Source organism: Cryptosporangium arvum DSM 44712, from assembly GCF_000585375.1.
Taxonomy (GTDB): domain Bacteria; phylum Actinomycetota; class Actinomycetes; order Mycobacteriales; family Cryptosporangiaceae; genus Cryptosporangium; species Cryptosporangium arvum.
Window position 1 is genome coordinate 5,789,864 of record NZ_KK073874.1, and the last position, 54,326, is coordinate 5,844,189.

Consider the following 54,326-nt stretch of genomic DNA (forward strand, 5'->3'; position numbering starts at 1 on the left):
TGCAGGGCGGTGCAGGGCGGTGCAGGCGCGGCCTCATGGCGCGCGCTGCCACTTAGCGAGGCGGCGCGGCCTGGTGGCGGGCACAGCCTGGTGGCGCGGTCTGGCGGGCGCGGCCTGGTTCGGGGCTGACTGCTGGCGCGGCCCGGAGAGCGCGGCCCGGAGAGCGCGGTCCGGAGAGCGCGGTCCGGCGAGCGCAGTCCGGCGAGCGCGGCGGTCGCGCCGGAACGTGGAACCACTCGCGATGCGGCAGCGGGGCACCTCGCGCGATACACGGTCGACAGCGTCACCCCCGCTCCGCCGAATCGAGCCATCGCTCGGCGCAGCTGGCCTTGCTTCGAGAGCGGCTTCCGCCCCACCCCCGGCGCGGAACCGCAGTGAGGTCGACGGGCCATCCGTCTGGGCTTGTTATTTCGACGGAGCGAGACTTCGGACCGTCGAGCGCCGAACAGAGCCGCCACACCTGCCGGGCCATCGCGCGAACACACCCACCGAGAACAACCCGCCGCAAGGCCGCACCGCTCGTCGGAACACGCTCGGTCCATGGCCACCCGACCGGCCATTGCCGCGCCGATCACGCCCCAGGCACCCCGGCACAAGGCGGGCCCGGCACCCCGGCCGCCCCGGCACAGTGCAGGCCCGGCACCCCGGCCCAGACCGCCGAGCACCCAGACCGCCGAGCACCCCGACCGCGAGCACCCCGACCGCGAGCACCCCGACCGCGAGCACCCCGACCGCGAGCACCCCGACCGCCCCACACAGCCGCTCCGGCACCCAAATCGCCCTCGACACGATCACGATCCACCCGCCGCGGCCACCTCGCCGTCGGCCACGAAATCGCCCCCGGCACCCCGCAGAGCCAGCCGCACTACTCCCCACTTCAACATATAACCCAAGGGGAGGCTTGCCACAACCCCCGGGTGAGCGCGCAGAATCGCACGCCGTAAGCGATCAACCAGCTCGAACGGGGACCCTCATGATCGACGTCATCATCGCCGGCGGTGGACCTACCGGCATGATGCTGGCGAGTGAACTACGTCTGCACGGCGTCCACACCGTCGTGCTCGAGAAAGAACTGAAACCCAGCAAGGTCGTGCGCTCGCTGGGGCTGCACGTCCGCAGCGTCGAGGTGATGGATCAGCGCGGGCTGCTCGATCGTTTCCTCGCCGCCGGCACCACGTATCCGAAGATGGGCGGTTCGTTCGCCGGCATCGAGAAGCCCTGGCCCGACCACCTGGACACCGCCCACGGCTACACGCTCGGTCTCCCCCAGCCGGTCACCGACCGGCTGCTCGCCGAGCGTGCCGCGGAGCTGGGTGCGGAGATCCGGCGCGGCACCGGGCTCGTCGCGCTGACCCAGGACGACGAGCACGTCACGGCGACGCTCACCGACGGCACCGAACTGCGGGCCCGCTACCTGGTCGGGTGTGACGGCGGGCGCAGCACCGTCCGCAAGCTGCTCGGCGTGCCGTTCCCCGGCGAACCGGCCCGGGTGGAGGCCCTGCTCGGTGAGATGGAGGTGACCGCGGACCCGGCGGAGATCACCGCCACGGTGATCGAGCTCCGCAAGACCGAGAAGCTCTTCGGTCTCGGCCCGATCGGCGACGGTGCGTACCGGGTGCTCGTCCCGGCCGAGGGGGTGGCCGAGGACCGCACGGTGCCGCCGACGCTCGACGAGTTCCGGCGGCAGCTGCGGAAGGTCGCCGGCACCGATTACGGGGTGCACTCCCCGCGGTGGATGTCCCGTTTCGGTGACGCCACCCGGCTCGCCGACCGGTACCGGGTCGGCCGGGTGCTGCTGGCCGGCGACGCGGCGCACGTGCACCCCCCGGTCGGTGGCCAGGGGCTGAACCTCGGGGTGCAGGACGCGTTCAACCTGGGCTGGAAGCTCGCGGCGACGATCGCCGGTTGGGCGCCGCCGGGACTGCTCGACACGTACGAGAGCGAGCGGCGCCCGGTCGCCGCCGACGTCCTGACCGTGACCCGCGCGCAGATGCAGCTGCTCTCGACCGATCCGGGCGCGCAGGCCGTGCGCACGGTGTTCGCGCAGCTGATGGAGTTCGAGGAGGTCAACCGGTTCCTGGTCGAGAAGGGCATCGGCATCGGCATCCGCTACGACGTCGGCGACGGTCCGCCGTTGCTCGGACGGCGCTTGCGTGACGTCGAGCTGAAGCGTGGTCGGTTGTATTCGCTGCTGCACGGGGGGCGCGGGGTGCTGGTCGACCAGACCGGGCGGCTCTCGGTCGCCGGCTGGGCGGACCGGGTCGATCTCGTCGCCGACGTCAGCGAGGAGCTCGAGGCACCGGCCGTGCTCCTGCGTCCGGACGGGCACGTCGTCTGGCTCGGCGACGATCAGCCGGCGCTGGAATCGCACCTGTCCCGCTGGTTCGGGGCCAGCGTGTAGATGTAGGTGTCCTCGACCTGCCCGTCGGGGCGGCGCGCGGTCGTCAGCACGCGGTCGTACCCGTCGCCTTCGAACGCGTCCAGACGGTCCCAGAGGTCCCCGAGCACCGGCGAGCGGAACAGCAGACCGGGGACCTCGGGCCCGTTCGCGTCGAGGACGATGCCGGGGAAGCCCAGTGCGGCTCCCCAGCCGTCGGGTCGCAGGTGCCCGGTCACCGAGGCGGGTTCCCAGGTGCCCGGCACGTCCGCCAGCACGTGTGCGTTGGGCTCCCCCGGCGCCAGGGTTCCGTAGACGAACAGCGCGTGTGTCATCCCTCGATTGTGGCGGCGAACGTCGTGAGTTCGGCGAGGGCCTCGGCGGCGCTCGGGGCGTTCGCCGGGTCGACCAGCCACTGGAGCATGAGGCCGGTCAGCAGCGCGAGCGGCACCGAACCGCCGAGGCCGTCCCGGCCCTCCCGCTGGCCGGCCGCGAGGTGTTCACGCACCTCGGGTGAGCGCTGGGCCTGCACCGCGGCTTCGAGCTGGGCCACCCACAGCTGCCGGTGGGTGGTGAACGTGTCGATCAGGGCCTGCCAGCGCTCGGCCGGCGACTCGGCCGCGCCGCGCCGCGCGAGCTCGGCCGACAGCTCCTCCATCGCCTCGACCAGCGCCTGGGTGAGCAGCGCGTCCTTGCTTCCGAAGTGGTAGCCGATCGCGGCGTGGTTGACGTCCGCGGCCTGAGCGATGTCCCGGACGGTGGTGTGCGCCCAGCCGCGCTCGATCAGGCAGCGTTTCGCGCCCCGGAGCAGGTCCTCACGGTTTCCCATGACCTGACCATATGGTTTATCCAAATGGATTGACCATATGGATAAACTCCGGTCCATGACGAATTCGGTGTTGATCTCGGGGGCGAGCGTGGCCGGCCCCACCCTCGCCTGGTACCTGCGCCGGGCCGGTCACGAGGTGACCGTCGTCGAGCGCGCCCCGGCGTTACGCGACAGCGGATACGCGGTCGACTTCCGCGGGGCGGCGCTCGACGTCCTGGTCGAGCTGGGCGTCCTCGACGAGGTCCGTGCGCACGCCACCGGCGCGCGGGGCACCGTGCTCGTCGACGCGTCCGGCGCCGAGACCGCGCGCTGGGGCGCCGAGGCGCTCGGCGGCGACCTGGAGGTCCCCAAGCGCGAGCTGACCCGCATCCTGCACCGGGCCACGGCGGACGGGATCGAGTACCTCTTCGACGACTCGATCGTCGGGCTGACGTCCGGCACCGTCCACTTCGAACGGGCCCGGCCCCGCGGGTTCGACCTCGTGATCGGTGCGGACGGCGTCCACTCGAAGGTCCGGGAGCTCGTCTTCGGCTCCGGCCTGCGTCACCTCGGCCTGTCCGGCGCCGGGTTCAGCACCGACGACTTCCTCGGCCTCGACCGCACCGGCGTGCTGCAGCCCGGCGAGGGCACCGCGGTCTACCTGTTCGGCGCCGGCGACCGGCTCACGGTCAGCCTGTCGTTCGCGACCAACTCGCCCGCCCTGGACCGGCGGCCCCGCGCCGAGCAGGAACACGCCGTGCGCACCGTGTTCGCCGGGCACGGCTGGGTCGTTCCCCGCCTGCTCGACGCGATGAGCGCCGCGCCGGACTTCTACTTCGCCTCGAGCGGCCAGGTCGAGCTCGACCGCTGGCACCGCGGCCGGGTCGCCCTGGTCGGCGACGCGGGGTACTGCGCCGCACCCACCAGCGGGATGGGCACCTCGCAGGCCCTGATCGGGGCGCGCACCCTCGCGAAGCACCTGGCGGCGTCCGGCGATCCCGAAGCCGCCTTCCGCGCGTACGAACAGGAACTACGCCCCTACGTCGACGCCAATCAAGCCGCCGGCCGCGAGGCCGCCGCGTTGTTCGGCGCCGGATGAGACCGTCACTCCGCGGCGAGCAGCCCGGCGATCGGCCGGCGGCTGCTCCACCAGGCCGGCAGCAGCGTCGCGACGAGCATCAGCGCCAGCTCCCCGGCCGCGGTCACCGCGACCGCTCCGAACCCGGCGGCGGGCGCCGCACCGGCCGCCCACACCCCGGCGACGGTCACGACCCCGACCGCCACCGCCCCGACCAGCGCGGCCGTGACCACGTAGAGGACGGCCTCCCAGGCGGCGGCCCCGACCACGACCCCGGCCGTCCCGCCGCTCGCCTGCACCAGCGCGGCCTCCCGGTCCCGCGCACCCGACGCCATGACGACGGTCACCGCGGCGCCCAGCACCGACAACACCAGCGGCCCGCCGATCAGCAGCACCACCGCGGCGATCCCCACCGACCCCGACCGCGCGACCCCGTTCGCCGCGTACAGGCTGCCGGGCAGCGCGACCGCCACGACCAGCGGACTCATCGTCGCCGAGCTGCGCCCGACGCGGTGCAGCGCACCGGCCCGGGCCAGGAACCAGGACGACGAGGCGGTCGCGGGGACGACGCTCGTCCAGGCCCGCATCACGGCCGGGTAGAGCACCGGCCCGAGGCACGCCGACAGGCTCGCGACCAGCAGGCCGGTGAGCAGCAGCGGCGGCTCGAGGTTCTCGGCCGGGCGGCCGGGCAGGCTCCGGACGATCGTTCCGGCCAGCGCGGCCAGGAGCGCGGCCGCGACCCAGCGCACGACGCCCATCCTGGTCGTCGGCGGGTCGGGGTCACGCAGCACGGCCAGCCCATTGACCCGGGCGGCGCGCCGCGCGCTGCCGCCCCCGGCGAACAGCACCACGACCGCCACGAACACCACCACGCTGACGTAACCGCGCGGGCCGAACACGACGTCGACGGAACCGAGCCCCTCGCTGTCGGCCACGACGCGTGCGAACAGCGGTCGGACCACCGGGAGCGCGACGAGCGTGCCGGCCACCGCCCCGATCAGGGCCACCACGACCAGCTGCGTGGACACCACGAGCCGCACGGTGGACGGTCCGATGCCGGTCAGCTGCCACAGTGCGTAATCGCGCTGCTGGAGCACGACGGTCAGGCCGGCCGCCGAGCTCAGCACCACGACCGCCGCGACCGTCGTCGTGACGACCATCAGGCCGCCGATCGCGTACAGCGCGAGGCCGGCGTTCCCCCCGGCGCGCGCGGCGGTCTCGAGCGCGGTCGCCGCGACGTCGAGCACCGCCGCCGTGGCCGCCGCGACCACCGTCACCCCGAGCCAGATCCGCGCTTTCGCCCGGAGCTCGTTCACCACGAGCCGCAGCATCAGACGGCTTCGCTCGCCGCGCCGACCGCGGCGAGCACCTCGGCCGGCCCGGGGTGGTGGAGCTCCGCGTGCAGGCGGCCGTCGCGCAGGACGAGGACGCGGTCGCCGCGGGCGGCGGCCTCCAGGTCGTGCGTCACCATGACGACCGCGCGGTCGCCGGTCGCCGCCTCGCGGAGCAGCCGGAGCACCGCGTCGCCCTTCGCGGTGTCGAGCGCGCCGGTCGGTTCGTCGGCGAACACCAGGTCGGGCCGCATCGCGAGCACCCGCGCGATGGCCACCCGCTGCTGCTGACCCCCGGAGAGCTGCGCGGGCTTGTACCGGACCCGGTCGCTCAACCCGACCCGCTCGATCGCCGCGGCGATGTCGTCGGAGCTGATCGGGCGCCGGGCCAGCCGTGCCGGCAGCGCGACGTTGTCCCGGACCGTGAGCGAGGTGATCAGGTTGTAGGACTGGAACACGAACCCCACGTGGTCGCGCCGGAACGCGGCGAGCGCGCGCCGGCTCAGCCCGGCCAGCGGGGTGCCGAGGATCGAGACGTCCCCCGACGTGACCGCCTCGAGGCCGGCGAGGCAGTACAGCAGCGTCGACTTGCCCGAGCCGCTCGGCCCGACGATCGCGACGAGTTCGCCGGGTTCGACGTGCAGCGAGATCCCCCGCAGGACGGGCTCGGCGGCGCCGAAGCTCTTGGTGACCTCGCGCGCCTCGAGAACGCTCATCAGTCGGTCAGCAGCAGCGTGTAGACGGATCGGATCAGGCCGTCGCGCACCAGCGCGATGTCGACCCCGCGCACGACCGGCGGCTGCCCCGCCGGACCGAAGTTCCAGGTCAGGTAGCCCAGGTCGTGGTTGACGTAGACCGCGCCGGCCGGGGTGAAGACGAAGCCGGGCGCGCGATCGAGAATGTTCTGCGCCTTGGCGTCGAGGGCGTCGTGGCCGACGACGATCTCGTCCGGATCGGAGAACTGGACGTCGGGCGCGTAGGTCCGGCGGATCGCCGCCCGGCGGCGCTCGCCGTCGCGCTCGTTGAAGACCTCCAGGAGGTTGGCGCTCATGAGTTCCTCGATCGTCGCCACGGCGGGCACCTTTCGCTAGTTTCAAGAAGTGGAGGGACGTCTCAATCCGCTGGAGCTGCGGGCCTGGCGCGGTCTGATCGAGACCACCGCGCTGCTGCGGTACCGCTCCGACCGGCTGCTGATGGAGGATTCCGGGCTGTCGGGCAGCGACTACCCGATCCTGGTGACACTGCACGAGCGCGGCGACGAGCCGGTGCGGTCGGTGGAGCTCGCCGGGCTGATCGGCTGGGAGCAGAGCCGGCTCTCGCATCAGCTGGCGCGGATGGAGCGTCGCGGCCTGATCCGCCGGCAGACCCACCGCGCCGACAGCCGCGGTTCAGAGGTGCATCTGACCGCCGAGGGACGCACCGTTTTCCTGGCGGCCGCGGCGGCGCACTCGCGGGCCGTCCGGACCCTCTTCGCCGACGTGCTGGACGACCGTCAGCTGGAGGCGCTCGCCGACGCGATGGAGACCGTGCGCAGGCACCTGGAGAACTGAAGCCACGTCCGCGAACTTACATGACGCGTCATGCAAGTCAAGGGCCGAGCATCGCCCGGGCCAACCGGTCCAGCGCCGCGGTGATCGCGGCCCGGTCCTCGCCGCGATCCCGCTGGTGCTGGTAGAGCTCGGGAGCCAGCGGCGCCAGCAGGACGTCGACGAGCGCGTCCGGCCCGGGCGTGCCCGCCGCGACGAGCAGCGAGCGCACGTGCGCGCTCCAGAACCCGTAGGCGCCGGTGCGGAACCGCGCGGCCCCGGTCTCGCCGCCGAGCGCGAGCGGCAGGTGCTCGTCGAGCAGCTCGACCATGGCGGCGTAGAAGGCGGCCAGCCGCTCGGCCGGTGACGCGCCCGGCCCCAGCGGCGGCTCCCCCCGGATGAGCCGCTCCTGGAGCTCGCGTTCGTGCTCGTCGAGGAGGGCGAGGGCCACCTCGGCGGGGTCACGGTAGCGGCGGTAGAGCGTGGCCCGGCCGATGCCGGCGGCACGGGCGAGATCTTCCATCGTGACCGCACGCGGGTCCTTCTCGCGGAACAGGCGCCGGGCCGCGTCGAGAACGCGGGCCCGGTTGCGGGCCGCGTCAGCACGCTCCATGCCGCCACTGTAACGACCCGGGGAATAAGTGGACGGGCGTCTCACTTAATCGGAGACACGCATCCGCTCAGAGCATCGGGAGTTCGACGTGGAACTGGCATCAGCGCTGTTCATCGGCTGTCTGCTGGCCGTGCAGGCATCCGCGAACCTGCAACTCACCCGGGGCCTCGGGACGCCATACGGCGCGGCGGCCGTACAGCTCGGCCTGGCGACGCTCGTGCTGCTCGTCGCCGCCGTCGCGACCGGTTCGCTCCCGGCAGCGGGTCCGGTGACCTGGTGGCATCTGCTCGGAGGCCTGGCCAGCCCGCTCTACATCACCAGCGGGATCCTGCTGTTCCCCCGACTCGGCGCGCTGACATCGGTGGCGCTGTTCGTCACCGGGCAGATGTTCGCGTCGCTGGCGCTGGATCTGGCCGGGCTGCTCGGCGTGTCCCGGCGTCCGCTCACGGGGGCGGTGGCGGTGGGTTCGGTCGCCGTGCTCGCCGGCATCACCGCGATCGTCCGCGCCCAGCGTCCCGCGCCGGCGTCCGCCGGGCCTGTGCCGGGCCCGGCGGCGGGGCGGATCGGATGGCTGGGGCTGGGGCTGGTCGCCGGCGCGGTGCTGCCGATCCAGGGTGCGGTCAACGCGCGGCTGCGTGCCGATCTGCACGAGCCGCTCGCCGTCGCGCTGGTCAGCTTCGTCATCGCGACGATCGCGATCCTGGTCGTCGTGGTCGCGACCCGCACCCGGTTCCGGCCGGACCTCGGTGTGGTCCCCTGGTGGGGCTGGCTCGGGTGCCTCTGCGCCGCGACCTACGTCACCGGCACGTTCCTGCTGCTCCCGACGCTCGGCGCGGCCACGACGATCGCGCTGACCGTCACCGGCCAGCAGCTGGCCTCGGCCCTCATCGACCACGTCGGCGGGTTCCGCCTGGCCCGCCGCCCGCTGACCGCCGCCCGCTCCGGCGGCCTGGCCCTGCTGCTCCTCGGCTGTCTCCTGGTGCAGCTGGGATAGCCACGGCCCCGGTGCCGTGGCCCCCGGCTAGTTCGTACTCAGGCCGCGATCGCTGCCCTTCTTGATCTTGCGGTCGTCACGGAGCTCGAGGAACGGCTCGTCCGTCGGGTCGTGGCCCGCGGCGATCGCCCGGCCGCGCTCCAGTTCGGCGTCGAGCTCGGCGCCGAGCAGGATCGCGATGTTGCTGATCCACATCCAGACCAGGAACGCGATGACGCCGGCCAGCGTGCCGTACGTCTTGTTGTAGCTGGCGAAGTTGGCCAGGTAGAGCGCGAACGCGATCGACGCGACGATCCAGAGCAGCACCGCGAAGATGCCGCCGGGGCTCACCCAGCGGAACCCACCGGTCTTCGCGTTCGGCGACGCCCAGTACAGGATCGCGAACATCAGGCTGATCAGGACGATGAGCACCGGCCACTTCACGATGCTCCAGGTGGTGACCGCGGCATCGCCGAGCCCGATCACGTCCCCCACCACGCGGGCGAGGTCACCGGTGAAGATCACGATCGCCGCGGACACGACGAGCATCAGACCGACGACCGCGGTGACCCCGACTCGGATCGGCAGCGTCTTCCAGATCGGACGCCCCTCGGGGACGTCGTACACCGCGTTCGAGGCCCGCATGAACGCCGCCACGTACCCCGACGCCGACCAGAACGCGGCCACCAGACCGACGATCGCCGCGATCCCCGCCCCACCGGAACTGTTCACCTGGGTCAGCACGGTGTCGACGAGTTCCTGCAGCTGCTTGTTCGGCGCGAGCTCGTTGACGGCGTTCGTCACGGTCTCCTTGCCGTCGCTGCCCAGCAGGCCGAGCAGCGAGACGATGACGATCGCCCCCGGGAAGATCGACAGGACGCCGTAGTAGGTCAGCGCGGCGGCCCAGTCGGACAGGTTGTCGCTCGAGAACTGGGTGAACGTGCGCTTGAGCGCCGCGAACAGCCCCTTGCCCTTCAGCTCGATGGGGCTGTCGGGGCCGGCGTCGGGCGGCACGGTCGACAGGTCGTTCGGCGCGTCGTCGCCGGTGCGGGTGCTTGCGGCCGCGTCGAGGTCGTAGTCGTCGGATCTTTCCGCGGATCTCTCCGCGCTGTCCTGCCGACGCTTTCCGAACATGGTTTTCCTCCGAGCTGTCGCACGCTTCTCTGGCGGCGATACCCGGCAAACCAGCTGATGAACGTGCCACTTGCCGGTCACCGTCCATTGGGGTCGCGCCCGGACGGGTTCCGGCGGGTCATAAGCCGCGGTTATGAGGTCAACAGCAGATGCCACCTACCGGGGCGACGCGGCCGGGGTGAGGCTGGTGAGCTGACGAACGCCTCTCCGGGGTTCGGCGCCGCCCCGCGCGGTGTGGCAGAGGAGGACAGCCGAGTGAGCAAGCAGGTCCAGCGGTTGGACCGTGTGGTGATCCGGTTTGCCGGTGATTCCGGTGATGGGATGCAGTTGACCGGTGATCGGTTCACGTCGGAGACCGCGTCGTTCGGGAATGATTTGTCGACGTTGCCGAATTTCCCGGCGGAGATCCGGGCGCCGCAGGGCACGTTGCCGGGGGTTTCGTCGTTTCAGGTGCATTTCGCCGATCACGACATCATGACGCCGGGGGATCGCCCGGATGTGCTGGTGGCGATGAACCCGGCGGCGTTGAAGGCGAACCTGGGGGATCTGCCGCGGGGCGCGACGGTCATCGTGGACACCCATGACTTCACCAAGCGGGCGTTGGCGAAGGTGGGGTATGGGGCGTCGCCGTTGGAGGACGGGTCGCTGGAGGCCTATCACGTGCATTCGCTCGGGTTGACCGAGTTGACGTTGCAGGCGGTGGACGGGCTCGGGCTCTCGCGTAAAGACGCCGGGCGGGCGAAGAACATGTTCGCGCTGGGGTTGGTGTCGTGGTTGTATTCGCGGCCGATCGAGGCGACGGTGGGGTTCCTGGAGAAGAAGTTCGCCACCAAGCCGCAGGTGGCGGCGGCGAACGTGGCGGCGTTGAAGGCGGGCTGGAACTACGGGGAGACCACGGAGGATTTCTCGGTCACCTATGAGGTGAAACCGGCGCCGATGCCCTCGGGTACTTACCGCAACATTTCCGGGAACCTGGCGTTGGCCTACGGGCTGCTGGCCGCCGGGCAGCGCGCCGGTCTGCCGTTGTTCCTGGGCGCGTATCCGATCACGCCGGCCTCGGACGTGCTGCACGAGTTGTCGAAGCACAAACGGTTCGGGGTGCGGGCGTTCCAGGCCGAGGACGAGATCGCCGCGATCGGCGCCGCCCTCGGCGCGTCCTTCGGCGGCGCGCTGGGCATCACGACCTCCTCGGGGCCGGGGATCGCGTTGAAGTCCGAGACCATCGGGTTGGCGGTGTCGCTGGAACTGCCGCTGGTGGTGGTCGACATTCAACGCGGTGGCCCGTCGACCGGGTTGCCGACCAAGACCGAGCAGTCGGATCTGTTGCAGGCCATGTTCGGGCGCAACGGCGAAGCCCCGGTACCGATCGTGGCGCCGCGCTCCCCGAACGATTGTTTCGACGCCGCGATCGAAGCGGCGCGCATCGCGGTCACCTACCGCACCCCGGTGTTCCTGCTCTCCGACGGGTATCTGGCCAACGGCTCCGAGCCGTGGCAGGTCCCGGCCGTGGACACCCTGCCGGATCTGCGGACCGAGTTCGCGTCGGAGAAAAACCATGGGGAGGAGTTCTGGCCGTATCTGCGGGACCCCGACACCCTGGCCCGGCCGTGGGCCATCCCCGGTACTCCCGGCCTGGAACACCGCATCGGCGGCATCGAGAAAGCCGACGGGTCGGGCAACATCTCCTACGACCCGGCCAACCACGACCTGATGGTGCGCACCCGCCAAGCCAAAATCGACGGCATCGCCCGGTCCATCCCCGCGTTGGAGGTCGACGACCCCTCCGGCGACGCCGACGTGCTGGTGCTGGGCTGGGGCTCCACCTACGGCCCCATCGGCGCCGCCGCCCGCCGGGTGCGCCGCGCCGGAATGAAAATCGCCCAGGCGCACCTGCGGCACCTCAACCCGTTCCCGGACAACCTCGGCGAGGTCCTCCACCGCTACCAGCGTGTGGTCGTGCCCGAGATGAACCTCGGCCAACTCGCCCTGCTCCTCCGCGCGAAATACCTGGTCGACGTCGTCTCCTACAACCAGGTCCGCGGCCTACCCTTCCGCGCCGAAGAACTCGAAGAAGTCCTCACCAACGTCATCACGCAGGCCGCCGGCACCACCGACACGGCCGATGAGATTGGGATCACCCGATGACCGAGCCGCAGCTTCCCTCCGAGCCGCAGCTTCCCTCCGAGCGGCAGGTGGACGAAGGCCGTGCCCCCGAGGCGCTGCAGTCCCCCGACCGCCGCAGCCCCGTCGCCGACTCCGCCGGCAGCCCCGCTGCTTCGAGCCCCGCCGCCGTGGGTGGCCCCGCTGCGCGGGGTGCCGCGGGCGGTGGCGCCGGGCGCGCCAAGGCCGGCACGGTGGCGCTGGACTTCCCGAGCATGCGGCTGGTGCCCAAGACCGACACCCCGCAGAAAGCCGGCGACTTCAAAACCGACCAAGAAGTCCGCTGGTGCCCCGGCTGCGGCGACTACGCCATCCTCGCCGCCGTCCAATCCTTCATGCCCCAACTCGGACTCAAACGCGAAAACATCGTGTTCGTCTCCGGAATCGGCTGCTCCAGCCGCTTCCCCTACTACATGAACACCTACGGGATGCACTCCATCCACGGACGCGCCCCCGCCATCGCCACCGGCCTGTCCACCAGCCGCCCCGACCTCTCCGTCTGGGTCGTCACCGGCGACGGCGACGCCCTCTCCATCGGCGGCAACCACCTCATCCACGCCCTGCGCCGCAACGTCAACCTCAAAATCCTGCTGTTCAACAACCGCATCTACGGGCTGACCAAAGGCCAGTACTCCCCCACCTCCGAAGTCGGCAAAATCACCAAATCCACCCCCATGGGATCCCTGGACCACCCCTTCAACCCCGTGTCCCTGGCCCTCGGCGCCGAAGCATCATTCGTCGGCCGGGCCATCGACTCCGACCGCAAACAACTCACCAGCGTGCTGCACGCCGCCGCCCAGCACGAAGGCTCCGCCCTGGTCGAGATCTACCAGAACTGCAACATCTTCAACGACGGCGCCTTCGAACTCCTCAAAGACAACGCCACCAAAGACGACTGGACCATCCGCCTCGAACACGGCCAGCCGCTGCGCTTCGGCAAAGACAACGAGAAAGGCGTCCTCCGCGGGACCTTCGAAATCGTCGACGTCAACGACGACAACGAGAAAGACCTCGTCGTCCACGACGCCCACGGCGAGAACCCCGCCTACGCCTTCGCGCTCTCCCGCATCCCGCGCTACACCCCGGTCGGGATCTTCCGCTCGGTCGAACGTCCCACTTACGACACGGAGATGGCGGCCCAGCTCGACACCGCCCGAGCCCGCGGCGGCGCCGACCTCCAGCAGTTGCTCCACGGCAACGACACCTGGACGGTTGGCTAGACCCCATGCTGTCCCCGCGGCTCGCCGCCCTCGTCGACGCCCTGCCGCTGCGCCCGGACTCGCGCGTCCTCGAGATCGGCTGCGGGCCGGGCGCGGCGGCGCGTGCGGTCGCGGCCCGGCTGACCACGGGCCGGATCGTGGCCATCGACCGCTCGGCGGCCGCGATCCGCCAGGCCGAATCGGCCGGTGCCGAGGAGATCGCCGCCGGCCGCCTCCGCGTCCGCCGGATCGCGGCCGAGGCCTTCGTGCTCGACCCCGGTGAACCCCCGTTCGACCTGGTTTTCGCCGTCCGGGTCGGCGCTCTGGACGGCCGCCTCCCGGAGCTCGGCGCGCAGGTCCTCCGCCGCTTGGCCGAGTGCACCACTCCGGACGCCCGGCTCTACGTCGACGGTCACCACCACCCGATCCCCCGGGCTTGACAGGCACGCCGCCTGGCGCGAAGGTAAACCATATGGTTCACCGTCAGTTCGCGGCTCTGGGCGACCCGACCCGTCTGGCCATCGTCGAACGGCTCGTTCGCGGGCCGTCGACGGCCGGCGATCTCGCGGCGCCGACGTCGATGTCGCTGCCCGCCGTCCTCAAGCACGTCCGCGTGCTCGAAGAGGCCGGTCTGGTGACGACGGTCAAACGGGGCCGCGTCCGCGAATGCCGGTTGCGTGACGACGCGCTCGTCGCCGTGGCCGAGTGGACCGCACGGCAGCAGGCGCTCTGGTCGACCCGGCTGGACGCTCTCGGCACTCTCCTGGAGGAATCGTGACCACCGCTCCGCTCCTGTCGTTCGACCTCGACCGCACCTACCCCGCGCCACCCGAGCGGGTCTGGGCCGCCTGGACCACCGCCGACCAGCTGGAGCGCTGGGTCCTGCCGGATCCGGAGTGGCGCGTGTCGAGCTGCGAGGTCGACGCCCACCAGGGCGGCGGCTACCGGCTCCGGTTCGGCCCGCGCCCGGACGGCGACTCGTACCGCGAGACGGCGACGTTCGCGGTGTACGAACCCGTGGAGCGTCTCGTCTTCGACGTGCTGACCGAGGGCGACGGCACGTCCGAGCGGTCACGCTGCACGGTGCGGTTCCGACCGGTGGACGGCGGCACCCACCTGGAGCTCACCGTCGAGGGCCTCTCCGGCCCGCAGGCGCTCGAGCACCTGCGTACCGGCTGGCAGTGGTGCCTGGAGGGCATCGCGGCCACGCTCGAGGCGACGGCGTGACGACGACCGGCGCCCCGGCCGCGAGCCGGACCTCGTTCGTCGTCACCGGGCTGGTCGCCAGTGCCGTCGCGGCGTCGGCGACCGGGCTCGCGGCCCTGCTCGCTCAGGCCGTCGGCGTCGATTTCGACGTCGTCGACGGCCAGACGATCCCGGTGCCCGGCTTCGTCGTGGTGGCGGGGTTCTTCTCGCTCGTCGGCGTGCTCGTCGCGGCCGCGTTCCGCCGCTGGAGCGCCCGCCCCGCCGTGCTGTTCGTCCGCACGGCGGTGGCGCTGACCGTGGTCTCGTTGATCCCGCCGCTGGTGTCCGGAGCGGCCGCCGCCACGGTCGTCGCACTCGTCGTGTTACATCTGGTCCCGGCGGCCGTGATGATTCCCGTGCTGGCCCGGAGTCTGTCCGGTCAGGGCTTGCGGGCCACCGCGCCGTAGACCGAGACCAGTTCGTCGCTGCGGTCGGCGAAGCGGTCCTGCTCGTCCGGGCGCCAGCGGTGCACGAGCGTGAGCCCCGGGTCGATCACGTCGAGCCCGTCGAAGAACCGCTCGATCTCGGCCTTCGGCCGGACCTGCATGGTGACGCCCCGCTCCGCGTAGATCGCCTCGACCTTCTTCCACTGCTCCGGCAGGAAGTCGCCGGTCAGGTGCGAGAGCGCGAGGAACGAACCGGACGGGAGCGCGTCGACGAGTTCGCCGACGATGCGGTGCGGCTCGTCCGCGTCGCCGACGAAGTGCGCGATCGCGACCAGCAGCAGCGCCACCGGACGGTCGAAGTCCAGCGTCTCCTTGGCGGCCGCGAGGATGCGCGACGGGTCGCGGAAGTCCGCGTCGAGATAGTCGGTCGACCCTGCGGGGTTGCTGGTCAGCAGCGCCCGGGCGTGCGCGAGGACGATCGGGTCGTGGTCGATGTACACGATCCGCGCGCCCGGGTCGACGCCCTGGGCGACCTCGTGCACGTTCGGGGACGTCGGCAGCCCGGTGCCGATGTCGAGGAACTGCCCGATGCCCTGCTCGCGCGTCAGGAACGTGACGACGCGCCGTAACCAGTCGCGGTTCGCGCCGGGGGCGACGTCGCTGGCCGGGTTGGAGCGGCGACCCTGCTCGGCCGCGGCCCGGTCGGCCGCGAAATTGTCCTTGCCGCCGAGGAGGTAGTCGTACACCCGCGCCGGATGCGGGACCTCGGTACGCAAGTCAACCACGACAGCTCCTCGTCAACATCGATCCAGTGAGGACATGATGCTGTCACGGGTCACACGAACTTCGCTTCCAGGTCGGCGAAGAACGCGGTGGACAACGCGAGAAAGTCGGCCTCGCGCAGGCCGATCGGATCCCCCACCCGCAGTTTCAGCACCGACGTCGCCGGGTCGAGCCGGATCGCCTTGTCCGTGCCCATCACACCGCCGTTGCTCAGCAGCGACATCGCGACCACCCGCACCTCGTTGAGCGGGTTGCCGTCCTTCTTCTCCAGCGTCCGCGTGCGGTGCACGAAGTGGTGCTCGAGGCGCAGCACGAGGTTGTTGAAGAAGACCGGCTCGAACTCACGCACCTCCGGGGTCGATCCCAGCGCCCGGAACGCGTCCACCTGCACGCCGAGCTCACGCCGGCAGGCGTCCACGTAGTCCTGCGGGTACTTGTTCATCGCCAGCATCGCGCGCCCCTTCGACCGGTCGGTTCACCCTAGATCCCCCCGGCCGGGCCGCCGCTAATCCTCGGCCGGCAGGTGATCACGCACCCAGAGCGCCGCCGACGTGCGGTCGGAGACCCCGATGCGTTTGAACGCGTTGCCCAGGTGCACCTTCACGGTCCGTTCGGTGATGCCGAGCGTCCGCCCGATCTGCTTGTTCGCCAGCCCTCGCGCCACCAGCAGCAGCACCTCCCGTTCCCGGGGGCTGAGCAGCGCGGCCGGGTCGGGTGCCGCGCCCGGGAGCAGCGTCCGCGCCACCCGCGGATCGAGCGGCGCGTCGCCGCGCGCGGCCGCGTGGATCCCGGCCACCAGGTCACGCGGGTCCGCGTCCTTGAGCAGGTAGCCGGTGGCTCCGGCGGCGAGCGCGTCCTGCACCGAGCTGCGTCCCGACGACGACGTCAGCACCAGCACCGTGCTGCCCGGCTGTTCCGCCAGCAGCCGCCTGGTCGCCTCGACCCCGTCCATCACCGGCATCGACAGGTCCATGAGCACGACGTCGGGCCGCAGCGAGGCCGCGAGTTCGATCGCCCGCGCGCCGTCCTCCGCCTCGCCGACGACGTCGATCTGATCGGCGTCCTCGAGAAGAGACGCGAGCCCGGCCCGGACGAGCGCGTGATCGTCCACCAGGAGTACCCGGATGCTCATGGTTTCTTCTCCAAGCGCCAGCGGGTGCCGCCGCCCGGTCGGGACGCGACCGCGAGCGTCGCGCCCGCCTCCCGCGCGAGGTCGGCCATCACACGCAGCCCGAAGTGCCCCTCGGGGCCGACCGCGGCCGGGTCGAACCCGACGCCGTCGTCGGCGACCTCGAGCGTGACCGCTCCGGTCACCGCGACCACGACGTGCGCGGCGTCCGCGTGTTTCGCCACGTTGCGCAGGCTCTCCTGCGCCACCCGGAACAGCAGCGATTCGACGTCGGGCGTGAGCTCACGCGTGGGCTCGACGGTGATCTCCACCTCGGTTCCGCGCTCGCGCAGGCCGGTGACCAGGTCTTCGAGAGCGGCGGCCAGCCCCGAGTCGACGAGCGAGGGCGGATAGATGTCGACCAGCAGGGATCGCATGCTGCCGACCCCGGCGCGCACCGTGCCGGCCACCGAGTCCAGGCGCTCGGCGAGCGACTCGGCGCCCGGCGTCGCCCGGGCCTTGCCGGCCGCCGCCGCGACCGCGAACGCACCCGCGGTCAGGTCCTGGACGACGCCGTCGTGCAGCGTCGCGGCGATGCGTTTGCGTTCGGAGTCGGAGGCGGCCATCGCCCGCTCACGGAGCTGTTCGCGCTGGAGGGTGGCCCGGCGGACCCGGCCGACCAGGGCCCAGATCACCGGCGCCTGGAGCACGAGCATGAGCAGCAGGCTGCTGACCGTGATGCTGGCGAAGCCCCGCCAGAGCTGCCCGCTGCGGTCGGTCACCGCGTCGTAGCGTGAGTAGGTCTCGAACAGCAGCGTCCGGCCGCCCGGGGTCCAGACCGGGCGGTAGACCTCGAGCAGCTTGCTGTCGCTGCGCTCGTACTGGTTCTCCGGCTCGTCGAGGTCGCTGACGTCGGCCCGGGTGCGCGGGGTCTCCAGGACACCGCGCTCGTCGTCGCCGAGCGGGAACGTCCGCCCGATCAGGCGCGGTTCGTCGGAGTAGACGATCGTGCCGTCGGGTGTCCAGATCTTCGTGCGCACGATCGCGCCCACCAGGACCCCGGGCCGAATCACCGCGTCGAGCCGTTCCCGGGCGGCGGCCGCCGTGGTCCGGTCCGGGGAGAGCAACGCGTCCTCCAGCGCCGGGGTGACCACCGCCCCGGCCAGCAGGTCGGTGACGGTGAGCGCGTCGTTCACCGACTCGGACTCGGCCGCCTGGCGGGCGGCGATCGTGCCGGCCGAGGCCGCCACGCCGAACACCACCAGGACGGCGAGCACCGACTGGACGATGATGCGGCGCCAGGACACCACCCGATCGGCCCGGGCGGGGTTCCCGGCGGCGGCGAGCACCACCCAGTTGTCGTCGGTCACGGGGAAATCCTTGCTCAGTCGTGGTTCGGACCGTCGTCCGACCCGCCGCCCTTACCGCTGTTGCCACTGCCCTTGCCGCTGTTCCCGCTGCCCTTGCCGCTGTTGTCGTCGTCGTCCCCGCCGCGGTTCCGGCGGCCGCCGTGGTCGTCGCCGGATTCGGTTCCGCTGGAGTGGGTGCTGCTGGAACGGGTGCTACCGGGGTGGGTGCTGCTGCGGTGCGTGCCGCGGTCGTCGCCGGGCTCGGCGGTGCGGTGGCCCTTGTCGTCACGCTGACGCAGGCCGCCCTTGTCGTCGGCCGACGCGGACGCCGAGGCCGACGCCGACGGCCGCGCCGTCGGGCTGTGGCTGGTCGCCGAGGGCGACGGCGCCGTCTTCACCGCGATCTCCCGGCTGAGCGCACTGTTGCCGGTCACCCCGGCCACCGCCGGTGCCGCCGCCGCGAGAACCGCCACCACACCGAGCGCTACGAACGTCGCTTTCATCAGGTCTCCTCCTCGACACGAAATGCGATGAGACCTTTGTCCGCCACAAGCGGTTCCAACCGACAGCCGTACGGTAGTACTAGTACCCCCCGAGGGCAGCTCTCACCAGCAAAAACAGGTCGACGCATCGGCGGTGGCGGGCCGTCGGTACCCCGCCGACCAGGTGGTCCACCCACCCACTAGGGTTCCCGCGTGACCCAGGGGGTTCCCGACCGCTGCGTGATCGGCGGGCCGGACGGCACCGACTGTCCCGCCCCCGCCGAGGTGAAGCTCGCCGACGGCTCCGGGGCGTCCGCCTGGAGTTGCGCCGACCACGCCGACGAAGTGCTGATCAACGCGCGCGGGGTGTTCCTCGCCGACGACGAACCCGACGGCCTGGTCGCGTTCCTCGCCGCCCGCGGACGCACGCTCGGCGGCACCGGCTGACGAGGAATTCCTGACACTTGTAGTTACTGCTTGGCTGCGCTCCCAACGGGGAATAGGGGGATCAGTTTGTTGTGGGCATCACCAACCCCCCGCCCGGATGCCCCCATCCCAGGAGGTCGCACCATGCGAATCGGAAGCGTTGTCGTGGTGATCTGGTTGTTGATCGGCGTCATCGCTGCCGCACAGCGTGACTACTTCTCCGGTGGAGAAGCCAGTTGCGCGAAGACGGGCACGATCCTCGTCACGATCGTCGCCGGTCCGTTGAACTACTTCGGGCTCAACCCGAAGGTGAACTGCTCGACGCCGCAGCCGTCGAAGTAGTTCACCGCACACGCGTGGGAGCCCGCTCGGGCTCCCACGCGTTTTTGTTGCCACCGGTACAGCACGCCGACCCGTCCCGCGCCGGTCGTGACCGCCGCGCTGCTGGCCGGCGCCTACGCCGTGCACTGCGCCTACCTGGCGACGCACGGCCTCCTCGACCGTGACGCGTCGGCGCTCGTCCCGCTGGTCGAGTTGGGCGTCTGGGGTCTGCTCCCGGCCGGGCTGTGGCGCGGACGCCACCTCGCGTACGTGCTGGTGACGATCGCCGCCACGCTCACCGTCCTGGTGGCCGCGCCCGCGTTCGGGGAGTCCCACCACTGGGCGGACGCGGTCCGGCTGGTCGACGGTCGCCGCGCCCGGACGTGAACGGCCCGGTCCGGGTTAGGGTCGGGGAATGTACGTCCCGTCCCACTTCGCCGTTCCGGCGCACCGCCAGGCCGCGCTCCTCGGCGGCGGTGGTTTCGCGCATCTGGTGACGCCCACCGCCGAGGGGCTCCTGTCCACGCCACTACCCCTGCTGTTCGACGCCGGGCGCAACGCGTTGCTGGGCCACGTGGCGCGCAACAACCCGCACTGGCGCGACCTGCCCGACGCCGAGTCGCTGGCGATCCTCACCGGCCCCGACGCGTACGTCTCCCCCGGGTTCTACGCCTCGAAGCGTGAACACGGCCGGGTGGTGCCGACCTGGAACTACGAGGTGCTGCACGTCCACGGGCGGCTGGTCGCCCACGACGACGTCGAGTGGCTGCGTGACCTGGTGACCAGGCTGACCGACGCCCACGAGTCGAACCGCGCCGAGCCGTGGCAGGTCACCGACGCCCCGGAGCGCTTCATCGACGGGCAGTTGCGGGCCATCGTCGGCTTGGAGCTGGTGATCAGCCGGGTCGAGGGCAAGGCCAAGCTCAGCCAGAACCGCTCGGACGCCGACCAGGAGGGCGTGATCGCCGGCCTGAGCGCCACCGGCGAACCCGGCGACGCCGAGGTGGCCACCGCCATGCGCTGGGCCCGCGCCGACGCGTGATCACCGCGGGGCCGATCGTGGCCCCCGTTCCCCGACGGCGAGACCGAGCCGCCCGCACCGTCGCGGCCGACTGTCGTGATGACGACAGCGGGGATCGCCCGCTCCGCTGTGGACATAGACTCGGCGCGCTCCGGGCGGGCCGAGAGGGGGCCGCTCCGCGAGCGGCCCCCTCCGCATGCCCCACCACTCCGGTGGCCTCCGAAGGACGGTCGCCGCTCCACGCCGGCTCTGCCACGCTGAAGCGGTCCGGTCCGGGGGCGGCCGACAGCTGTGGGGGGAATTCCGCGGGCCGTCGAGGCCCGCTCTCTCGGTGTTCCGGCGTTGTCGTCGTCGACGGATCTCTGTGCGCTCTTCCCCGAGAGGTCGTGACCGATGTCCCGCAAAGTCCTGACGGCCCTGGTCGGCCTGGCCGCGGCGTTGGCCCTGCTGGTCGGCGCCGGTGGCCCCGCCGCCGCGGCCGTACCCACGAGCAGCCGCAACGGCATCACCACCTGGTTCGACCCCGGCAGCAACGGCTCCTCGACGGTCTGGCAGTTCAACCGGTTCACCGGCACGGGCTGGAAGCAGGGGTACCTGCGGATCGGCACGCTGGGCATCACCCAGCAGGGCCGGTACCACTTCACGATCCGGCAGTCGGGCGCCACCTACACGCTCACCTACCCGACCGGAACCGTGCAGCGGATAGTCGAGCGCGGAGCCAACCCCGGCGCGAACGCGTTGTTCGTGAACTACGTCGGCTACGAGCAGATCTGGTTCGGCTGCTCGTCCGGCCGGATGCCGTACTACGCCCTGTCCGCCTGCCGCTGACCGCGCCCGCCGTGGGGTCCGAACCCGGGCCCCACGCCTACCGGCGTTCCAGCCGGACGACGACCGACTTCGACACCGGCGTGTTGCTGATCTCGGCGGTCGAGTCCAGCGGGACCAGCACGTTGGTCTCCGGGAAGTAGGCCGCCGCGCACCCGGGAGCGGTGTCGTACGCGATCACCCGGAAGTCCTCCGCGACCCGCTCGCCGTCGGCGTATTCGCTGATCAGATCCACGTGGTCGCCGTCGCCCAGGCCGAGTGCGGCCAGGTCGCCGGGGTTGACGAACACCACCCGGCGGCCGGAGCGCACGCCCCGGTACCGGTCGTCGAGACCGTAGATCGTGGTGTTGTACTGGTCGTGGGAGCGTACGGTCTGCAGGATCAGCCGCCCCGGCGGCACCCGCAGCACCTCGAGCGCGTTCGCGGTGAAGTTCGCCTTGCCGGTCGCGGTCGGGAACGTCCGCGCGTCCCGCGGCCCGTGCGGCAGCACGAACCCCTCCTGCGCGCGCTCGACGAAGTTCTCGAAGCCGGGCACGACCCGGGAGATCCGGTCCCGGATCCGGTCGTAGTCCTCGGTGAACTCCGGCCACGGCAGCTCGATCCGGCCCGCTTTCGCCAGCGTGCGCTCGGCCAGCCCGGACACGATCGCGACCTCGGACAGCAGTTGCGCCGACGCCGGCCGCAGACGCCCACGTGAGGCGTGCACCGCGCTCATCGAGTCCTCGACGGTCACGAACTGCGGCCCGCTCGCCTGCCGGTCGGCCTCGGCGCGGCCGAGCGTCGGCAGGATCAGCGCCTGCTCACCGGTGATCGCGTGCGACCGGTTGAGTTTCGTCGAGACCTGCACGGTCAGCCGGGTCCGGCGGAGGGCCGCCTCGGTGACCGCGGTGTCCGGCGTGGCCGACACGAAGTTCCCGCCCAGCGCAAGGAACACCTTCACGACGCCGTCACGCATCGCCCGGATCGAGTCGACGACGTCGTAGCCGTGCTCGCGCGGCGGCGTGAAGCCGAACTCGGCTCCGAGCGCGTCGAGGAACTGCGGGGCGGGCTTCTCGTAGATGCCCATCGTGCGGTCGCCCTGCACGTTGCTGTGCCCGCGTACCGGGCAGACCCCCGCGCCGGGGCGGCCGACGTTGCCGCGCAGCAGCAGGAAGTTCACGATCTCGCGGATCGTCGGCACCGAGTTCTTGTGCTGGGTGAGCCCCATCGCCCAGCAGACGACGATCCGCTGCGAGCCCAGCACCCGCTGGTGGATGCGCTCGATCTGCTCGCGCGGTAACCCGGTGGCCTCCAGGATCTCGTCCCAGGACGTCGCCAGGGCCTCGGTCGCGAACTCGTCGAAGCCGTGGGTGAACGTGTCGACGAACGAGCGGTCGACGCCGTCGGAGGCGAGCAGCAACTGGTTCAACGCCCGGAACAACGCCAGGTCGCCGTTGAGACGGATCTGCGCGTACTCGTCGGCGAGCGCGGTGCCGCGCCCGACCACGCCGGACGCCTTCTGGGGGTTCTTGAACCGCATCAGCCCGGCCTCGGGCAGCGGGTTCACCGCCACGATCGACGCGCCGGCCTTCTTCGCCTTCTCCAGCGCCGAGAGCATCCGCGGGTGGTTGGTGCCCGGGTTCTGCCCCACCACGAAGATCAGGTCGGACTGGTAGAGGTCCTCCAACGACACACTGCCCTTGCCGACGCCCAGCGTCTCGACGAGCGCCGACCCCGACGACTCGTGGCACATGTTCGAACAGTCGGGCAGGTTGTTGGTGCCGAACGCGCGCACGAACAGCTGGTACAGGAACGCGGCCTCGTTGCTGGTGCGCCCGGAGGTGTAGAACGACGCCTCGTTCGGGTCGTCCAGCGCGGCCAGCTCCGACGCGATCAGGTCGAACGCGGCGTCCCACGAGATCGGCCGGTAGTGCTGTTCGCCCCGCGCCAGGAACATCGGTTCGGTGAGCCGGCCCTGCTGCCCCAGCCAGTAGTCGGTCTTGTCCGCGAGGTCGACCACCGAGTAGGCGTCGAAGAAGTCGGCGCCGACGCGACGCTCGGTCGCCTCCTCGGCCACCGCCTTCGCACCGTTCTCGCAGAACTCGGCGACGCTGCGGTGATCGGGATCCGGCCACGCGCACCCCGGGCAGTCGAACCCGTCCTTCTGGTTGACCTTCGCCAGCGTGAGCAGCGTGCGACCAGCGCTCATCTGCCGGCCCGCATGACGTAAAGACTGGACAACAGCTGTCAAACCCGCCGCATGGTCCTTGGCGGGACTAACCGACAGGTTGCGCTCGTCGACGTCCGCGGAAGGGGGCTTGGCCACCAAGTCGACACCTCATCATCATCGAGCCGGAACACCCTCAAACTACCCTTCTCCCGCCCGAGCGCCATTTGACCGCCGCGCAGGGGACGCCACTGTGGACTCCGCCGTGCCATAGTGCGCGGCGGGGGGACCATGCGATCCAGCTCAGGGCGCCAGGTGCGGGCGGCGATCCGCCGGCAGGCCGCCGCGCGCCTCGGCGACGCCGACCACCACGTCTTCCTCTCCTACAACCACGCCGACCGGGACTGGGCGCAGACGCTCGCGCACCGCTTCCAGTCCCTCGGCCGGGGCTGGCGGCGGCACCCGCCGTTGCGTGTCTTCGTCGACTCCACCGACGTCAACGCCGGTCCCGACCTGTCCGCCGCGGTGACCGACGCGCTGGCCCGCTCGCGGTACCTGGTGCTGCTGGCCTCGCCGCACTCGGTGGCGTCCCGGTGGGTACCGCGCGAGCTCGCGTACTGGCTCGCGCACCGGCCGGTCGAGAACCTGCTGATCGCGCACCTCTCCGGCCACCTGGAGTGGGACGACACCACCGGCTGGACCGGCACCGCGATCGACGCCGACCTCCTCGGCCGGGCGTTCGCGGCCGAGCCGGTCCACGCCGACCTCACCGGGCTCCGCCCGTTCCGGCTCCGGCGGCCGGCCACCTGGCGTCACCGGAAGGCGGTCAGCTCCGCGGCCGCCTCGCTCGCCGCGGCCGTGCTCGACCTGCCCAAACGTCAGCTCTACGACGACGACCTGCGCCGCCAGCGGCGATTGGTGCGCTCGACCGCGCTGGCCGTCGTGGCCCTCCTCGCGCTGGGCACCGCGGTGCCGGTCCTGGCCGACCGCTGGCGCCAGAGCAGGCAACTGGAGTTCGCCACCCGGCTGGCCCGCGCCGCCGACGCCGAGACCGCCCGGCCCGACCTCGCGCTGCTGCTCAGCGCGGCCGCCGCCCACGCGGCCCCGAACCACGAGCTCGATCGGGTGCTGCTCCGCCGCGCCGCCCGCTACCCCGGCCTCCGCCGCGTCCTTCCCGGCCCCGGCATCGGCACGGTCGAGCAGCTCGACGTCTCCCCCGACGGGCGCTGGATCGCCGGCGCGACCCGCGTCGGCTCTCGCGCGGGGCTGATCCTCTGGCCCGCCGCCGGCGGCACCCCGCGGGTCGTCCACGTCGAGGGCAGCCTCGCCACCGCGGTGGCGTTCGCTCCGGACGGCCGCACGGTGGCCGTCGGCACACTGCAGGGCACGGTCGAACTGCATCCGGTCGACGCCGGGCGCGCGGGCCGCCGCGCGGTCGGCGACCGGCCGGCCGGCGCGGTCACGTCGCTGTCCTATCCGCCCGGCGGCGACCGGCTGATCGTCGGCCACGACGACGGGCACGCCCGGCTGTGGGACCTGGCGCGCTCCGCCCCGGTGCGCACCTGGACGGACGTCGCCGCGGTCCGGGGAGCCCCCGACGGGCGCACGGTCGCGATCGCCGACTCCGCCGGGCAGCTGACGATCCGGGACACCGCGACCGACCGCGTCGTCCGGCGCGTCGACTCCGGTGGGCCGGTGCTCACGATGGCGTACCGGCCCGACGGGCGCCGGATCGCGGTCAGCGGGCCGACGACCGTGCTGGTGGTCGACCCCGCCACCGGGGCGGTGCGGCCGGTCCCGGGCGCGCCCGGCGGCGAGCAGCTCGCGTACGGCGCCGGCGACCTCCTGGCGTCGGGAAACACGCTCGTCGACGACGCCGCGACGAACCCGGTGACGCGGGGCCGTCCGTTCGCGCTGCTCGAGCGTACGATCGCCGTCGACCCGAGCGGGCGCACGCTGATCAGCGCCGGCCAGTGGCTCGACAGCCCCGATCACGGCGCGGCGCTGGTGTGGGACGCGACCGGCGGCCCGCTCGGCCAACGCGTCCTGCGCTCCACCGGTGCCCACGCCGTGCCGGCCCCCGACGGACGCCGGGTGGCCGCCGCCGGGCCGGGTGGCGTCACCGAGTACGACCCGGACACCGGCCGTCCGCTCGGCGGGCCGTTCACCGGCGTGAGCGCGCCCGACGCGCTCGCGTACAGCACCGACGGCCGGTGGCTGGCGGCCGTCGAAGGGCGCCGGCTCGTGCTCTGGCGGGGCGGGCGCGCTCCGGCCCGCGAGATCGCGCTGCCGATGCCGATGCTGGCCACGAGCGGCCGGACGGCGCTGGTCGCGGCCGCGACGGTGTTCGCGGTGGCTCGGCCGGACGGCAGCGTGTCCGTCGTCGACGTCCGGTCCGGCGTGGTGAGCGAGGGCGCGGCGCCGGGCGGCGCACTGACCCCGGTGGCCTTCACCCGCGACGGGCGCACGGCCGCGATCGGCACACCCGGCGGGGTCACGCTGTGGAAGGGCGGGCGCACGCTCGCGCTCGATCGCCCGGTGACCGCGCTGACGTTCGTCGGCGCCACGTCCGACCTCGTCGGCACCGACGGGCGGCGCGTCGTGCGCTGGGACACCGGCACCGGGCGGCGCACGACGCTCGGCGAGGTGAGGGTGCCTTCCGGCGCGCCGCTCACCCGGCTGGCGACCGACCCGGCGGGGACGGTGCTCGCCGGAGCGTCGGACGCGGGGGGCGTCTACCTCTGGGACGTCGCCGACGGCACCCGGTGGACCCTCCAGGACACCGGCACCGGGGCCAGCGTCCTGGCCGACGGTCCCGTCACCTCGCTGGCGGTCACCGGCGACGGCCGTGCGCTCGTGCTCGGACAGGGCTCGCGCCTCGTCCGCTGGACTCTCGACCCGGAGCATTGGAGGCGCTGGACATGCGACGTCGTGGGGCGGAACCTGACCGCGGACGAGTGGCACCAGTACGCGACCGGCGACCCGCCGCGGGTGTGCGGCTGACGGTCGGTGTGCTGCTGACCGCGGGTGCGCTGGCGGCCGGCTGCGCCGAGACCCCGGCTTCGCCGGACCCGGCTTCCTCGGGCCCGGCCGCCTCGGGCCCGGCCGCCTCGGGCCCGGCTTCTTCCGGGCCGGCTTCTTCCGGGCCGGCTTCTTCCGGGCCGGCGTCGGCGGGGGTCGCGGCCGCGCTGGCTGACGTGTTGCGGGCGCCGCCGGGGTTCGCGCCGTACTCGCACCCGCTGGCCGGCCCGATCACCACGCCCGACGAGGTGGCCACGGTCTTCGCCGACCACCCCGGCGACGCCGAGTTTCTCCTCGGCCACGGCTTCCGGGCCGGCTACCTGCGCGGCTGGGCCCGCGAGACCGGCACCACCACCGCGACCAGCACCGTCGACCGCACGATCGCGCAGAGCATCGTCGTGCGGTTCGCGACCCCGGCCGACGCGCGTGCGTTCGTCACCCGGTCCCGCGACCTGTACACCACCGACGGGTTCACCCCGTTCCCGGTGCCGGCCGCGCTGCCCGGCGGGTGGGGCGGACGGTCCACCGGATCGGCCGGTGTCCTCTGGACCCGGGGCACCGACCTGTACAGCCTCGTCTTCACCTCGGCGACCATCCCACCGTCCACCGACGAGCTCGTCCGGGCCGCGCTGGCCCAGAACTAGTCGAACACCACCAGCGCGCCGCTCAGCAGCGCCAGCGTCGAGCCGAGGACCATCGACAGCCACCGCGGCGGCGGGCGGCGGCTCACCCGCCCCACCCAGCCCCGGCGCACTCCCGCGCCGCCGGGTCTCGAGCGTCGGCGCTGGTGCTGGTGGACGCGTGGCCGGCAGTGCGAGCGGCCGGTGGCTCCGGCGCGATGGGCGGCAGTCATGTGACGAACAATGCCCTCCGTAGGCAAGTGTCCCCTTCGTACCGGCTGAGAATCAGCGCAGAATTCGCCGCCCCATCACGCCGAGGTCGCCCACTCCCGGTGCGGGCCGCGGTGCACGGCCGCGTAGACGGCGTCGCGCAGACGGTTGGCCTGCGCCGAGGTGAGCGCGCCGGTCGGGGGGCGCAGCGTCAGGCGCACCAGCACGTTGCACTCGTCGGGGCCCAGCCCGAGGCGTTCGCGCGCCACCGGCGGCAGCTCGTCGTACGGCGTGACGCCGACGATCTCCACCGACTCCAGCGACTCGGCGTCGTCGCCCAGCGCGCCGCGTACCGTGTCGCCGAGCAGCTCGGCGTCCGGGATCCCCGCGACGACGATCGACAGGTCACGCCGCACCGCGGGTTGCCGCGAGACCGGACGCCACGGCGCCAGGTCGAGCATCTGGCCGGCCACGCGGGGATCCGCCGAGCGCAGCAGCCGGATGTCGTCGACGCCCTTGCGCACCATCAGCGCGCGATCGAGCCCGATGCCCATCGCCAGCCCACCCATCCGCGGGCCGCGGGAAGTCAGACCGGCGTGATCGAGTACCGCGGGCGCGATCAGGCCGCACTCGCCCAGCTCGACCCAGCCGCCCGGCGTCTCGACGTCGATCTGGCGTCCGTCGCGCGTGTACGGGTGTGACGCCGGCGTCAGCCGCCACCGGGCACCGGGCACCACGGTCGCGACGACGAGCGCCGCCATGGCCTCGAGGTCGTCGAGCGAGACCGGCGACACCGTCACCCGCCACAGGTCCACCTGGTGCGGCGCCCCGACGTGCAGCCGGTCGATCACGTCGCGCCGGTGGACCAGGCCGGGCAGCACCAGCAGGACGTCGGGCACCGGGTCGGCCGCCAGGCGGCGCAGCGCGGGCGGGACGCCCGCCGACGTGTGGCTGCGCAGCATCACGGTCTCGCCGACGTACCGGCTGTACCGCGCGTCGCGGGTGACCGCGTCGGGTGCGTACCCGAGCCGGTCGTAGTTGTCCTCGACGGCCACGAGCGGCGACGGCCGCTGCACGCTCACCGGGCAGCGCCAGTCGGCGGCGACGAGGTCGTCGAGGAGGAGTTGGACGGCGTGCGGGCCGGCGGCCGGGTCGGTCAGGTCACGCAGCCGCAGGGCGGAAACGAGTTCAGCAGTGTTCACGGGAATCCTCGTTCAGGTCGGAGGGAACAAAACCCCCGGCCGACGAGCCCGCGCGCTACCGACTGATCACGGCACCCGCACGGCTGACCGGCAGCCGGGGGCGACGAAAGAAGGTGCGCACGAATTCACGGTACGCCCGCGCGCTACCGGATTAGGGCGCGCAGCGTCTCGGCGTTGCGGACGGCGTGGCCGTGCCCGTCGTTGTTGAAGTACGCCCACACCTCGTGCCCGGCCGAGGCCCACTCGTGCAGACGATCGGCCCACCAGCGCAGGTCGTCGTCCGAGTACGACCCGGCGTAGAGGTGCTCGTGGTCCGGTCCGTGCAGCCGCACGTACACGAACGGCGCGGTCGCGCGGAGGACGCACGGCAGCTTCGCGCCGCTCATCACGACGTAGGCCGCGCGGTGTCTCTCCAGCAGCGTGAACACGGCCTCGTCGTGCCAGCTGGGGTGACGGAACTCGACCGCGGTCGGTATCCACGGGGGCAGGCAGCTCAGGAAGTGGTCGAGCCGGGCGTCGTCACGCTGGTGGGCGGGGTGGGTCTGCACGAGCAGCACCCCGCGCTTGTCGCCGAGCTCGTGCCAGCACGTCGCGATGCGTTCGATCCAGACCTCCGGTTCGCGGAGCCGTTTGGCGTGGGTCAGCCCGCGCGGCGCCTTGACCGTCAGCCGGAACCCGGCCGGCAGTCGCTGCCGCCAGCCGGCGAACGTCTCGGTGCGCGGCCAGCGGTAGAAGCTCGCGTTCAGTTCGACCGTGGAGAACCGGTCGACGTAGTGCGCGAGCCGATCGCGGGCGGGCGTGCCCGGCGGATACAGCACGTTCTCCCAGTGGTCGTAGCTCCACCCCGACGTCCCGATGTGCACGAACGCAGCGTGCCCAGAACGACGCGGGTCTACCGTTTTTTCCGTGGCGCGGTGGACGTGTCTCCTGCTCCTCGCCGGTGCGCTGGCGGGGTGCACGGCCGCGCCGCCGGTCGATCGGCGCCCCGGCCACCGCGATGTTCTTCCGCGGCAGCGTGGTCGTCGGCGAGGAGGTGAAGATCGTCTGGACCATGCCCGGCCTCGGAGACTTCGCGATCCGGCCGTCGGCGCCACCACGATCGGCCCGGCGTGGGGTCCGGAGCCCCATCGGGAACCGCCCGACGAATGGGGCACCGGCTGGGTGTTCCCGTCCGCGCGGTGCTGGACGTTCGTGGTGACGCGGGGCGCGGCGACCGGCCGGGTCACGATCCGGGTGGCGGAGTCCTCTCCGACCCGGTGAACGCGCGCCTAGCTGAGCCGGGGCAGCGACGCGACGGCGGCGGCGACCTCCTCCTCGGAGAGTTCGTGGTCGACCATCTCACCGGCGAGGAACGCGCCGTACGCGGCCAGGTCGAGGTGCCCGTGCCCGCAGAGCGCGGTCAGGATCACCTTGGGCTCGCCGGACTCCTTGCAGGCCAGCGCCTCGTCGATGCACGCGGCGAGCGCGTGGGTCGGTTCCGGGGCCGGCACGATGCCCTCGGTGCGCGCGAACCGGATCCCGGCGTCGAAACAGTCTTTCTGGGACTTCGCGACCGCCTCGATCAGCCCGAGCTCGTAGACGTGGGAGATCAGCGGAGACATCCCGTGGTAGCGCAGCCCACCGGCGTGGATCGGGTCCGGGACGAAGTCGTGGCCGAGCGTGTGCATCTTCATCAGCGGCGTCATGCCCGCCGTGTCGCCGAAGTCGTAGGCGTAGACGCCTTTCGTCAGCGACGGGCAGGACGTGGGCTCCACCGCCCGGATCACCGGGTTCATCGCCCCGGCCAGCTTCTCGCGCAGGAACGGGAACGCCAGCCCGCCGAAGTTCGATCCCCCTCCGGTGCATCCGACGATCACGTCCGGCGTCAGGCCGACCTTCGCGAACTGCAGCAGCGCCTCCTCGCCGATCACGGTCTGGTGGAGCAGCACGTGGTTGAGCACGCTGCCCAGCGCGTAGTTCGTGTCGGCGTGCTGGGCCGCCACCTCGACGGCCTCGCTGATCGCGATGCCGAGCGAGCCGGGCGAGTCCGGGTGCTCGGCCAGGATCGCGCGGCCGGCGGCGGTCAGCGGCGACGGCGACGGGTGGATCACGCCGCCGAACGTCTCGATCATGATCTTGCGGTAGGGCTTCTGGTCGTAACTCGACCGGACCTGCCACACCTCGCAGTCCAGCCCGAACTGCGCCGACGCGAACGACAGCGCCGTGCCCCACTGCCCGGCGCCGGTCTCGGTGGTGAGCCGGCGGATCCCGGCGGCGGCGTTGTAGTACGCCTGCGGCACCGCGGTGTTCGGCTTGTGCGACCCGGCGGGAGAGACGCCCTCGTACTTGTAGAAGATCTTGGCCGGCGTTCCCAGCGCCTTCTCCAGCCGGTGCGCGCGGAACAGCGGCGAGGGACGCCAGAGCCGGTACACGTCGAGCACCTCGTCGGGGATGTCGACGTACCGCTCGGTCGTGACCTCCTGCTCGATCAGCGCCATCGGGAAGAGCGGCGCCAGGTCGTCCGGCCCCACCGGCTGCCCGGTGGCCGGATGCAACACCGGCGGCGGCGGGGTCGGCAGGTCGGCGACGAGGTTGTACCAGCGGCGCGGCTGCTCGGACTCGTCCAACAGGATCTTGGTCGGCTCACCCATCGTGCGATTCAACCTCATGAGGTGCCGGGACGGCGCCGTCTCAGCGCGGGGACTCCTGCGGGTACCACCACGGCTCGGTGACGTCGCGGTAGGCCACCGGCCGGAAGTCGTGATACGGCGCCGGGGCCGCGTAGTGGCTGCTCACCAGCAGGTGATTGGGGTTCTGGAACCAGCTGAAGTTCGGCGCCGTCGCGCCGGCCGCGTCGGAGGCCGGCGCCTCCAACGCCGGTGCGGTGGACAGCCGCGACGGGAACGCCGTGCGCGCGAGGAACACGATGACCCACGCCACCGCGGCCAGCCCCAGACCGACGATCGGCAGCACCTCCAGGAGCCCGGCCCGGACGATCCGCTCCCCCAGGAACGAGCCGCCCCCGATGCCGATCTGGAACGCCACCACGTACACCGCGGACGCCGCGTCGGCCGACCGGGGCGCGACGCGTAACACCGCGGCCTGCATGATCACCGGCGAGGCCGTCATCGCCGCACCCCAGGCGAGCACCGCGACGATCGTCGGCCCCGGGCCGAGCGCCGGGACGAGCAGGGCCAGCGCCGCGATCATCACACCGATCAGGACCTTCAGCAACGGCCCCGGACGCCGGTCGACCCACCGTCCGATGAACCAGTTGCCGACCAGCCCGGCCACGCCGAAGCCGAGCAGCAGCGCGCTCAGCGCCGGACCCTCCAGCCCGGCGTTGCGCCGGAGCAGCGGCGCCAGGAACGTATAGGCGCTGAACAGGCCGGTCATCAGCACGATCGTGGCGAGAGCGACCGCGACCAGCGGCCGGGACCGCAGCACCAGGATCGCGTTGCGCTGACGTTGCCAGGCCGACGTCTGCAGGTCGCCGGGCAGCGGCGACAGCGCGGGGAGCTGCGTCAGGATGCCGACGACGCAGAGCGCGCCGCCGACGGCGAGCGCGGCCAACACGACCCGCCAGCCGAAGTACTGGCCGAGCGCGGTGCCCAGCGGCACGCCGACCACGATCGCCAGCGAGTTGCCGAGGAACACCCAGGCGGTCGCCCGGCCGCCCTGGCCCGGCCGGACCAGCCGGAACGCGATCGGGGCGACCGTCGCCCAGAAGATGCCGTGCGCCAGTGCACACGCCAGCCGGGCCACGACTAGCAACGCGAACGTCGGTGCCAGCGCCGACGCCAGCTGGGAGAGCGCGAAGATCGACATGCCGATCGCGATCAGGCGCCGGCGCGGGACCTGCATCGTCACCGCGGTCAGCGGGATCGACGTCAGCGCGGCGACCGCCGCGTAGATGGTCACCAGCAGCCCGACGTCCGCTTCGCTCACCGACATGTCGGCGGAGATCTCCGGCAGCAGCCCGACCGGGATGGCCTCGGCGGTCACGTAGACGAACGTGGAGGCACCCAGAGCTGTCAGGGCAACGCGGGGGTTCACGCTGGTGAGAGTAGGCACAGAGCTAAGAGTTAATCGTGATTTTAGAGCGATTGGTGTTACGTTTGCGCATCGTCCCAGGTCAGGTGGTGTTTCAGGAGCCACTGGGGACAGTGGGTGAGTGGGGTTGTCCGGGAAAGACCGGGAAAGCTCGCCGCTGGGGTGATGAGGGTCAGTGGTCGGGGTGAGGTGGGGCGGCGTTGTCATGTCGGCCCGCGGGCGCGGGGTAGCGCTTGGCTCCGCAGCGCAGCGGAGTTCAGCCGAAAGAGCCGCCCGCGGCCTGATCGCCACGCCCAACGCCGCGAGCGACGTTTGCGCCGCCCCGAGCTCAGCCGGGGCGGATGCTCACGAAGCGGGGAACATCACGTGTCGGGCATGGTCACTCGGCTACGCCGTAGGCGCCCGAAAGGATGTCTTCGATCAGCGTCGGGCCGGTCGGCGTCCAGTCGAGCAGCTCACGGGTCCGTGCGCTGGACGCGTACATGTCCAAGCCATAAAACCCACCGATGAACCCGAAGTGCTCATCGGCCTCGGCCGTGGCGATCGAACTGACCGGGAGCCCCAGCGCCCGGCCCACGGCCTCGGCGATCTCGCGCGTGGAAACAGACTCCTCGGCGACCGCGTGCAGACGCACCCCGGCGGGCGCTCGCTCGAGGCCGAGCCGGATGAGCCGCGCGGCGTCCGAGCGGTGCACCGCCGACCACTGGGTGGAGCCGTCCCCGAGGTAGCCGGACACCCCGCGCCGCCGGGCCGCGTCGGCGACGAACTTGACGAAGCCCCAGTCCCCCACACCGTGCACCGAGGGGGCGAACCGCACGATCATCGACCGCACCCCGCGTTCGACGTGATCGAGCGCGAGGTTCTCGCTGCCACCCCGGTCGGCGTGCGGGCCGACCTCCGGCGAGGCGTCGGTCTCCACGACCGCACGGCCCCGGACCAGGCCCGACAGCCCGTTGGCGAGGGCGAACGGCTTCGCGGTGCCGACGAGCTCACCGAGGATCGCCTCGACCGCGGCGCGCTCCGCCCGGTCGCTCTCCGGGCCGAAGTCGTGCTTGTTCGCCAGGTACACGACGGCGTCCGAGCCGGTGGCGCCACGCTTCAAGGCGTCGAGGTCGTCCAGGTCGCCGCGGAGTGCGCTCGCGCCTTTCCGCTCCAATGCCGCCGCCGACTCGTCCGAGCGGGCCAGGCCGGTGACCTGGTGCCCGGTGGCCAGCAGTTCGTCGACGGTCGCGGAGCCGATCCAGCCGGTCGCTCCGGTGACAAAAACACGCATGATCGTTTCTCCCTTAATCGGGCTCCGTTTCGAAGCACCGTGTATCGAAACATAGCACAGAAACGAGTCATGGTGTCTCGGTACTATGGCCGCATGAGCGAAGCGAAAGGCCCCGGCGGGCGGCCCCGGAGCGAACAGGCCCGCGAGGCCGTGCTCCACGCCGTCGACGATCTGCTCCTGGAGGTCGGGTACGCCGCCCTGACCATGAAGGGCATCGCCGAGCGGGCCGGCGTCGGACGGCAGACCGTCTACCGCTGGTGGTCGACGAAAGCCGAGGTGCTCTTCGAAGCCAGCGTCGCCGACGTCGCCGAGGAACTGGCCGTCCCACCCGCGGACGCCACGGAGCAACCCGCCGACGCCGCGCTGGGCGTCGTCACGGCGTACCTGGACGCGTTCGTCCGGTTCCTCGCCCACTCACCGGCCGGTATCGCCCACCGGACCCTGCTCGGCGCCGCGCAGCACGACCCCGCGGTCAAAGCACTTGTCGACGCCGACGACGCCCTGGTGGCCAGCGCCCGCACCGTCGTGGAGCGGGCCCGGCCCGGGCGGAGCGTGTCCGATCAGGAGGCGGCCCAGCTGATCGGACCTCCGCTGTTCTGGATCATGACCGGACGCGACCCCGCGGACCTCGACACCGGCGAACTGGCCCGCGGCTTCCTGGCCGCACACCCGTAGCGGTCAGCCACCGAGACGGATCACCGATCAGGCGGCCGGGCGGCCAGTAGTTGCCCGGCGAGGTGGGCCGCGGCCGGTCGCACCCGCACCAACTCCACTCCCCGGTGGCACCGCCGACGCTCTGGCGGATCAGGGTCGGGACAACCACCCCGGGCGAGAACGGCGAGCCGTGCGTACGCCGCGAGGCCGGGCGCGAACGTCCGCCGACCGAGCAGGGCCCGGCGCACCAGTGGTTCGCCGCTCGATCGCGACGAAGCCAGCGAGCCCTCCGACGCCGGCGACCGGGCCCACCGGCGCCCACCACCGCCGGCCCCGCTCCGGCCTTGGTTGCGCGGGACGGGCGTCCGCGGTCACGGAGTTCCGTGACCGCGGACCACACATCCCTACCGCGCCGCTTCCTCGATCAGCTCGACGAGCGCCGCCGCCTCCGGGATCGCGACCGTGTGGGAGCCACCGGCGAGCTCCACGGTCCGGCGCGACCCGGCCCGCTCGGCCATGAAGCGGTGCGCCGCGACCGGGATGTTCAGGTCCTCGGACCCGAACAGGAACCACGACGGCAGGCTCTTCCAGGCCGGCTCTCCGGACGCCTCACCCAGCGCCGCCTCGGTGATCGGACGCTGGGTCACCGCCATGACGGCCGCCTCCTCGGCGGACGAGTCGGCGGCGAACTGGTGGTGGTACTTGTCCTGCTGGATGTAGAGGTCGACGGTCTTGTCGGAGAGCGTGACCGGGGACAGCGTGTCGCCGAGCGTGCCGCCCGGGAACTTGCCGGCCAGGTCGCCCGCGCTCTCCCCGGCCTCCGGCGCGAACGCACCGACGTACACCAGCGCCTTCACGTTCGCGGCGCCGACGGCCGCGTTCGAGATCACCATGCCGCCGTAGGAGTGGCCCACCAGCACGACGTCTCCGTCGATCGTCGGCAGGAGTGCCCGCAGGTACTCGGCGTCGGCGGCGACGCCTCGCAGCGGGTTGGCGACCGCGACGGCCGGGTAGCCGGCGCGCGTCAACCATCACGAAGTCGTGGATTATTGCCGAGCAGGTGACGTGGGTCACCGAAGTCGGCAGGGGCCGGGTAGCGCGACTCAATCCGTGAGGGATCTCCACAGGATGTGCAGGCCGACCCGGCCCCGATCGGGATGGGCGAACGCGCCGGGGACCGTCCCGATGACGACGAATCCCTCGGACTCGTAGAGCCGGACGGCCGCGGTGTTGGTTTCGACGACCGCGTTGAACTGGATGCCGGCGTAGCCGGAGCGCCGCGCCCAGCTGATCATCTCGCGCACCAACGCGCGCCCGGCACCCCGGCCCCGCGCCTCCGCGGCGACCATGATGCTGCCCGACGCGACGTGCGATCCCTGGGCCGGTCGGTTGGCGTACATGTTGGCGGTGCCGAGGACCACCCCGTCGGCGTCCCCGGCCACGACGACGCGACCACGCATCCAGTCCGCCCGAGCGACGCGCTCGTCCGGGGCCGCCTCCATCGCGAACGTCTCTCCCGCCCGCGCCACCTCCGCGACGATCGGCCAGATGGCCGACCAGTCCCGCTCCGAGGCGTCCCGCACCCGGATCGGCCCCGGGCCGACCCCACCCGCGTCACCGCTCATGAGCTGATCATGCTCGACGCCGGCCGTCGAACCACTCCGATTTTCGAGCCCGCCGGGTGCGAGCGCTCGCACCCGGCGGGGTGGTTCGTCAGTTCACGAAGCCGCGGAGCGTCCAGAACGGCTCGTCACGTTCGCAGCGGTAGGTCTCGTACGAGCCGCTCCGGACGCGGCTGGCACCCACGGATTTACATTGCGACTGGGTCGAGTACGTCCCGCCGTACACCCATTGCGCGGCCGACGCCGCGGGCGGGGCGATGCTCATCGCTCCACCCAACAACAACGCCGGAACAGCGATCCGGGCGATCCATCGCTTCATCGTTGCCTCCCACACGGTGTTCCGCTTGTGGCGGTTCCCACTGGTTATCGGCTTTCGCGCACCAGCGAAGCACGACGCGATCGTCCGATGTGGCCATCTGAGGCAGTCCTGAGGTTCTCCGGCCGCGGCTAGGGCCTGTCCTGTGAATCGGTGACCGGCCTGGTTGGATGCTCGGGTGGTTCGTCGGGACGAGGTCACTGAGGCGGCGTGGGAACGGATTGCGCCGTTGTTGCCGGTCAGCGCGGGTAGGGGTGGGCGGTGGAAAGACCACCGGCAGGTGCTCAACGCGATCGTGTGGAAGCTGGGCACGGGCGCGCCGTGGCGCGACATCCCGGACAGATACGGCTCGTGGAAGACCGCGCATGAACGTCTGCGGCGCTGGAGCGCGGACGGCACCTGGGATCGGATCCTGGAACACGTGCAGGTCCACGACGACGCGGTCGGGGAGATCGAGTGGACCTTCCACGTCGATTCCAGCGTCGTTCGTGCACATCAGCACGCCGCCGGAGCCCGCAGGCCCCAGGCGGCGACAAAAGGGGCTGCCTCGATCAGCGCGGCGCCGCGCGTGCGGGCGTCGCGGTCGCTGCGGTCGAGGGTGAAGCGATCGGGCGGTCCCGGGGCGGGCTGAGCAGCAAGATCCACCTCGCGGTTGATGGGCGGGGACGGCCGATGGCCGTCCGGCTGACCGCCGGGCAGGCCGGCGACAACCCGCAGTTGCTGCCGTTGCTGGATGAGATTTCGGTGCATCGGCCGGGGCCCGGCCGGCCGCGCAAGCGCCCGGACCGAGTCGTGGCTGACAAGGCCTGCTCTCATCCCTCAACCCGCGCCGCGCTGCGGCGTCGCAAGATCGCGGTGACCATCCCCGAGCGGCGCGATCAGGTCGCCCGGCGCGCTGCGAAAGGCTCGGCCGGAGGCCGGCCGCCTGCCTTCGACCCAGTCATCTACCGGCAGCGCAACCTCGTCGAACGCTGCTTCAACCGGCTCAAACAGTTCCGCGCGATCGCCACCCGGTATGCCAAACGCGCCGTCCTCTACCGCGCGCTACTCACCCTCGCCGCGACCCTGATCTGGCTGACGTGATTCACAGGACAAGCCCTAGGCGAGGGCAATGGGGGATCCGCCGTACTGCGCGTGATCTCCCGGCCTCCGACGCCGCGATCGGACCGCGATCGTGATCAACCCGACAACGGCCGGCAGCTCGTCCCCCACCTCACCTTGCCCGGCGCCGTAGATGTAGAGAACGCCGTCGCTGGTCGTGGAGTAGCAGCTGCGGGGGTCGCGGCCCGCCGGCACCTCGAAGAAGAAACGGCACTCGGCGATGGTCGCGCGGTGGCGCGGTGAGGTCAGCCAGTCGGCCACCCACCGCGACGTGACCAGGCTCCAGCCCGCGGCCGCCAGGAGGAGAGCGACACAGGCGGCCACCGCGCCGAGCCGAGACCTGGCGGCAGTGCAGAGCGGCCGCGCTTGGCGTCCGCCTCAACAGTTGCTGGTGGCGGTTCTGCCGGCGAAACGGTCACCGAGGAACGTGAGCACGGCCGGTACCGACGTGATGAGCGTGCTGACGTGTTCGCCGGCGAACGTCGCCCAGCGCACGTTCACCCCGGCCGCGCAGTACTGGGCACGCAGGGTCCGGGCCTGGGCCAGCGGGATGATCTCGTCGTGCGTGCCGTGGAACAGGAACACCGGCGCGCGCGGCGGCGTCGACCCGAGTTTGTTCTCGGTGAGCCGCGCCTGCCACGCCGCGGTGGTCAGCGGGTTCGTCGTCGTGTAGTCGCCGATACGTTGGAAGGCGTAGCCGAGGACCTGGTCGACGCAGGCGTCCTGCCGGGTCCGGTAGAGCGTCCGGCCACGTTCGTTGAGGTACGCGGGCAGGTTCAGCTCCGGGTACGCGGCGTCCAGACCGAGCGCCGCGAGCAGTTCGAACCCGAAGCCGATGCCGCCGTCGAGGAACGTCGCGACCGCGTCCAGGTCCGCGGGGGTTCCGCCGGCGGCGATCGCGACGACGTCGAGCTCCGGTGCGTAGCGCGGGGCCAGCTCACCGGCCCAGGCGGCGCCGCCACCGCCCTGCGAGTAGCCGGCGAACGCCACCGGTCCGTCACCGGTGAGCCCGCTCGCCGGTAGTCGCGTCGAGGCCCGGACAACGTCGATCACACCGCGCCCCTCGGACTGTCCGACGACGTACGGGTGCGTGCCCGGCGTCCCGAGGCCCTCGTAGTCGGTGATCGCGACCGCCCACCCTCGGCGCAGCATCGCGTCGATGAGCAGGGGCTTTTCGTAGTCGGGCTGGAACTTCGACGGCGCGCACCCGTCGCCGATGCCGCGGGTGCCGCTCGCGACCGAGACGATCGGGCGCGGCCCGGTCCCCCGCCAGGCGAGCTTCGGGACGAGCACCCGGCCGGAGACCGCGATCGGAGCGCCGGTCGCGCTGCGTGAGCGGTACAGCAGCAGGTAGCCCCGGTTGATGATGTCGTCGGGGAGCGGCCGCCACCAGATGACGTCGCCGTCGGCCCCGGCGGGCAGCGGGGACGGTGGGGTGTAGAACGCGTCGCCGGCCGGGCCCTGCGGAGGGGGTGCGGCACTCGCGGGAGCGGCCGGCGTCACCGCGACGACGGCGGCCAGGAGGAGCACGGCGAGGATGCGTTTCATGGAACTCCTCATCGAGTTCGTCGGGGGTGACGGGGACGATAAGGCGGCAAACCGAGAGATAGAAGAAATTGCGGATCTCACTACTGGCGAGTAACATGCCGCCGCGATGGACGATGTCACCGCCGCGGCCCGGGCGGCCGTCGCCTGGCTCGACGCGCACAACGGCCGCTCACCCGACGAGGTGTCGGCGCGGGTCGGCAAGGTCGCCGAGGAACTCGGCGAGGTGTGGGCGGCCTGGATCGGCGCGACCGGTCAGAACCCCCGCAAGGGCCACACCCACACCCCGGCCGACGTCGCCGACGAACTCGCCGACGTCGCACTCGCCGCCGCGACGGCCTCGCTCAGCCTGCCCGGGTCCGGCCGCCCGGCGGCCGGCAGCGACCTCGTCGACGGTGGCGCCGACGGTTTCGTCGGCGTCCTGCTCCGGCTCACCGCGGCGGTCGGGCGAACCGCGTCCGCGCGACTGGACGACGAGGACACTGCCGCCCGCCTGGCGGACGTGATCGGCGCGGCCCGCGCGGCGATCGCTCCGCTCGGGCTCGACCCCGACACGGTCCTGGCCGGCCGAGCCGCCACGGTCCGCGCGCGGTTCAGCGGGCCGGCACCGCGCTGAACACGATCGTCGTGCTGAAGTTCGTGCCGTCGACCTGGAACGCGAAGCACCCGGGGCCGCTGACCGTCGTCGCCCCTGGCAGATCGACGTACTCCTCCTCCGGGAGCACCGCGAACCAGCCGTCGTCACGCGGCTCGCCCCAGTAGAGGAACCGGCCTTCGGCCCGGCCGGTCCCGTCGAGCCGCCCCCCGCGGATGAGCACCGGCCCGCTGTAGCCGACGCTCAGCCAGCGCACCTTCTTGCCGTACGTGCCGTCCGGCTGTTCGTCGTCGGGACGCAGGTCGAGCGTGGCACCGCCCTCGCGGAAGTAGTCGGCGATCGGGTAGAGCGGCCCGTTGCCGAGCACACGCGTCGCCTGCCCGGGGCCGGACCAGGCCTTCGACGCCGAGAGCGGGCACGCCTGCCCGGCCGCCACCGTGGGCAGTTTCAACGGCGGAGCCGCGAACGCCGCCGCGGTGGCCGACGAGTTGGCCGATTCACCGGGCGTGGCCCGGGGCGTCGGTTCGTCACCGGAGCACGCCGTCACACCCGCCACGATCGCGAGGACGAGCGACACTGCCCGGGTTCGCCTACCCATAGCGCTCATCGTCTCACCACCCGGCATTAGTACAGGTGATCGAAAAAATGTCGTAGGGTTGGTGTATGGCACCGCCCGAACTCACGCCGATCCGGCAGCAGATCCTTGGTTTCGTCCGCCGGACCGTGCCGGCCCGGGGCTATCCGCCGAGCATCCGCGAGATCGGCGTCGCGGTCGGGCTGAGCTCGACCTCCTCGGTGGCCCACCACCTGCGCGCCCTCGAGACGCTCGGGTTGATCAGCCGGGACAGCCGCGCCGCCCGGGCGGTGGACGCGCGCGACGCACGGGCCGGAGCGGACACCACGCTGGTGCCGCTGGTGGGGGCGATCGCCGCGGGCTCGCCGATCACCGCGGACGAGAACTTCGAGGAGGCACTGCCGCTGCCGGCGAGCCTGGTCGGCCACGGCGAGTTCTTCGCGCTGCGGGTCCGGGGCGACTCGATGATCGAGGCCGCGATCTGCGACGGCGACCTCGTCGTCGTGCGGCGCCAGCCCACCGCCGAGACCGGGGACATCGTGGCCGCGATGCTCGACGGCGAGGCCACCGTCAAGGTGCTGCACGTCGAGGACGGCCACGTGCGGCTCCTGCCCAAGAACCCCCACTACGCCCCGATCGACGCCGACGACGCGACGATCCTGGGCCGCGTCGTCAGCATCCTGCGCAGCCTGCGCTGACCGACGCGGCGCCGGCCGGTGTGCCGCACCGCACCGGCGGTCGGGCGAACCGCGGGCTACGGTGTAAACGGAGACACTCTCCGCTCGTCGTCCCGGAAGGCCCCGCCATGACCATGCCGCTCTCGATCCTCGATCTCGCGCCGGTCGGCGCGGGCGAGTCCGCCTCCAGCGCGATCGCGGCGAGCGTCGCGCTGGCGCAGACCGCGGAGGAACACGGCTACCAGCGGGTCTGGTACGCCGAGCACCACAACATGGCCGCGATCATGTCGTCGGCCACGAGCGTTCTGATCTCGCACGTGGGCGCTCACACCACGCGTATCCGCCTCGGCGCCGGCGGCATCATGCTGCCCAACCACTCCCCGCTGACGATCGCCGAGCAGTTCGGCACGCTCGCCGCGATGTACCCCGACCGGATCGACCTGGGCCTCGGCCGCGCCCCCGGCTCCGACCAGAACACGATGTACGCGCTGCGCCGCGACCCGAGTTCGGCCGAGTCGTTCCCGCAGGACGTCCAGGAGCTGCAGGGGTACCTGACCGGCAACACCCGCGTGCCGGGCGTCAACGCGTTCCCCGGCAAGGGTTCGGACGTGCCGCTCTACATCCTCGGCTCGTCGCTGTTCGGCGCGCAGCTGGCCGCCGCGCTCGGCCTGCCGTACGCGTTCGCGTCGCACTTCGCGCCCCAGGCCCTCACCCAGGCGGTGCGGATCTACCGCGAGAAGTTCCAGCCCTCCGAGCAGCTCGCGCAGCCCTACGTCATCGCCGGGGTGAACGTGCTCGCCGCCGACACCGAGGCGGACGCCCGGGCCCAGCACGAGGTCACCCGCCGCTCGCGCGCGCGCCTGCTCTTCGGCCGCGGCCGCAACCTCACCGAAGCCGAGACCGACGCGCTGCTCGCCTCCGGCGCCGGCCAGCAGCTCGACGCGATGATGACCTACGCCGCGATCGGTACACCCGACCACGTGCGCACGTACCTGGAGAACTTCAAAGTCGAGTCCGACGCCGACGAGCTGATCACCGCCCACCAGGCCCCCACCGTCGAGGGACGCCTGCGCTCGGTGGCGCTCACCGCCGAGGTGATGAGCCAGGTCCCGGCCTGACCGCGCCCGGATCGCCGGGATCAGGTTCCGGAGCGGACCGGTTCCCGGCGTCCGCGGGGCAGGCGGGCGGTGACGGCCCACCCGCCCGGGACCGGGCCGACCTCGGCGGTGCCGCCCAGTTCCTCGGCCCGGTCGCGCAGTGACCGGATACCCAGGCCCGGGTGCCACTCCGGGGGCGGGTCCCCGTCGTCGGTGATCGTCAGCTCGAGTTCGATCGAACGCAGACCGTAGACGATCCGCCGGACCCGTCGGCACCCCGCGGTCACGCCGTCCGCCGGATCACGCCACCTCGGTGAAGATCTCTCGGGTCGCGGTCGTGAACAGCGCGTTCACCGCCTCGCGGTCCAGGCCGGCGGTGCGGGCGGCGGTCAGCCACTCGCGCAGCGACTCGCGCAGTGCGGGATGGGCGTCGAGCGCCGGTGACGCCAGCGATCGGGTCACGAACGTTCCCTGGCCCTGCCGCGACTCCACCAGGCCCTCGCGCTCCAACTCGCGATACGCCTTGTGCACCGTGTTCGGGTTGATCGCCAGCGCGGCGACCACCGCGCGGGCGGTCGGCAGCTGGTCGCCGGCCCCGAGGACGCCGAGCCGCAGCGCGTCCTTCACCTGCTGCACCAGCTGAAGGTAGGTGGTGACGCCGGAGGTGCGGTCCAGGCGGAACTCGATCACGACGACGTCCCCCTCCGCGCGACGACCGCGAACGTCCCGGCGATCAGCAGCACCGCCGCGGCGCCGTACCAGCCGAGCTCGGCCCAGCGGACCTCCTGCCAGCGCCCCCACGATCCGTCGCCGTCGCGCACCTGGCCCCCCACGAACCGGACGAACGCGTACACCAGGAGCGTGACCAGCATGGCCGGTTCGACCCGTCCGATGACCGCGCCGACGAACGCGCCGAGCGCGACGGCGAACACCGCGAAGCCCAGGGCGGCCACCGACACGACGTCGTACCGGTAGTGGTCGTTGAACCGGCCGTCGAGCACCCACGCCAGGACCACCCGGACGGCGAGCGCGACCCCCAGCGTCGCCGCACCGAGCGTCAGCAGCGAGAGCGCCAGCCAGCGCAGGCGCGCGACCGGCCAGAGCAGATCGGCGGTGTGGTTCTCCAGCGGGCGGGCGAGCAGCGGCGCGCCCCAGAACACGCCGAGCGCGGCCGGGAGGAAGGCGGCCATCGAGCGGGTGGTGCTGCCGTTGTTCAAGGCGCCGACCAGCCCGTGGTGTTCCAGCAGCCCGATCAGCGCGAAGCCGGCGACGACGGCGGCCGCGCCGGCCAGCAGCGCGCGCTGCTGACGCCAGGTCACCCAGATCATGAGCGCGGCACCTTCCGGGTCATCCAGGCGAACGTCACCGCGAGCAGCACCGCGGCGAACACGTACAGGACCACGGCGAAGGCCAGCACCGTCCGGGGAGAACTCCCCGGGATGACGCTGTTCTCCTCCGGCACCAGGACCCGGACGATCGGCATCACCACTCCGCCGTACCAGACGAACAGGAAGCCCACGACCGTGACGGCCATCGCCGGCAGCGTGCGGCCGAGCACGGCGCCCGCGCAGAACCCGAGCGCCACGCTGAAGAGCAGGAACCCGATCCGGACCGCGCCGCCGCCGGGCCACCAGAGGTGGCGGATGAGGTCGCTGCCGGGCGGGAGCCGGAACGCGGCCCGCGCGCCGAGCGCCGTGACCACCGCGAGGGCCGGCACGGGCAGGATCCGGGCCGCAAGCCACACCGCCCGGGGCATCGACTGGGTGTAGGCCAGGTCGATCGTGCGGCGCTGCTGTTCGCGGGCGAGCATCGGCGCGGCGACACCGGCGCCGAACAACAGCGGGATGACGGCGGACGGCTGGGCGAAGTCGCCCGCCGCCAGGTACCAGGAGGCCAGCGGGCGCGGCCCGGTGACCACCGCAGCGTACGCCGCGACCAGCAGGGCCGACAGCACGGCCGGCCCGCGCAGCCGGCGCAGGTTGAGCCAGGTGAGGGTCGCGAAGCCGCTCATGCCGCCACCAGCTCCGGCGCGACGACGGCACCGGGGCTGCGCAGGTAGCCGAGGACGACGTCGGTGAGCGTCACCTCGTGCACGTCCCAGCGGGGGTCGACCGGCGCGGAGCTCCACCGCACCAGGACGGTGGCCTGGCGCTCGGTCGTGCGTGCCGAGACGACGGGGTGCGCGCCGACCCGGCCGCCCCCCGCGTACACCTCGGCCGGCCCGACCAGCAGCCGGTGACCGCCGATCAGGTCGTCGATCCGCCCGGAGACCTGGAGCGAACCCTCGTTGGTCAGCAGGAGCGAGTCGCAGACGTCGGTCAGCTCGGTGAGCACGTGCGAGGAGAGGACCACCGTGCAGCCCCGTTCCTCGACGGTCGCCATCAGCTCGCCGAGCAGCGCCGGGCGGGCGAGCGGGTCGAGGTCGGCCATCGGCTCGTCGAGCAGGACGACATCGGCCCGTTTGCCGAGCGCGAGCGCGATCGCGACCTGGGTGCGCTGGCCGCCGGAGATCCGGCCGACGCCGCGGTCGAGCGGGATACCGAGCCCGCGGAGGCGCTCGGTGGTGCCGCGCCGATCGAAGCCGGGGTTCGTCGCGGCCCCGAACCGGACCATCTCGGCGACGGTGAACCCGTCGTAGAGCGGTTTGGTCTGGCCGACGTAGGCGATCCGGTCACGCACGCGCCCGGGCGCGGCTCCGTCGATCCGGACGACGCCCTCGCTGGGCCGGGTCAGCCCGGCGGCCAGGCGCAGCAACGTCGACTTGCCGGAGCCGTTCGCACCGACCAGCGCGACCACACTTCCCGGCGGCACCGCGAACGAGCAGTCACGCAATCCCCAGCGCCGGAGCCCGTACCGCTTGCCGAGCCCCGTCGTCTCCAGCGTCGACGTCATGCGACCTCCCTCGTCTCTACTAAAGTACTAGCACATTAGTAGTTAGGTTCACAGCGAGTGCCCAGCCCAGCCCCATTCGCTCGACAGGTCCGCGGTCGATTGTCGGAGCATGACGATCACGACCCTCGATGAGGACGCGGTACAAGTCGCCGCCAAGGCCGGCCGGGCCGTGCTCGACGTAGTGATCCCGGTCCACAACGAAGAGCACGACATCGAGGGCTCGGTGCGGCGCCTTCACTCCCACCTGACCGCGACGTTCCCCTACCCGTTCCGGATCACCGTCGCCGACAACGCGAGCACCGACAACACCTATGCGATCGCCCACTGGCTGGCCGGGCAGCTGTCCGGCGTCGCGGCCGTGCACCTACCGGAGAAGGGCCGCGGACGGGCGCTCAAGGCGGTCTGGTCGGCCTCGGACGCACCGATCCTGGCCTACATGGACGTCGATCTGTCGACCGATCTCGCGGCGCTGTTGCCGCTGGTCGCGCCACTGATCTCGGGCCACTCCGACCTGGCCATCGGCACCCGGCTGTCCCGGGCCTCCCGGGTGGTGCGCGGAGCCAAGCGCGAGGTGATCTCGCGCTGCTACAACCTGATCCTGCGCGGCACGCTCCAGGCCGGCTTCTCCGACGCGCAGTGCGGGTTCAAGGCGATCCGACGCGACGTCGCCGGGCGCCTGCTGCCCCTGGTGGAGGACACCGGCTGGTTCTTCGACACCGAGATGCTGGTGCTGGCCGAGCGCGCCGGGCTGCGGATCCACGAGGTGCCGGTGGACTGGGTCGACGACCCGGACAGCCGGGTGGACATCGTGGCCACGGCCGTCGCCGACCTCAAAGGAGTCTGGCGCCTCGGGCGGGGTCTGGCCACCGGCGCGGTGCCGCTGCACACCGTGCGCGCGTCGCTGAAGACGCCCGAGGTCGCGCCCGGCGTCGAATCCCGGCTGGTGCGCCAGCTGATCCGGTTCGGCGGGGTCGGGGTCGCGAGCACGCTGGCCTACCTCGTGCTCTACGTGGCGCTGCGCGGCGTGGTGGGCGCGTTCACCGCGAACCTGCTCGCGCTGCTGGTCACCGCGGTCGCCAACACCGCCGCGAACCGGCGGCTCACGTTCGGCGTCCGGGGTGCCGGCCGGCGCGGGCGGCAGCACTTCGAGGGGCTGCTCGTGTTCGGGCTCGGCCTGGCGCTGACCACCGGCGCGCTCTCGGTGCTGCACGCGGCGGTGAGCGCTCCCGGCCGCGGCGTCGAACTGGCCGTCCTGATCGGCGCGAACCTCGCCGCGACGATCCTCCGCTTCCTCCTCTTCCGCGCCTGGGTCTTCCACCCCCGGCGCACGGCTCCGATCCGGGAACAGTGATGACCGCTCTGACCTCGGGGCCCCGCCCCGCCCTCGCCGACCCCGCGCCCGAGCGCCCGAGCGGCCGGTTCGCCCGGCTGCTCCGCGGCCGCGAGGACGATCCGCGCTGGATCCGGCCGGCGCTGCTGGTGCTGCTGGCCGGCACCGCGGCGCTCTATCTCTGGGATCTCGGCTCGTCCGGGTGGGCCAACAGCTTCTACTCGGCGGCGGTGCAGGCCGGCACCGAGAGCTGGAAGGCCTTCTTCTTCGGCTCCTCGGACGCGGCCAACTTCATCACCGTCGACAAGACCCCCGCCGCCCTGTGGGTCATGGAGCTCTCGGCCCGGATCTTCGGCGTCAACGCCTGGAGCATCCTGGTGCCGCAGGCCCTCGAGGGCGTCGCCGGCGTCGGGCTGCTGTACCTGGCCGTGCGCCGGTGGTCGGGCCCGGTCGCGGGGCTGATCGCGGGTGCGGTGCTGGCGCTGACGCCGGTCGCCACGCTGATGTTCCGGTTCAACAACCCCGACGCGCTGCTCGTGCTGCTGCTGATCGGCGCCGTCTACGCGACGATGCGCGCGATCGAGGCCGCCGCGGTGCGCGCCGGCACCCGCTGGCTCGCGCTGGCCGGTGTGCTGATCGGGTTCGGCTTCCTCACCAAGATGCTGCAGGCGTTCGTCGTCGTGCCGGTGCTGGCGATCGTGTACCTGGTGGTCGCGCCGACGTCGGTGCGCCGGCGGCTGTTCCAGCTCGTGGTCGCGTTCGTGGCCCTGATCGCCGCGGCCGGCTGGTGGGTGCTGATCGCCGAGCTGTGGCCGGCCTCGAGCCGCCCGTACATCGGTGGTTCGCAGACCAACAGCGTGCTCGACCTGGTGCTGGGCTACAACGGGCTGGGCCGACTCTCCGGCGACGAGGCCGGCAGCGTCACGCCCGGCGGCGGAGGCGCGGGTTCCTGGGGTGAGACCGGCCTGCTGCGCCTGTTCAACTCCGAGTTCGGCACTCAGGCCAGCTGGCTGATCCCGGCGGCGCTGGTATTGCTGGTGGCGGTGCTCGGGTTCACCGCGCGGGCCCCGCGGACCGACCGGACCCGCGCGGCGATGCTGCTGTGGGGCGGCTGGCTGGTGCTCACCGGGCTGATCTTCAGCTTCATGCAAGGCATCATCCACCCGTACTACACGGTGGCCCTGGCGCCGGCGATCGGTGCGGTGGTGGGCATCGGTGCGGTGTCGGTGTGGACGCTGCGCGGCGAGGACGCCGCTCGGGCCGTGCTCGCCGTCGCGATGGGCGCGACCGCGGTCTGGGCGTTCGTGCTGCTCGGCCGGGCCGACTGGCAGCCGTGGCTGCGGTGGGTGGTGCTGGTCGGCGGGCTGGGCGTCGCGGCCGGGCTCGCGTTCACGCCCCGGCTCGCGCGCCGGGTGGCGATCGCGATGGCGGCCGCCGCGCTGCTGCTCGGTGTCGCGGCTCCCGCCGCGTACGCCGTGCAGACCGCGTCGCAGCCGCACTCCGGCGCGATTCCGAGTGCGGGTCCGTCCGGTGGCTTCGCTGGCTTCGGCGGACGTCAGGCCGGCGGGCCCGGGGGCACGGGCACCCGCGGCGGCATGCCCGGCGGCGGGCAGCCGGGCCAGCTAGCGGGCGGGAACGGGAACCAGCTACCGGGCGGGAACGCGAACCCGTTGCCCGGCGGGAACGGGAACCAGCAGCAGTGGCCGGGCGGCTCCCGGGGCAACGGGTTCGGCGGACAGCCGGGCGGGCCGTCGATGGGCGGCGGGAACCTGCTCACCGGCAGCACACCCAGCGCCGAGCTCACCGCGCTGCTGACCGCGGACGCGTCCGACTACACCTGGGTCGCCGCGACCGTCGGGTCGAACGCGGCGTCGGGCTACCAGCTGGCCACCGGCGACCCGGTGATGGCGCTCGGCGGCTTCAACGGCACCGACCCCACCCCGACGCTCGCCGCCTTCCAGCAGTACGTGAGCGAGGGCCGGATCCACTACTTCGTCTCCGGCGGCGGCGGCTTCGGAAACCGCGGCGGCGAGGGAACGTCGTCGCAGATCACGCAGTGGGTGGAGGAGAACTTCACCGCGACGACCGTCGGCGGAGTCACCGTCTACGACCTGACCCGGCCGAGCGCCGGAACCACCGGGTCCTGACGCGACCAGGAGAGCCGGTGGCGCGCGACCGCGCCACCGGCTTCTCGCGGTCCCCGGCACCTGCCGGGTGGAACTCGCGACCTAGGACGCGCAGGTGTCGTGGTACTCGACGCCCGGCGCGTAGGACTCCCAGACGTCCCGGGGCAGTGCCCCGCCGGCTCGGCGGCACGCCTCGCCGGTCAGGGCGGCGTCGCCGTCGGGCACCGCGGCCGGGGCCGGGTCCCAGCGCACGACGCTCCCGTCGGCCGAGACGCTGCGCAGCGTGGTGCCCTGGAACGCCACGTCGAGCACGGTTCCGTGCTGCACCGACACCGACGTCACGGCGGCGCGGGTGCCGGTGTCCCAGACCGTGACGGTGCCGTTCGCGCCGCCGCCGGCCAGGCGTTTCCCGTCGGCCGACCAGCCGAGCACGGTGGGCCGGCCGGTCCCGCGCACCGCGGCCGGTGTGCCGGGCGCGGACGGCTCCGCGACGTCGACGAGCCGGACGCCGGTGCCGGTCGCCACCGCGAGCCGCTGCCCGTCGGGGCTGAACACCAGGTCGGCGACGTCGGGAAGGCCGTCGATCGTCGCCAGTTGCGCGGTCGGCGTCCCGTCGGCGACGGCCCAGATCCGCACCGTCCCGCTCCGGGCGTAGGCGAGCAGGTCCTCGCTGAACGCCACCGCGGTGACCGGTTCGGTGCCGCCGCCGATGACACCGCGGGGCGCCGGTGCCGACGGGACCGACACGTCCCAGAGGCGGACCTGACCGGCCGGTCCCCCGGTCGCGAGCGTCCGGCCGTCGGGGGCGAAGCCGAGCGCGCTGACGCCGGTGAGCGGCACCGTGCCGACGCGGCGCGGGGTGCCGGTGAGATCCCAGAGCTCGGTGTCGACGGCGGCGATCCGCTCGCTCGCGGCCAGCCGGGTGCCCGTCACCGCGGTCCGGGCGCCCTGCCGGAACGGATCGAGGCTCCACGACGACAGCGCGCCGTCGGGCCCCCGGGTGAGCAGGACGCCGGGGTTCAGGACGGCCGCGTCCACGGGGCCACCGGTGGTCACCGCACCGGCGAACGGCGTCGCGCGCAGCGCCTCGGTGAGCGCCGCCGAGGCCTCCGGGCCGGGCGTCAGGTAGCGGGCCGCGAGACCGGTCTGCAGCGCGCGGCCCGGGTCGCTCGTGCGGAGCCGGACGGCGTCGCGCAGGAACGCGCTCGCCGCCATCGCCCGCACGTCGGCGGCCGCGCGCTCGTGCGCCCGCGCCTCGGAGCGGCCGTCGACGACCGCGACGCCGGAGATCACCAGCGACACCACGAGCAGCAGGGCCAGCACCGCGATCGCGCTCAGCGCGGCGCGCCGGGCACGCCCACGTTCCCGCACGTCACGGCCCAGCAGTTCGCGCCGGGACGTGTGCACGATCGGCGCGGCGATCGTGGCGACCTCGGACCGGAAGTCGGGGTCGTGGATCGAGAGGTCGTCCCGGCCGACCGCCCACCGCAGGTCGACGTACCGGGGCCGCGCCGCGTAGCGGCCGGACAGCGCCCGCGGTAGGCAGTCGGTGCGCGACCAGTCGAAGTCGTCGCGGCCCCAGTGGACCTCGCCGTCGAGCAGCACGAGGATCAGCCGGTCGATCGGGTTGGGGGCGTCACCGGGCTGCAGCGCCGCGGTGCCGGCGCCGCTGAGCCAGTGTCCGACCTCGCGCTCGACCCAGCGCGAGCGCGCCGCCTTCGGGGACGCGAGCAGGATCAGGTAGCGGGAGGCGTCCAGCTCGGTGAACAGGTCGGAACGCAGGGAGCCGCTGGGTTCGGTGTCGGTGGTGTCGCGGTGGACCGACAGCGTGCCCGTTCCGTACCACGGGGTGCCGATCGTCCGGATCGCACGCTGGAGCGCCGAGGCCACGCCGGTGCCCTCGGCCCATGCATAGGTAATGAAAGCGTCATGCGCCGCCATCGGTCACCTTTCGCCCCGGAGGCGGCTCACGGTAGCGACCCCGCCGGCTAGCCGATCCGCCCCGGGTGACCTGGCCGAACGTCTGAATCACGCACGGCGGTGCGCAGGGCCGTGGCGACCTCGGCGATCAGGTCGTCGTCGATGGCGTAACCGGGGAAGTACGCGCAGATCCGGTCGCAGTCGCCGTACCGGGCGACGATCTCGGCCGCGACCTGGTCGGGGGTGCCGCACACCGCGAGCGTGTCGACCATCTCGTCGGTGATCAGCTCGGCCATCGACGCCCACTCGCCACGCTTCGAGCGGGCATTGAGCTCGGGCTGCAGGTCACCCCAGCCCTCGACGTCGAGCACCGGGCGGTAGGCGGGCGTGGAGCCGTAGAAGGCCAGCAGCCCGCGGACCGCGCGTTCGGGGCCGGTGCGCCCGACGCCGACGATCACCTCGGCGGTCACCTCGAACTCCGCCCGCTCGCGGGCCAGCCCCGCGCGGATCGCCGGCCAGGTGCGCTCACGCATGTGCCGGGCGGAGTTGAACGGCATCACCAGGACGCCGTCCGCGACCTCGGCCGCCATCCGGTTCATCCGCGGCCCGAGCGCTCCGACGAGCACCTTCGGGACGCCGTAGGGGTTCGGGCCCGGGTTGAACGTCGGCGGCATCAGCGTGTGGCGGGTGTACTCGCCGCGGAAGTCCAGCCGGGTGCCGTCCTGCCAGCTACGCAGGATCGCCCGGGTGGCCCGCACCCATTCACGCATCTGGGCGACCGGCCGGCCCCACGGCGCGCCGTAGCGGTTCTCCACGTGCGCCCGGACCTGCGAGCCGAGCCCCAGCCGGAACCGCCCCCGGGAGAGCAGGTGCAGGTCGTAGGCCGCGTGCGCGAGGTGCACGGGGCTGCGCGGGAACGCGATCGCGACGTTCGTCATCAGGTCGAGCTCGCAGACCGGCGCCGCGGCGACCAGCGGGAAGAACAGGTCGTGCGAGTTCTCGAACGTGAAGACGCCGTCCACACCGGCGGCCTCGAGCGCCCGCGCGCGGTCGGCGGCGTCGACGACGGAGTCCGAGAGCATCACGTCGAGTTTCAGCACGCCCCTGATGCTGCCGGTTCCGAGACGCCCCGGGAGCATCTCTTACACAGTGGAACGAACTGTCAGGCGCAGCCGCCCACCATGTTCGCGCAGCCGCGCGCGAGGCTCGTCACCCCACCGACCGCGGTCTCCCGGGCATTCCCCCTAGCCCGACACTCGCGGTAGAGCTGGACACACGGCAGGATCGAACGATGCTTGTCGACGAACTGCGTGCGGCGCTCGGTGCGGAGCGCCTGATCGAGGACCCCGACGTGCAGGCGTCGTACGCACGCGACGAGGCCGCGTGGGCGCCGGCCGGCGCACCGCTGCTCGTCGTCCGCGCCCGCACCACCGACGACGTCCGGACGGTCGTCCAGGCCTGCCTGCGCCACCGCGTGCCGGTCGTTCCGCGCGGTGCCGGCACCGGCCTCTCCGGCGGTGCGAACGCCGTCGACGGGTGCGTCGTGCTCTCCACCGAGCAGATGACCGACATCGTCGAGATCAACCCGACCGAACGGCTCGCGGTCGTCCAGCCGGGCGTCGTGAACGACCACCTGCGTGCGGCCGCGGCGGAACACGGCCTGTGGTACCCGCCCGACCCGGCGAGCGCGCCCTGGTCGACGATCGGCGGCAACGTCGCCACCAACGCCGGTGGGCTGTGCTGCGTGAAGTACGGCGTCACCCGGGACTACGTGCTGGCGCTGGAGGTCGTGACCGGCACCGGCGAACGGGTGCGCCTCGGCCGCCGCACCGCGAAGGGCGTCGCCGGGTACGACCTGGCCGGGCTGATCGTCGGCTCCGAGGGCACGCTCGGCATCGTCACCGAGATCACCGTGCGGCTGCGCCCGGCCCGCGCCCCGGAGCACACCGTGGCCGGGTACTTCGCGTCGCTGGTCGCGGCGGGCGAGGCGGTCCGCGCCGTGGGCGAGGCCGGCGTCGTGCCGTCCGCGCTCGAGCTCGTCGACCGGCACTGCCTGGAGGCCGTCGACGCCTGGAAGAACATGGGTCTCTCGGCCGACGCCGACGTGATCCTGCTCGGCCGCACCGACGCGCCCGGCCTGGCCGGCGAGGAGGAGGCGGCCGCCATGCTCGCCTGCTTCGAACGTGCCGGAGCCACCTGGGCCGCCCGGTCGACCGACCAGGAGGAGGCCGACGCGCTCTTCGCGGCCCGCAGGCTGGCCTACCCCGCGCTCGAGCGGCTGGGCCCGGTGCTCACCGAGGACGTCTGCGTCCCCCGGGCCGCGGTGCCGGAGATGCTCGGCCGGATCGAGGCGACCGCCCGGCGCCACGACGTGCTCATCGCCAACGTCGCCCACGCCGGCGACGGCAACCTGCACCCGCTGATCATCACCCCCGCCGGCGACGACGCGGCCCGCCGCCGGGCCCAGGGCGCGTTCGAACAGATCATCGCCGACGCGCTGGAGCTGGGCGGAACGGTCACCGGTGAACACGGCGTCGGGCTGCTGAAGCGCGACGGGCTCGAGCAGGAGCTGGCGCCCGCGGTGCAGGCGATGCACCACGCGGTGAAGCAGGCGCTCGACCCGGCCGGCATCCTCAACCCCGGCAAGGTGTTCGCCCGGCGTGCGTGAAGTCCTGCTCCCGCCCGAGCTCGGGTCCGCGGAGTTCCGGCGGCATCCCGGAGATCGACCCGGAACGCGCGGAGCCGGTCGGGATCGAGGTCACGCCTCGCCCGGGCGTCCCCATCGAGCGGCCGGCACGACCTTGATCGCCACGAGGACAGTGGCCCGCCCGGGGTGCGTCCGCAGGCCGCTCGCCCGGGGCGGGAACCGGACGCCCGGCCCCGCAGATCTGTCGGACCGGCCTCGAGGTCGAGCAGCCCGGCGACGTCGTCGACCGACCGGCGCAGCGGGCGCGGGAGCACACCCATCTCGGCGAGGCCGGCCTGAACCCGTCGAAGCTCCGGGCGAGAACCTGCCGCCGCAGGCCGCGCAGCGAATCCACCACCGTCAGCGTCGCTCCCGGGCTGCCACGCCCACGTCGACGCGGAGGAGGGGCGTCACCACACCCGGTCACCGTTGTGAACGGAAATCAGATTCGGCATTGGGACGTAAACGGCGGCCGGCGGATCTAGCGTGGGGTGATGGGCGTCACGGTGGGAAGCGCCGCGATCGAGTGGGGCTGGATCGTGCGTGGCCGGCCGTGGTGCGTGCACGACGCCGGTGGGGTCGAGGCGGATGACGCGCAGCACCTGGCGTGTGCGGAGTGTGGCGCGGTGTGGTGGCAGCACGGCACCCCGCCACCACCCCGGGGCGACTCTCCCCACACCAGGTGACAAAAATCCGTCCATTCACGAGCGTTACGCTCAGTTCCACGCTAGGAAGGTGAGCGACGATCACCGACTGAAGGGTCCTCATGCGCTCGCTCCCGGCTCTCGCTCTGTCCGCTGTCACCGTGGGTGCAGTGCTCTTCGTGGGGAGCGCGCCCGCGCAGGCGGTGGCCAACGGCGTGCCGGTCGACGAGGGCCAGTACCGGTTCGCGACCAAGCTGACGATGACCGGCATCCCGACGCCGGACGGCGCGACCAGGGACAGCGCGTGTTCGGGGGCGCTGGTGGCTCCGCAGTGGATCCTCACCGCCGGGCACTGCTTCCACGACGTGGACGGCAACCTGGTGAGCGGCCCGGTGCCCTACGACACGGTCGCGACGCTGGGCCGGGTGCACGCCACCGGCGAGGGCGGCGTCGACCTGAAGGTCGTCGAGGTGGCGCAGTCGCCGGTGAACGACATCTCGCTGGCCAAGCTGGAGCGGCCGGTGGACGGGATCGAGCCGATCCGGCCGGCCTCGTCGGCACCGACCGCGGGTGAGGTGCTGCGCCTGACCGGGTGGGGTGCGCTCGACGGGGTGTCGGCCCAGCCGGCCGAGCAGCTGCAGACCGGGCTGGTCGAGGTGAAGAACGTCGCCGACGTGACGGTCGGCGTCTCGGGCAAGGAGCCGTCGCCGAGCACCGGTGCGTGCCTGTTCGACTCCGGGGCGCCCTACTTCCGCGAGACGGCCGAGGGCGTCGAGGTGGTGTCGACCGAGAGCACCGGCCCGGACTGCCCGCACGACCTGGAGGAGACGACCGCGCGGGTGGACGCGGCCGCCGACTGGATCCGCACCACGGTCGAGGGTTCCTGACCGGACGGTCA

Annotated in this window: 61 protein-coding genes (1 of these 61 cut by a window edge); 28 read left to right on the plus strand and 33 right to left on the minus strand. The window is 72.5% G+C overall.

Annotated features, from left to right (window positions below):
- Positions 1–973: 973 nt before the first annotated feature.
- Positions 974–2,401, plus strand: a complete 1,428-nt coding sequence (rox, locus tag CRYAR_RS26505; RefSeq protein ID WP_035855956.1) for a rifampin monooxygenase — start codon at positions 974–976, stop codon at positions 2,399–2,401.
- Here rox and CRYAR_RS26510 read toward each other — a convergent pair.
- Both CRYAR_RS26510 and CRYAR_RS26515 read right to left on the minus strand, forming a co-directional pair.
- Positions 2,350–2,712 (minus strand): gamma-glutamylcyclotransferase family protein, encoded by a 363-nt coding sequence (locus CRYAR_RS26510; protein ID WP_035855958.1) that lies wholly within the window; start codon positions 2,710–2,712, stop codon positions 2,350–2,352. The two genes, rox and CRYAR_RS26510, sit on opposite strands and share 52 nt — an antisense overlap.
- Positions 2,709–3,206, minus strand: a complete 498-nt coding sequence (locus tag CRYAR_RS26515) for a TetR/AcrR family transcriptional regulator (protein WP_035855960.1) — start codon at positions 3,204–3,206, stop codon at positions 2,709–2,711. Before CRYAR_RS26515 ends, CRYAR_RS26510 begins: the two co-directional genes overlap by 4 nt.
- Before the next feature lie 55 nt (positions 3,207–3,261).
- Between CRYAR_RS26515 and CRYAR_RS26520 the strand changes: the two genes are divergently transcribed.
- Positions 3,262–4,284, plus strand: a complete 1,023-nt coding sequence (locus tag CRYAR_RS26520) for an FAD-dependent monooxygenase (RefSeq protein ID WP_035855962.1) — start codon at positions 3,262–3,264, stop codon at positions 4,282–4,284.
- 5 nt (positions 4,285–4,289) lie between these two features.
- On the opposite strand, the gene CRYAR_RS26525 is transcribed toward CRYAR_RS26520, so the two are convergent.
- Genes CRYAR_RS26525 through CRYAR_RS26535 form a run of 3 tightly spaced genes read right to left on the minus strand, consistent with a single transcriptional unit; the run spans position 4,290 to position 6,666 of the window.
- The gene (locus tag CRYAR_RS26525; protein WP_035855964.1) at positions 4,290–5,594 is read right to left on the minus strand and encodes an FtsX-like permease family protein; all 1,305 of its coding nucleotides are present in this window, start codon (positions 5,592–5,594) and stop codon (positions 4,290–4,292) included.
- Positions 5,594–6,310 (minus strand): ABC transporter ATP-binding protein, encoded by a 717-nt coding sequence (locus CRYAR_RS26530; protein WP_035855966.1) that lies wholly within the window; start codon positions 6,308–6,310, stop codon positions 5,594–5,596. Before CRYAR_RS26530 ends, CRYAR_RS26525 begins: the two co-directional genes overlap by 1 nt.
- Positions 6,310–6,666, minus strand: coding sequence for a nuclear transport factor 2 family protein (locus CRYAR_RS26535; RefSeq protein ID WP_035866522.1), 357 nt, complete (start codon positions 6,664–6,666; stop codon positions 6,310–6,312). Before CRYAR_RS26535 ends, CRYAR_RS26530 begins: the two co-directional genes overlap by 1 nt.
- 28 nt (positions 6,667–6,694) lie before the next feature.
- Between CRYAR_RS26535 and CRYAR_RS26540 the strand changes: the two genes are divergently transcribed.
- Positions 6,695–7,144 (plus strand): MarR family winged helix-turn-helix transcriptional regulator, encoded by a 450-nt coding sequence (locus CRYAR_RS26540; RefSeq protein ID WP_035855968.1) that lies wholly within the window; start codon positions 6,695–6,697, stop codon positions 7,142–7,144.
- A 37-nt stretch (positions 7,145–7,181) separates the two neighbouring features.
- Here CRYAR_RS26540 and CRYAR_RS26545 read toward each other — a convergent pair whose 3' ends face one another.
- The gene (locus tag CRYAR_RS26545) at positions 7,182–7,733 is read right to left on the minus strand and encodes a TetR/AcrR family transcriptional regulator (protein ID WP_035855970.1); all 552 of its coding nucleotides are present in this window, start codon (positions 7,731–7,733) and stop codon (positions 7,182–7,184) included.
- A gap of 88 nt (positions 7,734–7,821) precedes the next feature.
- On the opposite strand from CRYAR_RS26545, the gene CRYAR_RS26550 reads away from it, so the two are divergent.
- Positions 7,822–8,727 (plus strand): DMT family transporter, encoded by a 906-nt coding sequence (locus tag CRYAR_RS26550; RefSeq protein WP_211247648.1) that lies wholly within the window; start codon positions 7,822–7,824, stop codon positions 8,725–8,727.
- 27 nt (positions 8,728–8,754) lie between these two features.
- Here the strand turns inward: CRYAR_RS26550 and CRYAR_RS26555 are convergent, their stop codons facing one another.
- Complete coding sequence (locus tag CRYAR_RS26555; protein WP_051570987.1) at positions 8,755–9,840, minus strand: YihY/virulence factor BrkB family protein; 1,086 nt, start codon at positions 9,838–9,840, stop codon at positions 8,755–8,757.
- Between the two features lie 234 nt (positions 9,841–10,074).
- On the opposite strand from CRYAR_RS26555, the gene CRYAR_RS26560 reads away from it, so the two are divergent.
- From CRYAR_RS26560 to CRYAR_RS26585, 6 genes are all read left to right on the plus strand, one after another.
- Positions 10,075–11,985, plus strand: a complete 1,911-nt coding sequence (locus CRYAR_RS26560) for a 2-oxoacid:acceptor oxidoreductase subunit alpha (protein ID WP_035855973.1) — start codon at positions 10,075–10,077, stop codon at positions 11,983–11,985.
- A 230-nt stretch (positions 11,986–12,215) separates the two neighbouring features.
- Entirely contained in the window at positions 12,216–13,220 is a 1,005-nt protein-coding gene (locus CRYAR_RS26565; RefSeq protein ID WP_035866527.1) for a thiamine pyrophosphate-dependent enzyme, read from the plus strand.
- 5 nt (positions 13,221–13,225) lie between these two features.
- Complete coding sequence (locus CRYAR_RS26570) at positions 13,226–13,639, plus strand: SAM-dependent methyltransferase (protein ID WP_035855983.1); 414 nt, start codon at positions 13,226–13,228, stop codon at positions 13,637–13,639.
- A 32-nt stretch (positions 13,640–13,671) separates the two neighbouring features.
- Entirely contained in the window at positions 13,672–13,977 is a 306-nt protein-coding gene (locus tag CRYAR_RS26575; RefSeq protein WP_035855985.1) for an ArsR/SmtB family transcription factor, read from the plus strand.
- Complete coding sequence (locus CRYAR_RS43685) at positions 13,974–14,426, plus strand: SRPBCC domain-containing protein (protein ID WP_051570988.1); 453 nt, start codon at positions 13,974–13,976, stop codon at positions 14,424–14,426. Before CRYAR_RS26575 ends, CRYAR_RS43685 begins: the two co-directional genes overlap by 4 nt.
- Positions 14,423–14,851: a DUF6069 family protein gene (locus CRYAR_RS26585; RefSeq protein WP_035855988.1), complete on the plus strand. Its 429-nt coding sequence runs from the start codon at positions 14,423–14,425 to the stop codon at positions 14,849–14,851. Before CRYAR_RS43685 ends, CRYAR_RS26585 begins: the two co-directional genes overlap by 4 nt.
- On the opposite strand, the gene CRYAR_RS26590 is transcribed toward CRYAR_RS26585, so the two are convergent.
- The 5 genes from CRYAR_RS26590 to CRYAR_RS26610 are packed head-to-tail and all read right to left on the minus strand — an operon-like array spanning position 14,824 to position 18,573.
- Positions 14,824–15,615: an SAM-dependent methyltransferase gene (locus CRYAR_RS26590; RefSeq protein ID WP_035855991.1), complete on the minus strand. Its 792-nt coding sequence runs from the start codon at positions 15,613–15,615 to the stop codon at positions 14,824–14,826. The two genes, CRYAR_RS26585 and CRYAR_RS26590, sit on opposite strands and share 28 nt — an antisense overlap.
- 50 nt (positions 15,616–15,665) lie before the next feature.
- The gene (locus CRYAR_RS26595; protein WP_051570989.1) at positions 15,666–16,064 is read right to left on the minus strand and encodes a hypothetical protein; all 399 of its coding nucleotides are present in this window, start codon (positions 16,062–16,064) and stop codon (positions 15,666–15,668) included.
- A 54-nt stretch (positions 16,065–16,118) separates the two neighbouring features.
- The gene (locus CRYAR_RS26600; RefSeq protein ID WP_035855995.1) at positions 16,119–16,745 is read right to left on the minus strand and encodes a response regulator; all 627 of its coding nucleotides are present in this window, start codon (positions 16,743–16,745) and stop codon (positions 16,119–16,121) included.
- Positions 16,742–18,091 (minus strand): sensor histidine kinase, encoded by a 1,350-nt coding sequence (locus CRYAR_RS43690; RefSeq protein ID WP_051570990.1) that lies wholly within the window; start codon positions 18,089–18,091, stop codon positions 16,742–16,744. Before CRYAR_RS43690 ends, CRYAR_RS26600 begins: the two co-directional genes overlap by 4 nt.
- Positions 18,092–18,105: 14 nt before the next feature.
- Positions 18,106–18,573 carry a hypothetical protein gene (locus tag CRYAR_RS26610; protein ID WP_035855998.1) on the minus strand — a complete coding sequence of 156 codons (468 nt, stop codon included), beginning with the start codon at positions 18,571–18,573 and terminating at the stop codon, positions 18,106–18,108.
- A 192-nt stretch (positions 18,574–18,765) separates the two neighbouring features.
- On the opposite strand from CRYAR_RS26610, the gene CRYAR_RS26615 reads away from it, so the two are divergent.
- The 5 genes from CRYAR_RS26615 to CRYAR_RS26635 all read left to right on the plus strand — a co-directional run bounded on the left by CRYAR_RS26615 (position 18,766) and on the right by CRYAR_RS26635 (position 21,148).
- On the plus strand, positions 18,766–18,999 hold the full coding sequence (locus CRYAR_RS26615; RefSeq protein WP_035856000.1) for a hypothetical protein: 234 nt from the start codon (positions 18,766–18,768) through the stop codon (positions 18,997–18,999).
- A gap of 123 nt (positions 19,000–19,122) precedes the next feature.
- Complete coding sequence (locus CRYAR_RS26620) at positions 19,123–19,320, plus strand: hypothetical protein (RefSeq protein WP_035856003.1); 198 nt, start codon at positions 19,123–19,125, stop codon at positions 19,318–19,320.
- A gap of 87 nt (positions 19,321–19,407) precedes the next feature.
- Positions 19,408–19,686: a hypothetical protein gene (locus CRYAR_RS26625; RefSeq protein WP_035856006.1), complete on the plus strand. Its 279-nt coding sequence runs from the start codon at positions 19,408–19,410 to the stop codon at positions 19,684–19,686.
- Between the two features lie 28 nt (positions 19,687–19,714).
- Complete coding sequence (locus tag CRYAR_RS26630) at positions 19,715–20,341, plus strand: FMN-binding negative transcriptional regulator (RefSeq protein WP_035856007.1); 627 nt, start codon at positions 19,715–19,717, stop codon at positions 20,339–20,341.
- Between the two features lie 372 nt (positions 20,342–20,713).
- Positions 20,714–21,148, plus strand: coding sequence for a hypothetical protein (locus CRYAR_RS26635; protein ID WP_035856010.1), 435 nt, complete (start codon positions 20,714–20,716; stop codon positions 21,146–21,148).
- A 37-nt stretch (positions 21,149–21,185) separates the two neighbouring features.
- Here the strand turns inward: CRYAR_RS26635 and CRYAR_RS26640 are convergent, their stop codons facing one another.
- Positions 21,186–23,453 carry an FdhF/YdeP family oxidoreductase gene (locus CRYAR_RS26640; RefSeq protein ID WP_035856011.1) on the minus strand — a complete coding sequence of 756 codons (2,268 nt, stop codon included), beginning with the start codon at positions 23,451–23,453 and terminating at the stop codon, positions 21,186–21,188.
- Between the two features lie 129 nt (positions 23,454–23,582).
- Here CRYAR_RS26640 and CRYAR_RS26645 point away from each other — a divergent pair, with 129 nt between their 5' ends.
- Entirely contained in the window at positions 23,583–26,294 is a 2,712-nt protein-coding gene (locus CRYAR_RS26645; protein WP_084700972.1) for a TIR domain-containing protein, read from the plus strand.
- Positions 26,249–26,956 (plus strand): hypothetical protein, encoded by a 708-nt coding sequence (locus CRYAR_RS26650; protein WP_157018071.1) that lies wholly within the window; start codon positions 26,249–26,251, stop codon positions 26,954–26,956. The genes CRYAR_RS26645 and CRYAR_RS26650 overlap by 46 nt, the downstream gene beginning before the upstream one ends.
- Here the strand turns inward: CRYAR_RS26650 and CRYAR_RS47545 are convergent.
- From CRYAR_RS47545 to CRYAR_RS26660, 3 genes are all read right to left on the minus strand, one after another.
- Positions 26,953–27,165 (minus strand): hypothetical protein, encoded by a 213-nt coding sequence (locus tag CRYAR_RS47545; protein WP_157018073.1) that lies wholly within the window; start codon positions 27,163–27,165, stop codon positions 26,953–26,955. The genes CRYAR_RS26650 and CRYAR_RS47545 overlap by 4 nt on opposite strands.
- Positions 27,166–27,240: 75 nt before the next feature.
- Entirely contained in the window at positions 27,241–28,344 is a 1,104-nt protein-coding gene (gene srmL / locus CRYAR_RS26655; protein ID WP_211247650.1) for a PheS-related mystery ligase SrmL, read from the minus strand.
- Between the two features lie 143 nt (positions 28,345–28,487).
- The gene (locus CRYAR_RS26660) at positions 28,488–29,207 is read right to left on the minus strand and encodes a DUF72 domain-containing protein (protein ID WP_035856020.1); all 720 of its coding nucleotides are present in this window, start codon (positions 29,205–29,207) and stop codon (positions 28,488–28,490) included.
- Between the two features lie 43 nt (positions 29,208–29,250).
- On the opposite strand from CRYAR_RS26660, the gene CRYAR_RS47550 reads away from it, so the two are divergent.
- Entirely contained in the window at positions 29,251–29,604 is a 354-nt protein-coding gene (locus CRYAR_RS47550; RefSeq protein WP_157018075.1) for a hypothetical protein, read from the plus strand.
- Positions 29,605–29,612: 8 nt separating this feature from the next.
- On the opposite strand, the gene CRYAR_RS26665 is transcribed toward CRYAR_RS47550, so the two are convergent.
- The 3 genes from CRYAR_RS26665 to CRYAR_RS26675 form a co-directional block, all read right to left on the minus strand.
- Positions 29,613–30,974: a TrpB-like pyridoxal phosphate-dependent enzyme gene (locus CRYAR_RS26665; RefSeq protein WP_035856022.1), complete on the minus strand. Its 1,362-nt coding sequence runs from the start codon at positions 30,972–30,974 to the stop codon at positions 29,613–29,615.
- A gap of 40 nt (positions 30,975–31,014) precedes the next feature.
- On the minus strand, positions 31,015–32,379 hold the full coding sequence (locus CRYAR_RS26670) for an MFS transporter (RefSeq protein WP_211247651.1): 1,365 nt from the start codon (positions 32,377–32,379) through the stop codon (positions 31,015–31,017).
- Between the two features lie 376 nt (positions 32,380–32,755).
- Positions 32,756–33,649 (minus strand): SDR family oxidoreductase, encoded by an 894-nt coding sequence (locus CRYAR_RS26675; RefSeq protein WP_035856024.1) that lies wholly within the window; start codon positions 33,647–33,649, stop codon positions 32,756–32,758.
- A 93-nt stretch (positions 33,650–33,742) separates the two neighbouring features.
- Between CRYAR_RS26675 and CRYAR_RS26680 the strand changes: the two genes are divergently transcribed.
- On the plus strand, positions 33,743–34,324 hold the full coding sequence (locus CRYAR_RS26680) for a TetR/AcrR family transcriptional regulator (RefSeq protein WP_035856026.1): 582 nt from the start codon (positions 33,743–33,745) through the stop codon (positions 34,322–34,324).
- A gap of 383 nt (positions 34,325–34,707) precedes the next feature.
- Here the strand turns inward: CRYAR_RS26680 and CRYAR_RS26685 are convergent, their stop codons facing one another.
- The 3 genes from CRYAR_RS26685 to CRYAR_RS47555 form a co-directional block, all read right to left on the minus strand.
- A complete protein-coding gene (locus CRYAR_RS26685) occupies positions 34,708–35,331 on the minus strand; it encodes an alpha/beta fold hydrolase (RefSeq protein WP_051570991.1) in 624 nt (207 codons plus the stop codon).
- Between the two features lie 75 nt (positions 35,332–35,406).
- Positions 35,407–35,928: a GNAT family N-acetyltransferase gene (locus CRYAR_RS26690; protein ID WP_211247652.1), complete on the minus strand. Its 522-nt coding sequence runs from the start codon at positions 35,926–35,928 to the stop codon at positions 35,407–35,409.
- A gap of 88 nt (positions 35,929–36,016) precedes the next feature.
- On the minus strand, positions 36,017–36,244 hold the full coding sequence (locus CRYAR_RS47555) for a hypothetical protein (protein ID WP_157018077.1): 228 nt from the start codon (positions 36,242–36,244) through the stop codon (positions 36,017–36,019).
- Positions 36,245–36,419: 175 nt separating this feature from the next.
- Between CRYAR_RS47555 and CRYAR_RS46040 the strand changes: the two genes are divergently transcribed.
- Positions 36,420–37,324, plus strand: a protein-coding gene (locus CRYAR_RS46040; protein ID WP_425389376.1) for an IS5 family transposase whose coding sequence is annotated in 2 segments (ribosomal slippage) — positions 36,420–36,786 and positions 36,786–37,324 — 906 coding nt in all. Because the reading frame shifts where the segments join, the coding sequence is not laid out codon by codon here.
- 15 nt (positions 37,325–37,339) lie between these two features.
- Here CRYAR_RS46040 and CRYAR_RS26705 read toward each other — a convergent pair.
- Both CRYAR_RS26705 and CRYAR_RS26710 read right to left on the minus strand, forming a co-directional pair.
- Positions 37,340–37,666, minus strand: coding sequence for a hypothetical protein (locus tag CRYAR_RS26705; protein WP_035856035.1), 327 nt, complete (start codon positions 37,664–37,666; stop codon positions 37,340–37,342).
- Between the two features lie 54 nt (positions 37,667–37,720).
- On the minus strand, positions 37,721–38,890 hold the full coding sequence (locus CRYAR_RS26710; protein WP_211247653.1) for a lipase family protein: 1,170 nt from the start codon (positions 38,888–38,890) through the stop codon (positions 37,721–37,723).
- Positions 38,891–38,996: 106 nt separating this feature from the next.
- Between CRYAR_RS26710 and CRYAR_RS49140 the strand changes: the two genes are divergently transcribed.
- Positions 38,997–39,503, plus strand: a complete 507-nt coding sequence (locus tag CRYAR_RS49140) for a MazG-like family protein (RefSeq protein WP_051570992.1) — start codon at positions 38,997–38,999, stop codon at positions 39,501–39,503.
- Here the strand turns inward: CRYAR_RS49140 and CRYAR_RS26720 are convergent.
- Positions 39,481–40,080, minus strand: coding sequence for a hypothetical protein (locus CRYAR_RS26720; protein WP_157018079.1), 600 nt, complete (start codon positions 40,078–40,080; stop codon positions 39,481–39,483). The two genes, CRYAR_RS49140 and CRYAR_RS26720, sit on opposite strands and share 23 nt — an antisense overlap.
- Before the next feature lie 65 nt (positions 40,081–40,145).
- On the opposite strand from CRYAR_RS26720, the gene lexA reads away from it, so the two are divergent.
- Both lexA and CRYAR_RS26730 read left to right on the plus strand, forming a co-directional pair.
- Positions 40,146–40,754: a transcriptional repressor LexA gene (gene lexA, locus CRYAR_RS26725; protein ID WP_035856044.1), complete on the plus strand. Its 609-nt coding sequence runs from the start codon at positions 40,146–40,148 to the stop codon at positions 40,752–40,754.
- 107 nt (positions 40,755–40,861) lie between these two features.
- On the plus strand, positions 40,862–41,851 hold the full coding sequence (locus tag CRYAR_RS26730; protein WP_035856046.1) for an LLM class flavin-dependent oxidoreductase: 990 nt from the start codon (positions 40,862–40,864) through the stop codon (positions 41,849–41,851).
- 20 nt (positions 41,852–41,871) lie between these two features.
- Here CRYAR_RS26730 and CRYAR_RS26735 read toward each other — a convergent pair whose 3' ends face one another.
- From CRYAR_RS26735 to CRYAR_RS26755, 5 genes are read right to left on the minus strand one after another with little or no spacing between them, the layout of a single operon-like run.
- The gene (locus CRYAR_RS26735; RefSeq protein ID WP_035856049.1) at positions 41,872–42,117 is read right to left on the minus strand and encodes a sensor histidine kinase; all 246 of its coding nucleotides are present in this window, start codon (positions 42,115–42,117) and stop codon (positions 41,872–41,874) included.
- Between the two features lie 13 nt (positions 42,118–42,130).
- Positions 42,131–42,520: a GntR family transcriptional regulator gene (locus tag CRYAR_RS26740; protein WP_035856052.1), complete on the minus strand. Its 390-nt coding sequence runs from the start codon at positions 42,518–42,520 to the stop codon at positions 42,131–42,133.
- Positions 42,517–43,158: a hypothetical protein gene (locus CRYAR_RS43700; protein ID WP_051570993.1), complete on the minus strand. Its 642-nt coding sequence runs from the start codon at positions 43,156–43,158 to the stop codon at positions 42,517–42,519. The genes CRYAR_RS26740 and CRYAR_RS43700 overlap by 4 nt, the downstream gene beginning before the upstream one ends.
- Positions 43,155–43,841 carry a hypothetical protein gene (locus tag CRYAR_RS26750; protein WP_035856055.1) on the minus strand — a complete coding sequence of 229 codons (687 nt, stop codon included), beginning with the start codon at positions 43,839–43,841 and terminating at the stop codon, positions 43,155–43,157. Before CRYAR_RS26750 ends, CRYAR_RS43700 begins: the two co-directional genes overlap by 4 nt.
- Complete coding sequence (locus CRYAR_RS26755; RefSeq protein WP_035856058.1) at positions 43,838–44,722, minus strand: ABC transporter ATP-binding protein; 885 nt, start codon at positions 44,720–44,722, stop codon at positions 43,838–43,840. The genes CRYAR_RS26750 and CRYAR_RS26755 overlap by 4 nt, the downstream gene beginning before the upstream one ends.
- A gap of 109 nt (positions 44,723–44,831) precedes the next feature.
- Here CRYAR_RS26755 and CRYAR_RS26760 point away from each other — a divergent pair, with 109 nt between their 5' ends.
- Both CRYAR_RS26760 and CRYAR_RS26765 read left to right on the plus strand, forming a co-directional pair.
- Positions 44,832–46,073: a bifunctional glycosyltransferase family 2/GtrA family protein gene (locus tag CRYAR_RS26760; RefSeq protein ID WP_035856060.1), complete on the plus strand. Its 1,242-nt coding sequence runs from the start codon at positions 44,832–44,834 to the stop codon at positions 46,071–46,073.
- Complete coding sequence (locus CRYAR_RS26765; RefSeq protein WP_084700976.1) at positions 46,073–48,199, plus strand: ArnT family glycosyltransferase; 2,127 nt, start codon at positions 46,073–46,075, stop codon at positions 48,197–48,199. The genes CRYAR_RS26760 and CRYAR_RS26765 overlap by 1 nt, the downstream gene beginning before the upstream one ends.
- An 81-nt stretch (positions 48,200–48,280) precedes the next feature.
- Here the strand turns inward: CRYAR_RS26765 and CRYAR_RS26770 are convergent, their stop codons facing one another.
- Together CRYAR_RS26770 and CRYAR_RS26775 are read right to left on the minus strand one after the other, a co-directional pair.
- Positions 48,281–50,119, minus strand: coding sequence for a toll/interleukin-1 receptor domain-containing protein (locus CRYAR_RS26770; RefSeq protein ID WP_084700978.1), 1,839 nt, complete (start codon positions 50,117–50,119; stop codon positions 48,281–48,283).
- A 47-nt stretch (positions 50,120–50,166) separates the two neighbouring features.
- Positions 50,167–51,195 carry a TIGR03617 family F420-dependent LLM class oxidoreductase gene (locus CRYAR_RS26775; protein ID WP_051572200.1) on the minus strand — a complete coding sequence of 343 codons (1,029 nt, stop codon included), beginning with the start codon at positions 51,193–51,195 and terminating at the stop codon, positions 50,167–50,169.
- Positions 51,196–51,389: 194 nt separating this feature from the next.
- On the opposite strand from CRYAR_RS26775, the gene CRYAR_RS26780 reads away from it, so the two are divergent.
- The 3 genes from CRYAR_RS26780 (at position 51,390) to CRYAR_RS26785 (ending at position 54,315) form a co-directional block, all read left to right on the plus strand.
- Positions 51,390–52,766, plus strand: coding sequence for an FAD-binding oxidoreductase (locus tag CRYAR_RS26780; RefSeq protein WP_035856069.1), 1,377 nt, complete (start codon positions 51,390–51,392; stop codon positions 52,764–52,766).
- A gap of 512 nt (positions 52,767–53,278) precedes the next feature.
- Entirely contained in the window at positions 53,279–53,470 is a 192-nt protein-coding gene (locus CRYAR_RS47560) for a hypothetical protein (protein WP_157018081.1), read from the plus strand.
- Positions 53,471–53,589: 119 nt separating this feature from the next.
- Positions 53,590–54,315, plus strand: a complete 726-nt coding sequence (locus CRYAR_RS26785; RefSeq protein ID WP_245620507.1) for a S1 family peptidase — start codon at positions 53,590–53,592, stop codon at positions 54,313–54,315.
- A gap of 8 nt (positions 54,316–54,323) precedes the next feature.
- Here the strand turns inward: CRYAR_RS26785 and CRYAR_RS26790 are convergent, their stop codons facing one another.
- Positions 54,324–54,326, minus strand: the end of a protein-coding gene (locus CRYAR_RS26790; RefSeq protein ID WP_051570994.1) for an MSMEG_1061 family FMN-dependent PPOX-type flavoprotein. The gene runs 630 nt beyond the window's last position; 3 of the gene's 633 nt are visible here — the last part of the coding sequence; its start codon lies beyond the right edge, outside the window; the stop codon is at positions 54,324–54,326.

Coding starts and splice junctions, on each gene's coding strand:
- rox (WP_035855956.1), top strand. CDS start 974: ATGATCGACGTCATCATCGCCGGCGGTGGACCTACCGGCATGATGCTG.
- CRYAR_RS26510 (WP_035855958.1), bottom strand. CDS start 2,712: ATGACACACGCGCTGTTCGTCTACGGAACCCTGGCGCCGGGGGAGCCC.
- CRYAR_RS26515 (WP_035855960.1), bottom strand. CDS start 3,206: ATGGGAAACCGTGAGGACCTGCTCCGGGGCGCGAAACGCTGCCTGATC.
- CRYAR_RS26520 (WP_035855962.1), top strand. CDS start 3,262: ATGACGAATTCGGTGTTGATCTCGGGGGCGAGCGTGGCCGGCCCCACC.
- CRYAR_RS26525 (WP_035855964.1), bottom strand. CDS start 5,594: ATGCTGCGGCTCGTGGTGAACGAGCTCCGGGCGAAAGCGCGGATCTGG.
- CRYAR_RS26530 (WP_035855966.1), bottom strand. CDS start 6,310: ATGAGCGTTCTCGAGGCGCGCGAGGTCACCAAGAGCTTCGGCGCCGCC.
- CRYAR_RS26545 (WP_035855970.1), bottom strand. CDS start 7,733: ATGGAGCGTGCTGACGCGGCCCGCAACCGGGCCCGCGTTCTCGACGCG.
- CRYAR_RS26555 (WP_051570987.1), bottom strand. CDS start 9,840: ATGTTCGGAAAGCGTCGGCAGGACAGCGCGGAGAGATCCGCGGAAAGA.
- CRYAR_RS26565 (WP_035866527.1), top strand. CDS start 12,216: ATGCGGCTGGTGCCCAAGACCGACACCCCGCAGAAAGCCGGCGACTTC.
- CRYAR_RS26570 (WP_035855983.1), top strand. CDS start 13,226: ATGCTGTCCCCGCGGCTCGCCGCCCTCGTCGACGCCCTGCCGCTGCGC.
- CRYAR_RS26575 (WP_035855985.1), top strand. CDS start 13,672: ATGGTTCACCGTCAGTTCGCGGCTCTGGGCGACCCGACCCGTCTGGCC.
- CRYAR_RS26595 (WP_051570989.1), bottom strand. CDS start 16,064: ATGCTGGCGATGAACAAGTACCCGCAGGACTACGTGGACGCCTGCCGG.
- CRYAR_RS26600 (WP_035855995.1), bottom strand. CDS start 16,745: ATGAGCATCCGGGTACTCCTGGTGGACGATCACGCGCTCGTCCGGGCC.
- CRYAR_RS26610 (WP_035855998.1), bottom strand. CDS start 18,573: ATGAAAGCGACGTTCGTAGCGCTCGGTGTGGTGGCGGTTCTCGCGGCG.
- CRYAR_RS26620 (WP_035856003.1), top strand. CDS start 19,123: ATGCGAATCGGAAGCGTTGTCGTGGTGATCTGGTTGTTGATCGGCGTC.
- CRYAR_RS26630 (WP_035856007.1), top strand. CDS start 19,715: ATGTACGTCCCGTCCCACTTCGCCGTTCCGGCGCACCGCCAGGCCGCG.
- CRYAR_RS26635 (WP_035856010.1), top strand. CDS start 20,714: ATGTCCCGCAAAGTCCTGACGGCCCTGGTCGGCCTGGCCGCGGCGTTG.
- CRYAR_RS26645 (WP_084700972.1), top strand. CDS start 23,583: ATGCGATCCAGCTCAGGGCGCCAGGTGCGGGCGGCGATCCGCCGGCAG.
- CRYAR_RS47545 (WP_157018073.1), bottom strand. CDS start 27,165: ATGACTGCCGCCCATCGCGCCGGAGCCACCGGCCGCTCGCACTGCCGG.
- CRYAR_RS26665 (WP_035856022.1), bottom strand. CDS start 30,974: ATGGGTGAGCCGACCAAGATCCTGTTGGACGAGTCCGAGCAGCCGCGC.
- CRYAR_RS26675 (WP_035856024.1), bottom strand. CDS start 33,649: ATGCGTGTTTTTGTCACCGGAGCGACCGGCTGGATCGGCTCCGCGACC.
- CRYAR_RS26680 (WP_035856026.1), top strand. CDS start 33,743: ATGAGCGAAGCGAAAGGCCCCGGCGGGCGGCCCCGGAGCGAACAGGCC.
- CRYAR_RS26690 (WP_211247652.1), bottom strand. CDS start 35,928: ATGAGCGGTGACGCGGGTGGGGTCGGCCCGGGGCCGATCCGGGTGCGG.
- CRYAR_RS47555 (WP_157018077.1), bottom strand. CDS start 36,244: ATGAAGCGATGGATCGCCCGGATCGCTGTTCCGGCGTTGTTGTTGGGT.
- CRYAR_RS26710 (WP_211247653.1), bottom strand. CDS start 38,890: ATGAAACGCATCCTCGCCGTGCTCCTCCTGGCCGCCGTCGTCGCGGTG.
- CRYAR_RS49140 (WP_051570992.1), top strand. CDS start 38,997: ATGGACGATGTCACCGCCGCGGCCCGGGCGGCCGTCGCCTGGCTCGAC.
- CRYAR_RS26720 (WP_157018079.1), bottom strand. CDS start 40,080: ATGGGTAGGCGAACCCGGGCAGTGTCGCTCGTCCTCGCGATCGTGGCG.
- lexA (WP_035856044.1), top strand. CDS start 40,146: ATGGCACCGCCCGAACTCACGCCGATCCGGCAGCAGATCCTTGGTTTC.
- CRYAR_RS26730 (WP_035856046.1), top strand. CDS start 40,862: ATGACCATGCCGCTCTCGATCCTCGATCTCGCGCCGGTCGGCGCGGGC.
- CRYAR_RS43700 (WP_051570993.1), bottom strand. CDS start 43,158: ATGATCTGGGTGACCTGGCGTCAGCAGCGCGCGCTGCTGGCCGGCGCG.
- CRYAR_RS26750 (WP_035856055.1), bottom strand. CDS start 43,841: ATGAGCGGCTTCGCGACCCTCACCTGGCTCAACCTGCGCCGGCTGCGC.
- CRYAR_RS26755 (WP_035856058.1), bottom strand. CDS start 44,722: ATGACGTCGACGCTGGAGACGACGGGGCTCGGCAAGCGGTACGGGCTC.
- CRYAR_RS26760 (WP_035856060.1), top strand. CDS start 44,832: ATGACGATCACGACCCTCGATGAGGACGCGGTACAAGTCGCCGCCAAG.
- CRYAR_RS26765 (WP_084700976.1), top strand. CDS start 46,073: ATGACCGCTCTGACCTCGGGGCCCCGCCCCGCCCTCGCCGACCCCGCG.
- CRYAR_RS26770 (WP_084700978.1), bottom strand. CDS start 50,119: ATGGCGGCGCATGACGCTTTCATTACCTATGCATGGGCCGAGGGCACC.
- CRYAR_RS26780 (WP_035856069.1), top strand. CDS start 51,390: ATGCTTGTCGACGAACTGCGTGCGGCGCTCGGTGCGGAGCGCCTGATC.
- CRYAR_RS47560 (WP_157018081.1), top strand. CDS start 53,279: ATGGGCGTCACGGTGGGAAGCGCCGCGATCGAGTGGGGCTGGATCGTG.